The organism is Shinella sp. HZN7, assembly GCF_001652565.1.
GTDB classification, from domain to species: Bacteria; Pseudomonadota; Alphaproteobacteria; order Rhizobiales; family Rhizobiaceae; genus Shinella; species Shinella granuli.
This window is the reverse complement of record NZ_CP015746.1, coordinates 1-55,326: the sequence shown is the minus strand read 5'-3', so window position 1 is coordinate 55,326 and position 55,326 is coordinate 1. Positions and strand designations below refer to the sequence as shown.

60 protein-coding genes and 2 pseudogenes (1 of these 62 only partly in view) are annotated in these 55,326 nt (G+C 61.6%); 29 read left to right on the top strand and 33 right to left on the bottom strand.

The window, feature by feature from the left end:
- Positions 1–708 (bottom strand): annotated as a pseudogene (locus tag shn_RS35590) (DUF1403 family protein) (it extends 254 nt beyond the left edge of the window).
- A gap of 124 nt (positions 709–832) precedes the next feature.
- On the opposite strand from shn_RS35590, the pseudogene shn_RS33740 reads away from it, so the two are divergent.
- Positions 833–1,962: pseudogene (locus shn_RS33740) on the top strand (tyrosine-type recombinase/integrase).
- 109 nt (positions 1,963–2,071) lie between these two features.
- Here the strand turns inward: shn_RS33740 and serA are convergent.
- From serA to repA, 4 genes are all read right to left on the bottom strand, one after another.
- Positions 2,072–3,310, bottom strand: coding sequence for a phosphoglycerate dehydrogenase (serA, locus tag shn_RS33735; RefSeq protein ID WP_064334790.1), 1,239 nt, complete (start codon positions 3,308–3,310; stop codon positions 2,072–2,074).
- Positions 3,311–3,957: 647 nt separating this feature from the next.
- Positions 3,958–5,175, bottom strand: a complete 1,218-nt coding sequence (repC, locus tag shn_RS33730) for a plasmid replication protein RepC (RefSeq protein ID WP_064334789.1) — start codon at positions 5,173–5,175, stop codon at positions 3,958–3,960.
- Between the two features lie 171 nt (positions 5,176–5,346).
- Positions 5,347–6,333, bottom strand: coding sequence for a plasmid partitioning protein RepB (gene repB / locus shn_RS33725; RefSeq protein WP_064334788.1), 987 nt, complete (start codon positions 6,331–6,333; stop codon positions 5,347–5,349).
- A gap of 78 nt (positions 6,334–6,411) precedes the next feature.
- Complete coding sequence (gene repA / locus shn_RS33720) at positions 6,412–7,593, bottom strand: plasmid partitioning protein RepA (protein ID WP_256388555.1); 1,182 nt, start codon at positions 7,591–7,593, stop codon at positions 6,412–6,414.
- Positions 7,594–7,987: 394 nt separating this feature from the next.
- Between repA and traI the strand changes: the two genes are divergently transcribed.
- The 13 genes from traI (at position 7,988) to shn_RS33655 (ending at position 19,043) form a co-directional block, all read left to right on the top strand.
- Positions 7,988–8,614 carry an acyl-homoserine-lactone synthase TraI gene (gene traI, locus shn_RS33715; protein WP_064334786.1) on the top strand — a complete coding sequence of 209 codons (627 nt, stop codon included), beginning with the start codon at positions 7,988–7,990 and terminating at the stop codon, positions 8,612–8,614.
- A 3-nt stretch (positions 8,615–8,617) separates the two neighbouring features.
- Positions 8,618–9,589, top strand: coding sequence for a P-type conjugative transfer ATPase TrbB (gene trbB / locus shn_RS33710; protein WP_064334785.1), 972 nt, complete (start codon positions 8,618–8,620; stop codon positions 9,587–9,589).
- Positions 9,579–9,965 carry a TrbC/VirB2 family protein gene (locus shn_RS33705; protein WP_064334784.1) on the top strand — a complete coding sequence of 129 codons (387 nt, stop codon included), beginning with the start codon at positions 9,579–9,581 and terminating at the stop codon, positions 9,963–9,965. The genes trbB and shn_RS33705 overlap by 11 nt, the downstream gene beginning before the upstream one ends.
- Positions 9,958–10,257, top strand: coding sequence for a conjugal transfer protein TrbD (locus shn_RS33700; protein WP_064334783.1), 300 nt, complete (start codon positions 9,958–9,960; stop codon positions 10,255–10,257). The genes shn_RS33705 and shn_RS33700 overlap by 8 nt, the downstream gene beginning before the upstream one ends.
- Positions 10,258–10,267: 10 nt before the next feature.
- Entirely contained in the window at positions 10,268–12,721 is a 2,454-nt protein-coding gene (locus shn_RS33695) for a conjugal transfer protein TrbE (protein WP_064334782.1), read from the top strand.
- Positions 12,693–13,496, top strand: a complete 804-nt coding sequence (gene trbJ, locus shn_RS33690) for a P-type conjugative transfer protein TrbJ (RefSeq protein WP_064334781.1) — start codon at positions 12,693–12,695, stop codon at positions 13,494–13,496. The genes shn_RS33695 and trbJ overlap by 29 nt, the downstream gene beginning before the upstream one ends.
- On the top strand, positions 13,493–13,699 hold the full coding sequence (gene trbK, locus shn_RS33685) for an entry exclusion protein TrbK (RefSeq protein ID WP_064334780.1): 207 nt from the start codon (positions 13,493–13,495) through the stop codon (positions 13,697–13,699). Before trbJ ends, trbK begins: the two co-directional genes overlap by 4 nt.
- The gene (gene trbL / locus shn_RS33680) at positions 13,693–14,874 is read left to right on the top strand and encodes a P-type conjugative transfer protein TrbL (RefSeq protein ID WP_064334779.1); all 1,182 of its coding nucleotides are present in this window, start codon (positions 13,693–13,695) and stop codon (positions 14,872–14,874) included. Before trbK ends, trbL begins: the two co-directional genes overlap by 7 nt.
- A gap of 17 nt (positions 14,875–14,891) precedes the next feature.
- Positions 14,892–15,554 carry a conjugal transfer protein TrbF gene (locus shn_RS33675; protein ID WP_064334778.1) on the top strand — a complete coding sequence of 221 codons (663 nt, stop codon included), beginning with the start codon at positions 14,892–14,894 and terminating at the stop codon, positions 15,552–15,554.
- A gap of 16 nt (positions 15,555–15,570) precedes the next feature.
- On the top strand, positions 15,571–16,383 hold the full coding sequence (gene trbG / locus shn_RS33670) for a P-type conjugative transfer protein TrbG (RefSeq protein ID WP_064334777.1): 813 nt from the start codon (positions 15,571–15,573) through the stop codon (positions 16,381–16,383).
- A gap of 2 nt (positions 16,384–16,385) precedes the next feature.
- Entirely contained in the window at positions 16,386–16,823 is a 438-nt protein-coding gene (trbH, locus tag shn_RS33665; protein ID WP_064334776.1) for a conjugal transfer protein TrbH, read from the top strand.
- A gap of 10 nt (positions 16,824–16,833) precedes the next feature.
- A complete protein-coding gene (gene trbI, locus shn_RS33660) occupies positions 16,834–18,138 on the top strand; it encodes an IncP-type conjugal transfer protein TrbI (RefSeq protein ID WP_064334775.1) in 1,305 nt (434 codons plus the stop codon).
- 203 nt (positions 18,139–18,341) lie between these two features.
- Positions 18,342–19,043 (top strand): autoinducer binding domain-containing protein, encoded by a 702-nt coding sequence (locus shn_RS33655; RefSeq protein ID WP_084438747.1) that lies wholly within the window; start codon positions 18,342–18,344, stop codon positions 19,041–19,043.
- Positions 19,044–19,046: 3 nt separating this feature from the next.
- Here shn_RS33655 and shn_RS33650 read toward each other — a convergent pair whose 3' ends face one another.
- Positions 19,047–19,361, bottom strand: a complete 315-nt coding sequence (locus tag shn_RS33650; protein ID WP_145926151.1) for a transcriptional repressor TraM — start codon at positions 19,359–19,361, stop codon at positions 19,047–19,049.
- Positions 19,362–19,653: 292 nt separating this feature from the next.
- On the opposite strand from shn_RS33650, the gene shn_RS33645 reads away from it, so the two are divergent.
- Positions 19,654–20,010, top strand: coding sequence for a type II toxin-antitoxin system VapB family antitoxin (locus shn_RS33645; protein WP_242224990.1), 357 nt, complete (start codon positions 19,654–19,656; stop codon positions 20,008–20,010).
- A complete protein-coding gene (locus shn_RS33640; RefSeq protein ID WP_064334773.1) occupies positions 20,007–20,405 on the top strand; it encodes a type II toxin-antitoxin system VapC family toxin in 399 nt (132 codons plus the stop codon). Before shn_RS33645 ends, shn_RS33640 begins: the two co-directional genes overlap by 4 nt.
- Before the next feature lie 191 nt (positions 20,406–20,596).
- On the opposite strand, the gene shn_RS33635 is transcribed toward shn_RS33640, so the two are convergent.
- The 3 genes from shn_RS33635 to shn_RS33625 form a co-directional block, all read right to left on the bottom strand.
- On the bottom strand, positions 20,597–21,031 hold the full coding sequence (locus shn_RS33635) for a hypothetical protein (protein ID WP_064334772.1): 435 nt from the start codon (positions 21,029–21,031) through the stop codon (positions 20,597–20,599).
- Positions 21,032–21,115: 84 nt separating this feature from the next.
- Positions 21,116–22,039 carry an IS110 family transposase gene (locus shn_RS33630; RefSeq protein ID WP_168168934.1) on the bottom strand — a complete coding sequence of 308 codons (924 nt, stop codon included), beginning with the start codon at positions 22,037–22,039 and terminating at the stop codon, positions 21,116–21,118.
- Positions 22,040–22,530: 491 nt separating this feature from the next.
- Positions 22,531–23,307 carry a hypothetical protein gene (locus shn_RS33625; RefSeq protein WP_242224988.1) on the bottom strand — a complete coding sequence of 259 codons (777 nt, stop codon included), beginning with the start codon at positions 23,305–23,307 and terminating at the stop codon, positions 22,531–22,533.
- A gap of 250 nt (positions 23,308–23,557) precedes the next feature.
- On the opposite strand from shn_RS33625, the gene shn_RS33620 reads away from it, so the two are divergent.
- Positions 23,558–24,661: an SEC-C domain-containing protein gene (locus shn_RS33620; protein ID WP_245337566.1), complete on the top strand. Its 1,104-nt coding sequence runs from the start codon at positions 23,558–23,560 to the stop codon at positions 24,659–24,661.
- A gap of 88 nt (positions 24,662–24,749) precedes the next feature.
- On the opposite strand, the gene shn_RS33615 is transcribed toward shn_RS33620, so the two are convergent.
- Genes shn_RS33615 through traA form a run of 4 tightly spaced genes read right to left on the bottom strand, consistent with a single transcriptional unit; the run spans position 24,750 to position 30,700 of the window.
- On the bottom strand, positions 24,750–25,388 hold the full coding sequence (locus tag shn_RS33615; RefSeq protein WP_064334771.1) for a TraH family protein: 639 nt from the start codon (positions 25,386–25,388) through the stop codon (positions 24,750–24,752).
- A gap of 14 nt (positions 25,389–25,402) precedes the next feature.
- Complete coding sequence (locus tag shn_RS33610; protein ID WP_064334770.1) at positions 25,403–26,566, bottom strand: conjugal transfer protein TraB; 1,164 nt, start codon at positions 26,564–26,566, stop codon at positions 25,403–25,405.
- A complete protein-coding gene (gene traF / locus shn_RS33605) occupies positions 26,556–27,074 on the bottom strand; it encodes a conjugative transfer signal peptidase TraF (RefSeq protein WP_245337565.1) in 519 nt (172 codons plus the stop codon). Before traF ends, shn_RS33610 begins: the two co-directional genes overlap by 11 nt.
- Before the next feature lie 44 nt (positions 27,075–27,118).
- Entirely contained in the window at positions 27,119–30,700 is a 3,582-nt protein-coding gene (gene traA / locus shn_RS33600) for a Ti-type conjugative transfer relaxase TraA (RefSeq protein ID WP_064334768.1), read from the bottom strand.
- A gap of 255 nt (positions 30,701–30,955) precedes the next feature.
- On the opposite strand from traA, the gene traC reads away from it, so the two are divergent.
- Genes traC through shn_RS33580 form a run of 4 tightly spaced genes read left to right on the top strand, consistent with a single transcriptional unit; the run spans position 30,956 to position 33,881 of the window.
- On the top strand, positions 30,956–31,252 hold the full coding sequence (gene traC, locus shn_RS33595) for a conjugal transfer protein TraC (RefSeq protein WP_064334767.1): 297 nt from the start codon (positions 30,956–30,958) through the stop codon (positions 31,250–31,252).
- A 4-nt stretch (positions 31,253–31,256) separates the two neighbouring features.
- On the top strand, positions 31,257–31,472 hold the full coding sequence (gene traD / locus shn_RS33590) for a type IV conjugative transfer system coupling protein TraD (protein ID WP_064334766.1): 216 nt from the start codon (positions 31,257–31,259) through the stop codon (positions 31,470–31,472).
- Positions 31,459–33,381 (top strand): Ti-type conjugative transfer system protein TraG, encoded by a 1,923-nt coding sequence (gene traG, locus shn_RS33585; protein ID WP_064334765.1) that lies wholly within the window; start codon positions 31,459–31,461, stop codon positions 33,379–33,381. Before traD ends, traG begins: the two co-directional genes overlap by 14 nt.
- A 59-nt stretch (positions 33,382–33,440) precedes the next feature.
- Positions 33,441–33,881 (top strand): thermonuclease family protein, encoded by a 441-nt coding sequence (locus shn_RS33580; RefSeq protein WP_064334834.1) that lies wholly within the window; start codon positions 33,441–33,443, stop codon positions 33,879–33,881.
- A gap of 92 nt (positions 33,882–33,973) precedes the next feature.
- Here shn_RS33580 and shn_RS33575 read toward each other — a convergent pair whose 3' ends face one another.
- Positions 33,974–34,159, bottom strand: a complete 186-nt coding sequence (locus shn_RS33575) for a hypothetical protein (RefSeq protein ID WP_064334764.1) — start codon at positions 34,157–34,159, stop codon at positions 33,974–33,976.
- A 658-nt stretch (positions 34,160–34,817) separates the two neighbouring features.
- The gene (locus tag shn_RS33570) at positions 34,818–35,192 is read right to left on the bottom strand and encodes a helix-turn-helix domain-containing protein (RefSeq protein WP_064334763.1); all 375 of its coding nucleotides are present in this window, start codon (positions 35,190–35,192) and stop codon (positions 34,818–34,820) included.
- Between the two features lie 140 nt (positions 35,193–35,332).
- Between shn_RS33570 and shn_RS33565 the strand changes: the two genes are divergently transcribed.
- The 3 genes from shn_RS33565 to shn_RS33555 all read left to right on the top strand — a co-directional run bounded on the left by shn_RS33565 (position 35,333) and on the right by shn_RS33555 (position 37,936).
- Positions 35,333–36,373, top strand: coding sequence for an NAD(P)-dependent alcohol dehydrogenase (locus tag shn_RS33565; protein WP_245337564.1), 1,041 nt, complete (start codon positions 35,333–35,335; stop codon positions 36,371–36,373).
- 66 nt (positions 36,374–36,439) lie between these two features.
- Complete coding sequence (locus shn_RS33560) at positions 36,440–37,420, top strand: LLM class flavin-dependent oxidoreductase (protein WP_064334762.1); 981 nt, start codon at positions 36,440–36,442, stop codon at positions 37,418–37,420.
- Between the two features lie 12 nt (positions 37,421–37,432).
- Entirely contained in the window at positions 37,433–37,936 is a 504-nt protein-coding gene (locus shn_RS33555) for a DUF1993 family protein (RefSeq protein WP_064334761.1), read from the top strand.
- A 368-nt stretch (positions 37,937–38,304) separates the two neighbouring features.
- Here shn_RS33555 and shn_RS33550 read toward each other — a convergent pair whose 3' ends face one another.
- Both shn_RS33550 and shn_RS33545 read right to left on the bottom strand, forming a co-directional pair.
- The gene (locus shn_RS33550; RefSeq protein ID WP_084438746.1) at positions 38,305–38,742 is read right to left on the bottom strand and encodes a type II toxin-antitoxin system VapC family toxin; all 438 of its coding nucleotides are present in this window, start codon (positions 38,740–38,742) and stop codon (positions 38,305–38,307) included.
- The gene (locus shn_RS33545; protein ID WP_064334760.1) at positions 38,742–38,990 is read right to left on the bottom strand and encodes a type II toxin-antitoxin system VapB family antitoxin; all 249 of its coding nucleotides are present in this window, start codon (positions 38,988–38,990) and stop codon (positions 38,742–38,744) included. The genes shn_RS33550 and shn_RS33545 overlap by 1 nt, the downstream gene beginning before the upstream one ends.
- Before the next feature lie 195 nt (positions 38,991–39,185).
- On the opposite strand from shn_RS33545, the gene shn_RS33540 reads away from it, so the two are divergent.
- On the top strand, positions 39,186–39,527 hold the full coding sequence (locus shn_RS33540) for a WGR domain-containing protein (protein WP_084438745.1): 342 nt from the start codon (positions 39,186–39,188) through the stop codon (positions 39,525–39,527).
- A 42-nt stretch (positions 39,528–39,569) separates the two neighbouring features.
- On the opposite strand, the gene shn_RS36730 is transcribed toward shn_RS33540, so the two are convergent.
- Together shn_RS36730 and shn_RS36725 are read right to left on the bottom strand one after the other, a co-directional pair.
- On the bottom strand, positions 39,570–39,743 hold the full coding sequence (locus shn_RS36730) for a hypothetical protein (RefSeq protein ID WP_168169021.1): 174 nt from the start codon (positions 39,741–39,743) through the stop codon (positions 39,570–39,572).
- A gap of 344 nt (positions 39,744–40,087) precedes the next feature.
- Complete coding sequence (locus tag shn_RS36725; RefSeq protein WP_168169020.1) at positions 40,088–40,255, bottom strand: hypothetical protein; 168 nt, start codon at positions 40,253–40,255, stop codon at positions 40,088–40,090.
- A 224-nt stretch (positions 40,256–40,479) separates the two neighbouring features.
- Between shn_RS36725 and shn_RS33535 the strand changes: the two genes are divergently transcribed.
- Positions 40,480–41,502, top strand: coding sequence for an IS110 family transposase (locus shn_RS33535; protein WP_024270287.1), 1,023 nt, complete (start codon positions 40,480–40,482; stop codon positions 41,500–41,502).
- A 393-nt stretch (positions 41,503–41,895) separates the two neighbouring features.
- Here the strand turns inward: shn_RS33535 and shn_RS33530 are convergent, their stop codons facing one another.
- The 8 genes from shn_RS33530 to shn_RS33495 all read right to left on the bottom strand — a co-directional run bounded on the left by shn_RS33530 (position 41,896) and on the right by shn_RS33495 (position 47,659).
- Positions 41,896–42,093, bottom strand: a complete 198-nt coding sequence (locus shn_RS33530; RefSeq protein WP_064334759.1) for a hypothetical protein — start codon at positions 42,091–42,093, stop codon at positions 41,896–41,898.
- A gap of 57 nt (positions 42,094–42,150) precedes the next feature.
- A complete protein-coding gene (locus shn_RS33525; RefSeq protein ID WP_064334758.1) occupies positions 42,151–42,462 on the bottom strand; it encodes a DUF736 domain-containing protein in 312 nt (103 codons plus the stop codon).
- 890 nt (positions 42,463–43,352) lie between these two features.
- Positions 43,353–43,745, bottom strand: coding sequence for a hypothetical protein (locus tag shn_RS33520; protein WP_064334757.1), 393 nt, complete (start codon positions 43,743–43,745; stop codon positions 43,353–43,355).
- A gap of 486 nt (positions 43,746–44,231) precedes the next feature.
- Positions 44,232–45,176 (bottom strand): hypothetical protein, encoded by a 945-nt coding sequence (locus tag shn_RS33515; RefSeq protein WP_064334756.1) that lies wholly within the window; start codon positions 45,174–45,176, stop codon positions 44,232–44,234.
- The gene (locus shn_RS33510) at positions 45,176–45,727 is read right to left on the bottom strand and encodes a hypothetical protein (protein ID WP_242224981.1); all 552 of its coding nucleotides are present in this window, start codon (positions 45,725–45,727) and stop codon (positions 45,176–45,178) included. Before shn_RS33510 ends, shn_RS33515 begins: the two co-directional genes overlap by 1 nt.
- Positions 45,724–46,650, bottom strand: coding sequence for an ArdC family protein (locus shn_RS33505; protein WP_064334755.1), 927 nt, complete (start codon positions 46,648–46,650; stop codon positions 45,724–45,726). Before shn_RS33505 ends, shn_RS33510 begins: the two co-directional genes overlap by 4 nt.
- Before the next feature lie 251 nt (positions 46,651–46,901).
- Positions 46,902–47,261 carry a hypothetical protein gene (locus tag shn_RS33500; RefSeq protein WP_064334754.1) on the bottom strand — a complete coding sequence of 120 codons (360 nt, stop codon included), beginning with the start codon at positions 47,259–47,261 and terminating at the stop codon, positions 46,902–46,904.
- Between the two features lie 11 nt (positions 47,262–47,272).
- A complete protein-coding gene (locus tag shn_RS33495; protein WP_064334753.1) occupies positions 47,273–47,659 on the bottom strand; it encodes a DUF6878 family protein in 387 nt (128 codons plus the stop codon).
- Positions 47,660–47,925: 266 nt separating this feature from the next.
- Here shn_RS33495 and shn_RS33490 point away from each other — a divergent pair, with 266 nt between their 5' ends.
- Complete coding sequence (locus shn_RS33490; protein ID WP_064334752.1) at positions 47,926–48,228, top strand: type II toxin-antitoxin system Phd/YefM family antitoxin; 303 nt, start codon at positions 47,926–47,928, stop codon at positions 48,226–48,228.
- Positions 48,225–48,698 carry a type II toxin-antitoxin system VapC family toxin gene (locus shn_RS33485; RefSeq protein ID WP_064334751.1) on the top strand — a complete coding sequence of 158 codons (474 nt, stop codon included), beginning with the start codon at positions 48,225–48,227 and terminating at the stop codon, positions 48,696–48,698. The genes shn_RS33490 and shn_RS33485 overlap by 4 nt, the downstream gene beginning before the upstream one ends.
- Positions 48,699–48,822: 124 nt before the next feature.
- On the opposite strand, the gene shn_RS33480 is transcribed toward shn_RS33485, so the two are convergent.
- From shn_RS33480 to shn_RS33455, 6 genes are all read right to left on the bottom strand, one after another.
- Positions 48,823–49,407 (bottom strand): hypothetical protein, encoded by a 585-nt coding sequence (locus shn_RS33480; RefSeq protein ID WP_064334750.1) that lies wholly within the window; start codon positions 49,405–49,407, stop codon positions 48,823–48,825.
- A 573-nt stretch (positions 49,408–49,980) separates the two neighbouring features.
- Positions 49,981–50,325 carry a hypothetical protein gene (locus tag shn_RS33475; RefSeq protein WP_064334749.1) on the bottom strand — a complete coding sequence of 115 codons (345 nt, stop codon included), beginning with the start codon at positions 50,323–50,325 and terminating at the stop codon, positions 49,981–49,983.
- A 299-nt stretch (positions 50,326–50,624) separates the two neighbouring features.
- The gene (locus shn_RS33470; protein ID WP_064334748.1) at positions 50,625–50,948 is read right to left on the bottom strand and encodes a hypothetical protein; all 324 of its coding nucleotides are present in this window, start codon (positions 50,946–50,948) and stop codon (positions 50,625–50,627) included.
- Positions 50,945–51,835 carry a hypothetical protein gene (locus tag shn_RS33465; protein WP_064334747.1) on the bottom strand — a complete coding sequence of 297 codons (891 nt, stop codon included), beginning with the start codon at positions 51,833–51,835 and terminating at the stop codon, positions 50,945–50,947. Before shn_RS33465 ends, shn_RS33470 begins: the two co-directional genes overlap by 4 nt.
- Positions 51,832–52,194 carry a hypothetical protein gene (locus shn_RS33460; protein WP_245337563.1) on the bottom strand — a complete coding sequence of 121 codons (363 nt, stop codon included), beginning with the start codon at positions 52,192–52,194 and terminating at the stop codon, positions 51,832–51,834. Before shn_RS33460 ends, shn_RS33465 begins: the two co-directional genes overlap by 4 nt.
- Positions 52,195–52,376: 182 nt before the next feature.
- Entirely contained in the window at positions 52,377–54,143 is a 1,767-nt protein-coding gene (locus shn_RS33455) for a ParB N-terminal domain-containing protein (protein ID WP_064334745.1), read from the bottom strand.
- Positions 54,144–54,591: 448 nt separating this feature from the next.
- Here shn_RS33455 and shn_RS33450 point away from each other — a divergent pair, with 448 nt between their 5' ends.
- Complete coding sequence (locus tag shn_RS33450; protein WP_064334744.1) at positions 54,592–55,026, top strand: helix-turn-helix domain-containing protein; 435 nt, start codon at positions 54,592–54,594, stop codon at positions 55,024–55,026.
- The last annotated feature ends 300 nt before the right edge of the window (positions 55,027–55,326 follow it).

Sequence of the window (55,326 nt, the reverse complement as noted above, 5' to 3'; positions counted from 1 at the left end):
CGGTGCGCAGGGCCGATCCTATCCCTTCAACGAGGGCAAGGCAGACGGCCCGGGCAAAGGCAGCTTCCCCCGGACGGACACGCCCCCTGCCCCCAAGCGTCTTGAAGGCCGGCCCATAGCGCTCGGCCATCAGCAGCGGCATGGCACAATCCCATTTCAGCTGCGCCGCGATCAGCAGATCGGCCAGCATCCAGCCGAGCGGTTCGGCATCCGGCCGCACGGCATGTAGGGCCGTGACCGAGTCCGCCGCGGCAAGAGGCGCCGGGCGGCCCGATTGCAGCGCATCGTCGGCATGGTCGACCACCGCGGTGAGCCGATCGTCCCAGGCAAGCCCCAATAGATCGGCAAGCTCGGCCACCGCTTTCGAGGAAAAGGCGGGTTTTCGGGTGGAAAGCCTTTTGGTGGCCAAAAACACCTTTCCGGCCGGGCCGGGATCGTCGCCGGCGGTCGTCAACAAACGGCGTCGCGCAAGGCGGACTCGTCCTCGCTGCGCCCCATCAGCCGGACCGCGACGGCAGCACATTTGAGGGCCTGGCGCGCGCGCCAGCAGCCGGCCCAGACGGGTTCGGAGCGAATGAGATCATCCAGCGATTTCAAGGCGATGCCGGCGGAGAAAGCGGCGGCAAGTTCGTCCGGCTCGCGGCCGCGCGGCAGGGTCCAGCTAGGCAAGGCAGCCGTGAACGTCGGGGCGGAAACGGGCGAATCCATGACCGGCATCCTAGGCCAATTGTGCGGATTATACCAGACTTTTGCGCATTAACCGCACGGCTTGTCTTGCGCACAAAATGATGGATAACGTTGCCTTATCGTTCATTTTGCTCATTATAGAGAAATGTCCCAAATCATCGACGAAAACAGCGAAATTCACTCTCCGGAAAGCTCTGCTCCGCCGCACAGCACGCCGGCGGCCGACGGCATTTCCACCGCCGTCGCCGCAACACCCACCTCCCCTCTTCCGGCGAGCGCCGGCCTGCCGGCCCAGCTGCAGGATCTCACCGACCGCGCCCGCGGCTACGTCGAGGCCGCCAGCTCCGCCAACACGCGCAAAGCCTATGCGTCCGACTGGAAGCATTTTACCGCCTGGTGCCGGCGGCAGAGCCTGTCGCCTCTCCCCCGGAATCGCAGGTCGTCGGGCTCTACATCACGGCCTGTGCTTCCGGGACGGCTGAGCGTGGGATGAAAGCGAACACAGTCTCGACTATTGAGCGGCGCCTTGCCGCCATCGGCTGGAACTATGCCCAGCGCGGCGCGCAAAAACTCGATCGCAAGGATCGCGCTATCGCCACCGTCATGGCCGGCATTCGCAACAAACACGCCACCCCGCCGCGCCAGAAAGAAGCGATCCTGCCGGAAGACCTGATCGCCATGCTCGAGACACTCGAGAGGAGAACCCTGCGTGGCATGCGCGATCGGGCGATGCTGCTCCTCGGCTTTGCCGGCGGCCTGCGCCGTTCGGAAATCACCGGACTCGACCTTGGGCGCGACCAGACGGACGACGGGCGCGGTTGGGTCGAAATCTTCGACAAAGGCGCGCTGCTGACGTTGCGTGGCAAGACAGGCTGGCGCGAAGTCGAGATCGGCCGCGGCTCTTCCGACGCGACCTGCCCCGTCGCCGCTTTAGAGGCCTGGGTAAAATTCGCGAGGCTCGCGAAAGGCCCCCTCTTCCGCCGCGTAACCGGGAAAGGCAAGGATGTCGGGCCGGACCGTCTGAACGACCAGGAGGTGGCACGCCTCGTCAAGAAAACCGCGCTGGCTGCTGGCGTGCGCGGCGATCTCTCCGAGGCTGAGCGCGGCCAGATGTTTGCCGGCCATTCGCTGCGCGCCGGCCTCGCCTCCTCGGCGGAGGTCGACGAGCGCCACGTGCAAAAACAGCTCGGCCATGCCTCGGCAGAAATGACCCGCCGCTACCAGCGCCGGCGCGACCGGTTCCGCGTCAACCTCACCAAGGCCGCGGGGCTCTGACAAGCCCTTTCCCTCCTCGGCGTGAAACTGTTAGGTCAAGTTTTGTCGTCGTTTTTTCACTTAGCGGCTCAATTGAAATCGGGACGCAAAAACCACAATCGGTCAGCTGTCAGTAGACCAATCGCGCTCGTATCGTTCCGGGAATTTCGCGTAAGGCCTGTAGGATGTCGTCGGCCTTTGCACAAATTCCTTCCGCCTCGATCACCACGTAGCCCGTGTCGCCATGGGTCTGAAGGAACTCAGCGACGATGTTCAGCCCCCGTGACGAGAAGATTTCGTTGAGCTGGATGAGCATGCCGGGGCGGTTTTCATGCACGTGAATGAAACGCGTGCCGTTCGGGCGCTCGGGCAGTTGTACCTGCGGAAAGTTGACGGCGCCCATCGTTGAGCCGATGTCGGAGTATTCGACCAGCTTCCTCGAAACCTCCCCGCCAATACGCTCTTGGGCTTCCTCAGTGGAGCCGCCGATATGCGGCGTCAGAATGACATTGCTCAAGCCTTGCAACGGCGTCTCGAAACGCTCGTTGTTCGATGCCGGCTCCTTAGGGAACACGTCCACGGCGGCACCCGCGAGATGGCCGTCTTTCAGGACTTTCGTAAGCGCATCGAGGTCAACCACCGTGCCGCGAGAATTGTTGATGAAGATGGCGCCCTTCTTCATACGGCGCAGTTCCGTTTCAGTGATCATATTATGCGTCGAGGGCGTTTCGGGAACGTGCATCGTCACATAGTCAGAGATTTCGAGAAGGTCGCCCAGCGAAGCCATCGACTCCGAGTTGCCGCGACGAAGCCGATCGGATAGATCGAAGTAGCGCACGACCATGCCCATGCTTTCGGCAAGCGCGCTGAGCTGCGATCCGATATTGCCGTAACCGACAATGCCGAGCGTTTTGCCGCGGACCTCCCGGCTGCCGACAGCGGACTTCTCCCACCCTCCTTGATGCGCGGAAGCCGAGCGCGGAAAAATCTGCCGGGTCAGCATAATAATCTCGCCGATCACAAGCTCGGCCACCGATCGCGTGTTCGAATACGGTGCATTGAACACCGGGATGCCGCGCCGCCGCGCTGCATCCAGATCGACCTGGTTCGTACCGACGGAAAAACAGCCAATCGCGATCAACTTCTTCGCGGATTCGAGGATCTCGTCCGTCAGCTGAGTGCGGGAGCGAATGCCGATGATGTGGGCGTCGGCGATGTGGCTCTTAAGATCCTTGTCGTCGAGCGCCTTCGGCAAGTGAATGAGATTGGTGTAGCCGGAGGAAGAAAAGTAGTCCACGGCGGTCTGGCTAATGCCTTCCAGCAGAAGCACGGAAATTCGGTCGCGTGGAAGTGAAAGTTCGCGGGTCATAAATGTTGCTCCGATTTCCGAAAGACCGATGTGGCATCGACGCTTATGAATTGTTTAAGCGCCCTGGCAGCCTAATATCAACACTTGGATACCGCGAACAGATCTCCGTCATCGCCCACATACTGAAAGCGATTGAACGGCAGAGCGCCTCCGCAGCGGACGCCGCTCGGCGAGACAAAATAGTCGCTCTCCTCCGTCAGGAACCTGCTCGGTAGCGCGGAAAAATGGTCTGTTCGAAACGCTACAGGGCCGTGACCGCAGGGTGAAACGCACACCAGCCAGTATGCTGAGAACAGAAAAGCCTGCCGCGGGAGGAGGTGCGGCAGGCTTTCCAAACTGTGATCGGCAACTGGGAGGAGGAGCGCCGCCGATCCGGTGCGAGCGATCAAGGGAGGAGAAGATCACTCGCTATATGAAGTTCGTGGGAGGAGGTACGAACGTCATGCAGACAATATGGTCCCGTCCGGCTTCGCCGAGAAGCCCGGATGGCTGCATGACAGCGTTGCAGGCCGCGTACGTCAATCGAAGTGCCCCACTGTCGGCCGGAACATAGTCGCTTGAATGCGTCCATCGCTCTCTTCGATCGCACATTCCTCAGAAGAGAAAGGCCGGGATACACTGGGCCACAGACCGTACCTTCCCACCCGCTATGCAGACCGTCGCTCGTCGCCGGCGCCGCTTCGCATTAGGGCCATGATCATCGGCCCGAGCGAGAATTCGCCCCGTTCGGCTCGTCTGGTGAGATCCCGTAGATAGCCACCGGGTGAATTGATGTGTCCTTCCCTTTCAAGGATGCAGGCAACCGCTGTCGCGGCGTTTTCCGCCCCCATCGTGTCGCACGCATCCTGATAGGCCGATGGGCTGATGCCGAGCATCGTTCTCACGACAACGGCGGCGCTCATTAGATCCCGCCAGCCGGAAATCGCTCCTCCTTGCGGCACATAGGCGGTGATTTCCGGGCAAGCACGCAGGATCATAGTCAACGGGAGCGATCCCATCGGCTTGACAATCCGTTTCGGTTCTTTCTCCAACGGCGCCCCCTGCTCTTTTCGAGAGCGAGGTTCAAGTTCACTAAGGGATTCGGGATTTGAATTCTGTATGTGGCATCCGATTTGGACAGCATTGCTATCCATTTTTTCTGCTTTTTGTTGCATATTCAGGATGTTGAGCACTTCATCGCGCAGAAGGCCCATTTCTACGAGGATCGCATCGACTTCAGTACGGCTTGGAGAGCGCGGAATCCGTCCGACAAGTGCGACAAACATAGCCTCAATCGTTTCCCAATCCCCATCCGCGCCCTCCTCGACCGCGGCCGTAATCAGCTTGCGAACATCCCTGCGGCAAATCGTAAGGGCTTCCTTCGCCCGCTTGAGCAACCGGCGTTCCTCTACGACCTGCTGGGCAAGAATCGCGAATTCCTCGACACGAGCCAGGAGTGGCGCGAGGCTGAAGCCATACGCTTGCTCGATCTCTCCGCCCTTCGCGCGGTGAGCGTACCGCTTACCGTTCGGACTATCGCGCCGGAAGATGATCCCTGCGTCGACAAGAACTGCCAGATGACGGCGCAACGTGGTGCCGGCAATGCCGTGGGCTCGATGGGAGAGCTGCTCGTTAGAGGGGAAGACCACCAGGCCGTGCTCCTCCGAAAGGTCGCTTTTGGGGTAGAAGCTCAAAAGCGCGTCCAGAACGGTGATCGCGCGATCCTGAAGGCCGAGTAGTCCGCGTGCCTCGCTCACGTCGCGGAACACCTTCCACTTGTCGATGGACTTGCCTGCCTTGATATCAGCCGCTTGAACCTGCCGATTCACGAGCGCAATCGACATCCGCCGCGGCCCAAAGGGCGCGGTTACATTTCCGACTTGCATTTTCCTTCACCTTTCAAAAGGCAAAAGACGTCCGCTCACCAAAACGGTGCCAAAATGTCCTCACCAGACTCTTGACGGGGATTCTCGGAAATGCGATTCTCTGGGTGCTAACTCGAGAAGGGCTTCCGGAATGTTTCGGGGGCCTTTTTCTTTTGCGGTTTCGAATCTCTCCTACGTTTCGCTACGCTCCTGGAACTCCCTGTAAAGACGCTCCAGATTGTCCGAAAGGTATGCTCCAAATCCGGAAGCATCCTTTGATTTCACGGCGATCGTAAACGACCGACCAGCATCTTTCGTAGCGACCTTCACCGCGTTTTCCGCCAATGCCCAGGTCCGCTCTGTCGGCCGGCTGGATGCCGGCTTCTTCTGCTTTTTTTTCGACAGTGCGTCCACGACTGCGGAGAATCGCTCTTCGATCGGCACATCGTCGAGCAGCCCTTCTCCAATCAAGGAAACAGCTTCGGCCGCCTTGGTAGGATGAAGAACGATCTTCTTGAGGTGTTCCCAGCGATCTCGGCCAATACCTCGTGCGGCGCCGATTGCCTCAAGAACTTCCCCAGGAATTTGTTCTGCTACAGCGAGCATGCGCGACAGAAGGGTGTCGTCGACCGTCAGGGCTGTTTTGATGTCTTCTTTTGAAATGCCTGCGGTCTGAAGCGTCTTCGCGAAAAGAGACTTCTCGATGAACGTCAGCCCGGCGCGTGCCGTGTTCTCTTGCCCTTGGGAGATAACGTAGTTGATCTCCTCCAACGGCTTAATTATCGCCCTTACGGTCGTCCCAAGTTCCTTCGCAACCTTCGTTCGACGGTGTCCAAAGACGATGATGTGTCGACCTTCGACTTCGGGGTTTGGCCTAACGAGAATTGGGGACGACTGGCCAGCCCTTTTGATCGCGTTCCGGAGCGCCTGATACTGCTCATCATCTTCGCCAATACGATCGCGAAACGGTGACGGATCAAGCGAGTCCGGATCGAGCTGGACGATGGATTCTCCCTCGAGGAAGCGGATCGAGTTCTCAGCCATCTCGTCGAGTGACTGCATCATAGACCGCGATGCACCGCGCCGCGCATATTCTGCTCGCGCTTCAGATGGTGCAGCGACCGATGCCTCTTCAGGGCGCATGCCGCCAATATTGGAGAGGAGATGCTTTCTAGCCATCGCTTTTCCTCAAATCTCTCATCATCTTGCTGTTTTTTATGTCTTTTTTTGCATTCTGCACGGCTGTCAAATCCAAGCCTACTTCCGCCCCCACGCCTGATGTACCAAAGAAGTGATCTCGCTATTCACCGCGTTCAACGACTCTATGGCGCGGTCATAGGTCGAACGAATGAACTGGTTCCGGTCCACCTCGTAGAGCGTCTGTTTCGTGATCCCGGCATCGGAAACCGCCGTAGACTTGAGCATTTGATTGCTGAGCATTCGTCGATTGAACATCGCTTGCATGAAGCCAACCATCTGGGCTTGAGGCCCATCAGTCGGCTCATACCGTGTGACGAGATATCTGAACCATTTAAGGCGCACCTTTGCCCCAGCGCTCTTGATGGACTGGAGTATCCCCCCAAGCATCAGCAAGAACTGGCTCATCGACATGATGTCCAACATCTGCGGATGCACTGTGATCAGAACCGACGTCGACGCAGTAAGCGCCGTCAGCGTGAGATAGCCGAGTTGCGGAGGGCAATCGATCACCACGACGTCGTACTTGTCGTCTACTTCTTTCAGCGCCTGACTAATGCGCGTGAAGAACATCCTGCCTTCAGGAGAATTCTTGTTCGATGCGGCTAACGGTGTTTCGTACTCGTATTCCTGCAGCTCAAGATTGGCCGGGACAATGTCCAGACCCGGAAAATTCGTGCTTTGGATAATCTCTGTGATCGAGCGGCGCTGCTTGTCGTAGCGGAGCGCCTCGAACAAGGACGGGTTCTTGTCCAACTCGGGCTGAATACCATGCAGAGCCGTGAGGGAAGCCTGGGGGTCGAGATCAATTGCAAGGACACGATGCCCCGTCAAAGCAAGGTATTGGGCCAGATGGGCAGTCGTCGTTGTCTTCCCACTACCCCCCTTGAAATTCACAACAGAGATGACCTGGAGACCCTCACCCTTGCGTCGATGGGGAACGTACTTCTTGAAGTCGCTGCGACCATACTTATCCAGAAACTGCCGAAGCTCGAGCATCTGCTCAGCTGTGTATGAACGCCGGCCCGATGAAGAGACTTGAGGCTGCGGCCCCTTTCCGTCAAGGTGCAACTTCTTGATATGGTTCTGGGTCACACCAAGGAACTCGGCGACCTCGGACAAAGAGAAAAGGCGGAGCCCCTTCTCGGCATTCGGTGGATACTGTTCGAGGCGCAGCATGTTGAGCTTGTCTGAGATGAGTTCCCCTTGTTCGAGAATCTCCTCATCAAAATCCAAGTCCAAGTCCGCTGCCAAGGTACGCTCAGTTTCCACTCGTGCCACCACTTTTTGAGAATAACGCTTTTCTCACCACGAATGCCGAGAAAGCGTGATTAGTATGGGCGATTCTCCAGTGGCCGCAAGGCGTTTTTGGTTAACGAAAGGTTAACGCCAAATGCCAGAAATTGTCGGCTAAATAAATTTCACAAGCGAATATAGTCACTTAAGGGACAACCACGCGACGGCACGCCGACGCGCTACTAACACTTTTGTTAGTAAAAATAGCTGAAAAAGGTGACCCAGCACCTGCCGATGCCCATCTCGGCACCAGAATCACCACTAACACTTCTGCGAGTAGATCTCCGCGCCGATTGGCAGCAAACCACCCTGCGTCTCAAACGCCAGGGAGATTTGTTCGATGCGAGTCACTGCTATTGCGAAGGCCCGAACCGCCTCAGAAATGAAGATCCTCGACGACATGCACCGTCTCAGGGCGCGCATTTTCCAGGGTCGCCTGTCCTGGAATGTCCGCTGCACCGACGGCCGCGAGTATGACGAGTTCGATGATCTGGCGCCGACCTACATCATCGCGCTCTCCAACCGCGATGCGGTCATAGGCTGCGCGCGTCTCCTGCCCGCGGTCGGAACGACGATGCTTGGTGCCGTCTTTCCGCAGCTTCTCAGGCGCGGCCAGCTCCCCGCTCATCCCCGGATGATCGAAAGTTCCCGGTTCTGCGTCGACACCGCATGCGAGGAGGGGAGGGCCGACGGTTCTCTGCATGGCGCGACGCTCACCATGTTCGCCGGCATCGTCGAGTGGTGCCTGACGAATGGCTACAACGAGATCGCGACCGCGACGGACGTGCGCTTCGAGCGCATCCTGAAACGTGCTGGCTGGCCGATGCAGCGTCTCGGCGATCCGAGCATGATCAACGAGACGCGCAGCGTCGCCGGGATCCTCCCCGCCGATGCCGCGAGCTTCAAGCGTTTGCGCCCTGCCGGTTATCACTCGGCGATCCCCACCCTCGGTAAGAAGGCGGCTTGAGCGATGACGTCCCATCACCACCACTCGCTTCCCCGCCTGATCTCCAAGCTGGAAAACGCGCTCGGCGACCATCTCTGCATCGCTCTCGATGATCCGAGTGTCGTCGAAATCATGCTCAACCCGGATGGAAAGCTCTTCATCGAGCGCCTCGGCCACGGCATCGCCGCCGCCGGCGAGATGACGCGCGCTGCCGCCGAGACGGTCATCGGGAGTGTTGCGCATGTCCTGAAATCGGAAGTGGACGAGGACAACCCTATTGTCTCGGGCGAGCTTCCCATCGGTGGGCACCGTTTCGAGGGGCTATTGCCGCCGGTGGTGGTGGGACCATCCTTCACCATCCGCCGGCGCGCATCGCAGCTCATCCCACTGGATGACTACATCCGGTCGAAGACCATGACGCCGATGCAGGCGTCGGTGATCCGGAATGCCGTCGAGTCGAAGCTCAACATCGTGGTGGCGGGCGGAACCGGCTCGGGCAAGACGACGCTGACGAACGCGATCCTTGCGGAGATCGTCGAGCATGCGCCCGAAGATCGGCTCGTCATTCTCGAAGACACGGCCGAGATTCAATGCGCGGCGGTGAACGCCGTGTGCCTGCACACCAGCGATACCGTCGATATGTCGCGTTTGCTGAAGAGCACAATGCGCCTCCGACCGGATCGCATCATCGTCGGCGAGGTGCGTGACGGCGCGGCGCTGACATTGCTGAAGGCGTGGAACACCGGACATCCGGGCGGCATCGCCACGATACACGCTAATTCGGCGCGTTCGGCGCTGCAACGCCTGGAGCAGCTCACGGCCGAAGCCAGCCAGCAGCCGATGCAAGCCGTCATCGGCGATGCGGTCGACCTCATCATCTTCATCGAGCGCGTCCCGAAAGGCAGGCGCGTGACGGAAATCCTTCATGTCAGCCGCTTCGCCGGCGGCCAATACCACACCGAACCATATGCAGAGGAAGAGCGCGATGCAGCGTAACCGGAACCCCTTTACCCTTGGCTGCTTCATCGCAATCGGCGCGATGGTGCTCGCTACGCCGGCACTTGCCGGCTCCGGCGGCGGTGGCCTGCCCTGGGAGGGACCGCTCGAACAGATTCAGGAATCGATCACTGGACCTGTCGCCGGCTATATCGCTCTCGCCGCGGTCGCCATCGCCGGAGGTATGCTGATCTTCGGCGGCGAGTTGAACGATTTCGCGCGGCGGCTGGTGTACGTCGTCCTCGTTGCCGGCCTTCTTCTCGGGGCGACACAGATCGTCGGCCTGTTCGGAGCGACCGGCGCCTCGATCGGACCAATCGAGGCTTGTTTGGACGTGAGCCCGGTTTCCGGAGGAGGGGAGGGGGCTCATGGCTGAGTCCTTTTCCGGCCTGCAGCGCAATCGCATTCATCGCGCCCTGTCCCGGCCGAACCTTCTGATGGGTGCGGACCGGGAGCTGGTGCTGATCACCGGGCTCGCGGCCGTCATCCTGATTTTCGTCGTCCTGACGGTCTATTCGGCGCTGTTCGGCATCGCCGTCTGGGTCGTCATCGTCGGAATCCTGCGCATGATGGCCAAGGCTGACCCGATGATGCGGAAGGTCTATATCCGCCATGTCTCCTACAGGCACACCTACAAGGCGACGACCTCGCCCTGGCGCCGGTACTAGGGAGGAGATGATGGTTGCTCTCCGCCGCTTCCGCGCCACCGGCCCATCCTTCGCGGATCTCGTTCCCTACGCCGGCCTAGTCGACAATGGGGTGCTCCTCCTGAAGGATGGCAGCCTCATGGCCGGCTGGTACTTTGCAGGTCCGGACGCCGAAAGCGCGACGGATCTCGAACGCAACGAGCTGTCGCGCCAGATCAACGCCATCCTGTCGCGGCTCGGCACGGGTTGGATGATCCAGGTCGAGGCCGTTCGCATCCCGACCGTCGACTACCCGTCACAGACCCGCTGCTTCTTCCCGGACCCAGTCACCCGCGCCATCGATGCAGAACGCCGCGCGCATTTCGAGCGGGAGCAAGGGCATTTCGAGAGCCGCCATGCACTCGTGCTGACTTATCGTCCGCTCGAATCGAAGAAGAGCGCGCTTAGCAAATACGTCTATTCGGATGAAGAGAGCCGCAAGAAATCCTATGCGGACACGGTCCTCTTCATCTTCAAGAACGCGATTCGGGAGATCGAGCAATATCTCGGCAACACTCTTTCGATCCGGCGCATGGAGACGCGCGAGACCGTCGAGCGGGGAGGGGAGCGCGTCGCGCGATATGACGAGTTGCTCCAGTTCGTGCGCTTCTGCATCACCGGCGAGAACCATCCGATCCGTCTACCGGATGTGCCGATGTATCTCGACTGGATCGCAACGGCCGAACTTCAACACGGCCTGACCCCGAAAGTCGAAAACACATTCCTCGGCGTCGTCGCGATCGACGGCCTGCCGGCCGAGAGCTGGCCGGGCATCCTCAACAGCCTTGACCTGATGCCGCTGACCTATCGCTGGTCGTCGCGTTTCATTTTCCTCGATGCAGAGGAGGCGCGCCAAAAGCTCGAGCGGACCAGGAAGAAGTGGCAGCAGAAGGTCCGTCCGTTCTTCGACCAGCTATTTCAGACGCAAAGCCGGTCAGTCGACCAGGATGCGCTGACCATGGTGGCCGAGACCGAGGACGCGATCGCACAGGCATCGTCCCAGCTGGTCGCCTATGGCTACTATACGCCGGTCGTGATCCTCTTCGATCATGACCGCGAAGCGCTTCAGGAGAAGGCCGAAGCGATCCGCCGTCTCGTGCAGGCCGAGGGCTTCGGCGCCCGCATCGAGGGCCTTAACGCCACCGACGCCTATCTCGGCAGCCTGCCGGGCAACTGGTTCTGCAATGTCCGCGAGCCGCTGATCAATACCAGCAATCTCGCGGACCTCGTCCCGCTCAACTCGGTCTGGTCCGGAAGCCCGGTGGCGCCTTGCCCGTTCTATCAGGAAGGCTCGCCGCCGTTGATGCAGGTTGCCAGCGGTTCCACACCGTTCCGCCTCAATCTCCATGTCGACGACGTCGGGCACACGCTGATCTTCGGCCCGACCGGCTCCGGCAAGTCAACCTTGCTCGCGCTGATCGCGGCGCAGTTCCGCCGCTACGAGCGCGCGCAAATCTTCGCGTTCGACAAGGGCAATTCACTCTATCCGCTGACGCTTGCCGCCGGGGGCGATCATTACGAGATCGGGGGCGACGCTGAGGAGGGGAGGGCGCTCGCGTTCTGCCCGCTCTCGGACCTCGCGACGGACGGAGACCGGGCCTGGGCAAGCGAGTGGATCGAAACGCTCGTCGCCCTGCAAGGCGTGACGATCACACCGGACCACCGCAATGCGATTTCGCGACAGATCGGGCTGATGGCCAATGCTCCCGGCCGCTCACTCTCCGACTTCGTGTCGGGCGTTCAGATGCGGGAGATCAAGGATGCTCTGCACCACTACACGGTGGACGGACCGATGGGGCAACTCCTCGATGCCGAGCGGGACGGGCTTACGCTCGGTGGGTTCCAGTGCTTCGAGATCGAGCAGCTCATGAATATGGGCGAACGCAGCCTGGTCCCGGTGCTGACTTATCTCTTCCGCCGCATCGAGAAGCGTCTCGATGGTGCGCCGAGCCTTATTGTTCTGGACGAAGCATGGCTGATGCTCGGCCATCCGGTCTTCCGGTCAAAGATCCGCGAATGGCTCAAGGTGCTGCGCAAGGCCAACTGCGCCGTGGTCCTGGCCACGCAGTCGATCTCGGACGCGGAGCGTTCCGGCATCATCGATGTGCTGAAGGAATCCTGCCCAACCAAGATCTGCTTGCCGAACGGCGCGGCGCGCGAGCCGGGCACGCGGGAATTCTACGAGCGGATCGGCTTCAACGAGCGGCAGATCGAAATCGTCTCCACCGCCATCCCGAAGCGCGAATACTACGTCGCCACCCCGGACGGCCGCAGGCTGTTCGATATGTCGCTCGGACCTGTCGCGCTGAGTTTCGTCGGCGCCTCCGGCAAGGATGACCTGAAGCGTATCCGCGCCCTGAAATCCGAGCATGGCCAGGAATGGCCGGCCCATTGGCTTCAATCGAGAGGAGTTTCCGATGCCATCGACGTCCCCAGCAAAACGTAAGCTCGCCCGCGCGCTCGTCGCCGCCGCAATCACCTTCGGCACAGCCACACCGGCGCTTTCCGGCGCGGCCACCGGCGAGGCGACGGAGTTGACCCAGCTCGCCAACAACGCGGAACTGATCAAGCTGCTGGAAAGCTCGGGCGTGCAGGTCGAGAACCAGCTGACGCAGATCAGCCAGCTCGCCGAGCAGATCCAGAACCAGTTGAAGATGTACGACAACATGCTGCAGAACACCGCGCAGCTTCCGGACCACATCTGGGGACAGGTGGAGCAGGATCTAGGACAGCTCCGCGATGTCGTCAGGCAGGGGGAGGGCATCGCCTTCTCGATGGGCAATGCCGACGACGTCCTCCAGCAGCGTTTCAAGAGCTATGCCGACCTGAAGGACAATCTCCCGAACAAGGAAAGCTTCGCCACGGCCTACCAGAACTGGTCCGACACGAACCGCGGCACCATCGCCGGCACGCTCAGTGCTGCCAGCCTGACCGCCGACCAGTTCGACAGCGAGGAAAGCACGATGAAGGAGCTGCGCGGCATGTCCGAGAGCGCCGACGGCCAGATGAAGGCCCTGCAGGTCGGCCATCAGATCGCGGCGCAGCAGGTCGATCAGATGCAGAAGCTGCGTGGCCTCGTTTCCCAGCAGATGACGATGATGGGCACCTGGCTTCAGACCGAGCAGTCCGACAAGGATCTCGCGCAGGTACGACGTGACCGGTTCTTCAACGCCGAGGTCAAGTCCATTCCAGAAGGTCAGAAGATGGAGCCGCGCTGGTGAACCGGTCCCTCGTCATATTCATCGGCTCTGTGGCGGCGGCCGCAGCTCTATCGGTCGCAGCTACGGTTCTCATCCTCAAGACCGGCGACACGAGCAAGCCAGCGATGTCGGAGGAGCAGCGGGCCGCACGCGAAAAATTCTTCGGTTCCGGCAAGGAATTGCCGCCGATCGAAAAAGGGCAGGAGATGCGTCCGCGATGGTGAAAGCCGATCTTGAGCGCACCGCCGTCATCACGGCCCTGTTGTGCTTCGCGCTTGCCGCGCCGGCCTTTGCACAACAGGGCCAGGTGCTGACCGAGCTGGAAAACCAGGTCTCATCGGCTGCAAAGGGGTGGGAGACCACGATCATGGATGCGGCGCGATCCCTGTTCTGGATCTTGGCCGGAATCGAGATTGGCATCGCCGCGGTGTGGCTCGCGATCCAGGCGGCGTCGCTCGACAGCTGGTTTGCCGAACTGGTCCGCCGCATCATGTTCATTGGCTTCTTCGCGTTCGTTCTCGATCAGGGACCGACGTTCGCGCGCGCTGTTGTGGACAGCCTTTTCCAGATTGGCTCCGGCGGTGGCTCGGCCTCGCCGGCGGAAGTGTTCGACGCCGGCATCCGGGTTGCATCGCAGATGTCGCAGCAGGCCCAATTCGGTGTCTTCGAAGACAATGCGCTCGCGATCGCCGCTGTGCTTGCCATGGGCATCGTCGTCATCTGCTTCTCGCTGGTGGCGGCGATCTTCGTCAGCGTCATGGTGGAAATGTATGTCGGCCTGCTCGCCGGCATGATCATGCTGGGTCTTGGCGGGTCATCGTTCACGAAGGACTTCGCCATTCGCTATCTCGTCTACGCCTTCGGGGTCGGGATGAAGCTGATGGCGCTCGTGATGATCTCGCGGATCGGCTCGGAGGTTCTCATCGGATTGGCGCAGGCGCCAACCGCCGAGAGCGATCAGTTCATCACGACGCTCGCGATCGCGGGCATTTCGGTCGTGGTGTTCATCATCGCAATGTACGTGCCGAACATCATGCAGGGCGTCGTGCAGGGCGCCTCGGTGACGGGAGGAATGGAAACCATCCGCCACGGAGGGCAGGCCGCGTCCTTCGCCGCCGGTGCAGGATTCCTCGCAGCCGGTGCGGCTGGCGCAGGCTTTGCGGCGGCCCAGGCCGCCCGCGCCGCAGGCTCGTCCATCGCCGGCGCAGCAGCTCGTGGCGTCGGCGCTGGTATCGGTTCGGGCGCGAAAGCTGCCGGCTCGGCCGCCAAGGAAAAGGCGATTGGTTCGCCTGGCGCCTATGCCGGCTCGATCCTCGGCCTTGCGAACGCCAAGCTCGACGAGAAACGTGGCGGCAGCAGCGGCACAAAACCGTTCCCCGAACGCAACGACAAACCATAAGAAGAAGAGATTGATCGATGGCAGCAGATCGCGCCCCTGAAAACCCTTATCTCGCCGCGCGTCAGGAATGGTCCGAGCGATACGGCTCCTACGTCCAGTCGGCGCGGGCCTGGCGCATCGTCGGCATTCTCGGCCTGACCATGGCCGTGATCGGCTTCAGCTATGCCATGTATCTGAGCACTCAGGTCAAGTTGGTGCCCTATATCGTCGAGGTCGACAAACTCGGCACCTCCGTCACGGTCGGCTTTCCCGAGCAGATCGAATACGCCGATGCCCGCGTCGTGCGCGCGACGCTCGGCAACTTCGTGACCAGCTTCCGATCCATCACGCCGGATGCCGTCGTGCAGAAGCAATATATCGACCGGACCTATGCGCTGCTTCGGACATCCGACCCCTCGACCCAGAAGATCAATTCCTGGTTTCGGGGAAACTCGCCGTTCGAGAAAGCGAAGACCTCGACGGTCGCGATCGAGGTCAACAACATCGTGGCGCTCTCCAACCAGACCTATCAGGTCGACTGGACGGAATATGAGCGCGACCGGAAGGGCAAGGAAACCGGAACACGGCGTTTCCGCGGCATTGCCACGGTCTCGCTAACGGCGCCCCAGGACGAGTCGACCATCCGGCTCAACCCCATCGGTCTCTACGTCCAAGACTTCGACTGGACAGCACAGCTTTAAGGGCAGGGAACATCAAATGCACAGATCAGGATCGATCGCGGCCGCCGGCTGCATGGCCGCACTCGTGTTCGCCTCCGGCGCACTCGCGCAAAACATGACGACGAACGAGGTGAGGGGAACCAACATTTCGGGCAAATGGCGTGGAACGCCCGGTCTCGTCGCCAAGGGCGCGGATGGCAAGGTCATCTTCCTCTACGGGGAAACCCAGCCGTCGGTCGTCTGCTCCCCGCTTCAGGTCTGCGACATCGAATTGCAAGGTGGCGAGATCGTGCGCGACGTCCTTGTGGGCGACACTGTGCGGTGGAAGGTCGAGCCAGCCACCTCGGGCGCAGCTGGGGGACAGGCGATCCACCTGATCGTGAAACCTTCGGAAGCCGGGCTTGTCACGTCGATGGTCATCACGACGTCGCGGCGGACCTATCACATGCAGCTCAAGTCCCATCCGAGCCAGTACATGGCCCGTGTCGGTTTTGAGTATCCGGAGGACGTCTCCACGAAGCTTGCGGACATCAATGCCCGGCTGGAGACGGGCGGCATCCCTGGCACCGCGCCCGACAAGCTGAACTTCTCCTACTCTGTCAGCGGCAGCGCGGCATGGAAGCCGAAGCGGGTCTATTCGGACGGCACGAAGACCTACATCCAGTTCCCCCGTTCGATCGGTGGGCAAGACGCGCCGGTGCTGTTCGTCGTCAGCGGCGGCCAGAACCGGATCGTCAACTACAGAATGAAGAATGACATGATGATCGTCGACTATGCGGTCGACAAGGCGATCCTCGTTTCCGGGGTCGGCTGGCGACAGCAGAAGATCACCATCCGGCGGGGAGGATAACGATGAAGCGATTGCTTCCCCTCATTCTCGCCGCCGGCCTGCTCTCCGCCTGCCAGACGGCCGACGACGGCCTCTCAACCAACTCGGCGCCGGCCGTCATCTCAGGTCCTGCCGCCAGCGCCATCGCCGGCGATATGGCGAGCCGCCTTGCCGAGCAGATCGGGCCGGCCGGAAGCACGACGCTCAAGATGGACAAGGGCACGTCCGAATTCGCCGTCGCGCTCGAGGCGGCGTTGAAAGGCTGGGGTTTCACCGTCGTCACCGACAGCCAGGTCGAGAAGGGCACAAGACCCATCAAACTCGAATACGGGATCGACAGCATGGACGGACAGGTGCTCGCCCGCCTGTCCACGCCGACAGTCGCGCTCGGCCGCGCCTATGCGGCGACTCCGGGCGGCGCCACGCCGGCGAGCCCGCTTTCGATCATGCAGCGGAACTGAGGAGAAGATCATGGTTCAGTCGCTTCAGCTCGGAACGGCCACTCAGGACGACGACCAAAAGGGCATGCGTCGTCTCAATCGGTTGCCGATCGTCGCGGCGATCATCTTCATCGTGCTGTTCATTGGCGTGGTGGTGATCGGCCTCTCCTGGCGCGGCCTGCCTTTCGGGCGCAACAACGATCTCGACAGCGCCTCGAACACATCGGCCTCGACCTATGGCGACAAGCTCAAGCAAGGCGTATCCGACGGGATTATCGGCGAGCCGGAACAGCGCGAGGTTTTCCAGCCGACGCCTGCGGCCGAACGGCAGGCGGAGGAGAAAAGCGTTCCTGCGGAGTTGCCTCGTCGGACCGAACGGGAAGAGCGTCGGCCGAAGCTGGAATCGCGGGAGGAGTGGCTGGCGCGCCTGGAGCGCGAGCAGGAAGAGCAATATATCCGTGAGAAGTATCGCCAGAGTATGGCACGCTTGCAGGCCCGCGCCGGTGCGCTGGACTCGCCGGTGAAGGTCGACATCTCCGATCTCGGACGCACCAGCACCGATACGGCCACAACAAATGGGCAGCGGCTGGCCACTGCGCCGAGCGGCACATCCGACCTCTACGCGGCGGCGATGAAGTCCGGGCTGCTTGGGCAGAACGTCGACCAGAACGGCCAGACTTCGAAGGAAGAATTCTTCAATCAGGACATCAAGGATCTTGGCTATTTGCCCAACCGCGTCGTTCCACAATTCTCGCCCTACGAGCTGAAACGCGGCTCGGTCATACCCGCGACGCTTATCACCGGCCTGAACTCGGACCTACCCGGACGCATCACCGCGCAGGTCAGCCAGAATGTCTATGACAGCGCCACGGGCTACCGGCTTCTCGTTCCGCAGGGCGCCAAGCTGTTCGGGCGCTACGACTCGAAGGTGTCCTTTGGCCAAAGCCGCGTTCTCGTCGTGTGGACCGACCTGATCTTCCCGAACGGCTCAACGCTGCAAATCGGCGGTATGGCCGGCACGGACGCGGAAGGCTATGGCGGGTTCAAGGACAAGGTGGATCGCCACCTCTGGCGGACATTCGGCTCGGCCGCGCTCGTCGCGATCATCGGGACCGGGATCGATATGTCCTTGCCCGAGAGTTCGACGCTCGCGACGCAGGACACCGCGTCAGATGCAGCAAGGCGCAACTTCGCGGAATCCTTCGGCCGCGTGGCGGAGCAGACGATTTCGAAGAACCTCAACGTGCAGCCGACCATCCGCATCCGTCCCGGCTATAAGTTCAACGTCCTCGTCGATCAGGACATTATCTTTCCCGCCGCTTACGCATCGCGATAGTACGGAAACTGCACACATTCCATACAGTTCGTGAGGTTTGCGTAACCTTCAACCCTGCCGCAACGAAAGCGTCATGGAAATGTCTTCTTTTTTCGCCTATCGATTTCTAACGCCCGCAAGTTGTTGTAGCATCCGCTAATCGCGACACGCGCGTACTAGCCGCACCAGCTTTGTTGCGGCGTTTCGAGCGATGGAGGTATCGATTGAATCAGTGGTTCGTGCGGCTCACCGAGCAGATGTCGCTTGCGCATGATGATGCCGCGGTGGCGGATGTCCTCCAGAAGATGACCAGCGATGCGGGTTTCAGCTACTTCGCCTATCTCAACCTGCAGGCGGAGACCCAGACCGCGATCTCGACCTATCCCAAAGAATGGCAGGTACGGTACTTCGAGAAGAAGTTTGCACACATTGATCCGGTGGTGCTCAACGCGAAATCCCGCCCTGAAGCATTTGCCTGGTCGAATACGGTGACGCCGGGAATGACCAAGGAGCGCCGCGCGTTCTACGGCGAGGCGTCGGAGTTCGGTATCCGCTCCGGTATCTCCGTTCCGATCAACACGGGCTTCGGTCGCATGGCGATGCTGACTTTGGCATCGGATGAACCGAATGCAGGGGAGGGGCTCGACTTCAGCCCGGTCATGGCCGCCGCTTCATTTGGCCAGGTGCATTCGCGAATGGAAGTCATGCGCGTGCGCCCGACGCGTGTCACCCGCATTCGGATGAAAGCGAACGAGTTGACCTGCCTTCGCTGGTGCTCGGAGGGTAAGACGGCGAGGGACATCGCCGACATTGAGAACACGACCTATGGCAACGTCCGCTTCTTCATTCGCAATGCGAAAAACGCGCTCGGCGTAACGTCGTTGGCCCAAGCGACGGCTTTAGCCAAGGAACTCGGCCTGATCTAACCTTCAGTGAGGCTTTTTCGTCAGCGTCTCGGGTATGTATCCAAGAATGTCAAGAAGCGTCGAAACGACCGTCTGTTGCGCATGGACGGCGATCATCGCCGAGATAAAGGCACGGTTGGTGTCGACGCCCGCGCCCGACGGTTGCGATTCCAGGATCGTCTCGAGTCGTATCGCCTCGTCGCGCAGACGGCGGTGCTTTTCCAGTTCCTCAATGACGAACTGCTCGATCTCCTGTGGCTCCAAGCCATTCATGAGGCCGATCAGCGGCCGCAGCACTAACTTGTTTCCCGACACGGTATCATCGTCAGACACATCCACCACATTCACCCACAAAATGGCGTCCGCGGTGCGTCCCCGCCAACTATCCCTTGACCCCAGACCGGGGGTTAGAAAACCGAACACAGTCGGCCCCTGAGACCTTTAGCGACGAGCGCCTGGACATGCGTCACAGGCCCCCGGCCAAATAGCCAGAGGATCCGATATCGTTTCGGCCGATATCCGCCGCTGTGTTCGAGGTTTCTAAGCCTCGAGGCGGTACGGTGCCGCCTTGGAGTTTGTATAGAAAATCTGCTCGCCCAGCGCCAGTCCCGTTTCGGGACTGTCTGGTAACATGGTTTCCAACCGATCGGCCGGGACCTCGCTCGTCGATGGGTTGCCGCATCTGTATTTTCGTCGAAAAATGAACTATATGTGGCTGATCCATTTGAGAGAGACGATGCTGCACCTCACACACGACACCGAACAGCTTGCCCGCAAGGTTGCGGCTCGCGCTGGCCGCAGGCCTGAAGACCTCATTCGCGCTGCGCTCGAGCGCGAAGCGAGAGAACTCGGCGTGTACACTGACCAACCAGCACGGCGCCGGATGACCGTTGAACAGATGATGGCTGTGGGAAAAAAGGTATCTTCGCTGCCACTGCTTGATCCGCGCTCTCCGAAAGAAATTCTGGATGATCTGAACGAGCAATGATCGTCGTCGATTCTTCTGCAGTGATCGCCATTCTCGAAAACGAGGATGATGCAATCGTTTTTGCCCGAGCGATCCAACAGGCCGACAATCTTACGATGTCAGCGGTCAATGCGCACGAATGCGCCGTGGTTCTCCGCGGCCGGCGCGGTCCCGAAGGGGAGCAGATCGCATGGACGTTCTTGGCTGACAACGACGTTAGTATCTCGTCATTCGATGAGATCCAGGCCCGTGGAGCATCCGAGGCGTTCGGAAGATACGGAAAGGGTATTGATCCGAGGGCCAGGCTGAATCTAGCTGACTGCGCCGCCTATACGCTTGCAAAAAGCCTGTCAGCGCCTCTGCTGTTCAAAGGGGAAGACTTCATCCATACGGATGTAACCGTCGCCGTTCGATAAAAAGCAAACTGCTGAATCAAGTGGTTCGAGCGGGATTTGCTTGGCGTATAGATACTCTGAATTTCGGTTGGGATGCGGACTGACATGTTTCGGGCGTCTATGCCACGGAGGCTGTCTTTTACCGGGCCAACGAGCTTCGGCGGTGAAACCAATGCCGCGTGTCAACTTTAGGACAGCCAATCGCATGGCAATTAGTGTCTATCCCCATTGCCGAATCCAGCCTTCTGCTGAAGGCGTTCGTAAATAGTGATAAACGTCAGGAGTGCCCCGAGCCAAGCTACCGGGTAGCCCAGTGCTCGGCTGAGTCCTCGCCAAACAAAACTTCGATTATAGTCCTCAACATCAATGTTTCGGGCGTTCCGCTCGACATTGCGCGATTGTCGTGCCTGCAGTTCCGCGATTGTTCCGGCCGGCATACCGCCGGAATTGCTCATGAAATCATCGAAATTGTCGTACTGCTGAACGGTAAAATTCGGTTCATAGTCTTCATACTGCTTTGGAGAAAACAAGACGATCTCGAAAATCAGTACATAGAGAATCCAGACAACAGAGCCGGCGATCGAAAGCATCCAAAACTGCCTCTCCACCTTGCTCCAAGACTGCGAACCATACAGCATCTTCTCCATGCCATTATCCTCAGAAAGCCTTTCGCTCTAGGGTGCAATACCATCAGGATTACGATGCCGCTTCAAGGGCAACTGTGTTTGAACTTATAGCCTGATCGGCCGGTTGCTCCGGATCATGGCGTTGAGGATGACGAGGAGTTGTCGTCCAGCAGCGATGAGGATGGTTTTGGGGGCCTTGCCGGCGGCACGCATTCGATCCCGCATGGCAATGAGGGTAGGGACGCGCCGGGTTGCGGTTAGGGCTGCAATGTACAGAGCCTCGCGAACCTTTCTCCGCCCACCCCAGATGCGCCTTGTGCCCTTCCATGTTCCGCTTTCACGCGCATGCGGCGCGAGTCCTGCAAGAGAGGCGATACGTCTTCGATCGAGAGTGCCGAGTTCGGGCAATTCTCCAAGCAGGGTTGCCAGCACGGTGGGGCCGATACCGGGCACAGCAGACAGGAGATGGGCCTGCGCCGCAAGGTCACGGCTTTCGCCGATGATGGCCGCGATCTGCTTGTCCAGTTTCTCGATCCTGCGGTCGAAGATGGCGATCATGCTGTCGATGTCGTGAAGCAATTCCGGTTGCCCGGCGCTATGCCGGCGCAGCTTCTCGGCCTTTCGGGCTTCGACCAACTGCTTGCGTCGCCTGAGGAAATCGGCGAGCCGTTTCCTTTGTGGCTCCTGCGGCTTGGTGATGGTCAGGGGAAGGCGCTGCCCCATCTGGGCCAGCACCCTGGCATCGACCTTGTCGGTCTTGGCAAGCACGCCGAGCGCGCGGGCGAACTCGCGTGCCTGCCGTGGGTTGACGCGGGCATAGGTGACGCCGTGCTCCGCAAGGACTTGCATGAGGACAGCATCGCATCCGCTGGTGGCCTCGAAGACGACAAGAGCGGAGGTCTCAAGCGTTACGATCCATTGCGTGATGCCGGACTTGGTGTTCTCGATCCTCGACGTCCTGCGCCCGGCATTGATGCAGACGTCGATGAAGGCGCGGGAAAGATCGCAGCCGACGATGATCTGTGGCATGGTAAAGCTCCTGTCCATGTCGTGCGGGCTCGTGGCAGGCCCAAGCAACTGTTCAGGTTGACGACCAAGCGAAGGGGACCCTTGCTCTCAGACGGGATGGGACCCATGGGGGGACGGGTTCCCCTCCGCTCAAACACAATGCCACATCTCAAACAGACAGGGGGGGGGGCGGCACGCACAAATCAATACCTGCTTTTAAAGAGGTAGACTGGAGCAGGATCGGGCGACGCAAATCTGAAGTCAGCTTTTCCCGCATTGACACCCGAAGCCTGCCTGTCCAGTTCCAACCCAACCCGACGTGAGGTTTCGAGTGGTGACATGCGCACATCGAACGGCGACAATGAAGGTCGCACGCTGCCCGGCCACTTCGAGGCGGGTAACCGACCGTCTGCTTTCGGGCGGCTTTTTGCGAAAGCGGACTATTGATCTGGCATGATGGGTCAGGAGTGGGCGGCTAACTGTAGGCTGCGAGCTATCGAAATCCGGTCAGGTCAATCATTCGCCTCCTTTTCGGCGTTTTCGGGCGTCTCCAATTTCATCAGCCCGCTGTCGATCAGGATCTTCTTCGCGATCACTAACAGCTTCAACTCGTCCTCATGAAACTCCTCGCCTGTGAGGCCACGGTGAACCTCGTCGGCCAGTTGGGCGATCATGGTGATGTAGCTTACGTGCAGCGCGTAGAGATTCTGCGAAAGGTCCTTGTGGTAGATGGGCAGTAGAGATGGTCCTCGTTTTTCGCCCATCTCCATAATCACGATGTCCTTTAGGAGCTGCGCCTGTGATACGTGGGCCGCGCCGCTCAGGTCGCCGTAGACCTGCCCCATGTTCTTGAGGACGCCGATCGTCGCGAATGGTGTTTTAGCGTCCTTGCGGCGCCCAGCAGAATACTCCTCCACGGCGGCAACGATTTCATGCTCCTGACGCAGCAACGTCGCTGCCTGCGGATAGAGACCCTCGACGATGGCGGTCTCAACGAATTGGATGCCCTGCACGAAATGGGCGATCAATGTCATTTGGCCGTGGATGTCTACCCTGTCCTCAGGGATGGACTTACCAGCAATGCGGGACAGGAAGTTCACCAACGCACTGATCGCCGAAGCGTGCGCCTGACTTATATCGGGGAAGAGCTTCTCGGCCTTGAACTTCTTGCGGTTTTTCTCGCACTGCTCCATGACCATGCCGCCATAGATGGTCACGGGACCCAGCGTCTTCTCGCCAATGTTTCCCATCTTCGCCATCCAGTCGCTGCCGAATTTCCAGTCGCTCATAGCTGCTCCTTTTCGATAGAGCCTAGCCCACTGCGCCGACGTTCGGCACGCATGCCATTCGCAACCGACTCACGTGTCCGGCCTCGGCCCAAACCACAGATACTCATTCATCGACTTCCTCAAGTTACGCTCTATAACAAGGCGGCCTCTCGACGCTATCGATACCGACAGCTATATCTGGGGAATGGTTCCGCATCCGTCACTCAGCGCACCGAAGATAAGGCCCGATCTCATTCGGCCCGTCGAGACGATGGGCCCTTACGATTTATGCTGGTGCCGCTCGGGAAAGAAATACAAGTGGTGCCATTTTCGGCGCGAACAGCAGAAGCCGATCAACATCTTTGAAATCGAAGCAGGAATGATCGCCGAGTTCCGCGACGGCTACTGCTCTCATCCAGATCCCGTGGCTGATCCTTGCAGCGCGACGATGACCAAGGCCCATACCGTGCAGAAGAAAGGCGGCCTCGCCGCGATCGCCGAAGTAGGCCACGTCCTCACCGTGAAGCCTACGATGAAGGAGATGATCGAAACCGAAGGCAACCCACAGCCGCGCAAAATCGGCGTCAACAACGCATCGGTCTTTCCCGGCTTCTGCAGCCGGCACGACACGACGCTCTTTAAGCCGATCGAGGGCAAGTCGCTGGCCCTAACTAAGGACACCGCCTTCCTCTTTTCTTACCGCGCCATAGCCTATGAGCGCTTTGCGAAGGAAGCGCAGCTCCGAAGCACTGACATCCAGCGCGAGGCTGACCGCGGCCATCCATTCTGGAAACAGGCCGCGATTCAAATGCACCTGGCGACTGTCATCGCCGGGATCAGGATTGGCATGCGTGATATGGACCTTTGGAAAGATCAGTTCGACGCACGCCTGCTGTCCGGCGCGCGCGATGACTTCCACTTCGTTGCCGTTCGTTTCGACCAGGTTCTACCTGTCGTCGCGTGTGGCGCCCTTCATCCGGAATTTGACTTCCAGGGCAAACCACTCCAACAGCTCGGCCGGGACGGCGTAGACTTCGACCATATCACGCTGACGGTGACCACGTTCGAGGCGCAGACGATCCTAGTGTTCGGCTGGATCGGTTCCGAGGACGGTCCGGCCAAGGCACTTGCCGAGTCGTTTGTTGCGCTCGACGATACTCGGAAGGCCGATGCATTGGTTCGGCTCTTGTTCATCCACACGGACAATCTTTTTCTTCGGCCGAGTTGGTGGGAGGCGCTGCCTGAGACCGATAGGCGGACGTTAAACGAAATGACGCGGAGCGGCACGACCATGCGGATGCGTACCGGCGACGAGATGGCCAATGACGCGACTTCGTTGCTCTCCGCATTGGTTATTGAGGTCGTCAGCGGCTGACCCGCTTTTACAGAAAGCCATAGCCGTTGGCAGCGGCAGCTTTTGGAGCCGCGGCGACGGCTGGTAAATGTCCCCACAGGTGTCGAAATCAGCCGCCGTTGATCCGCGACAGATCTACCCGAATTCCAGCGTTCCCGGTATCCGCCTCGTCCGCTGGCGCGCTCGGCGTTGCGCCCTCAAGCGAGTCATCCTCATCGCCGTCCTGTTGAGGTCCACTTGTCTGATGTTCCTCGTCCTGCTTACTCTCGGCCGGCATATTCCAGCTCGTCCCTGGCTCCTCCGCCTGAAACACGCTCACTCCCTCGAATTCCCCGGTCTTCCAAGAGAAGACGGCATCCTCGAATATCTGGGGGAGCACGTCCTTGCTGGTCGGGTTTCCATACCATTTCGCAACAATCCGCAGGATCTTGGCGAACATCTTCGTGCCCATGCGCAGGTTTTCGCAGGCGTCAACGACATCTGGCTTCAGCTCGGCGGCATCCTTCACGCCGACACCTGCAGGGAACTGCGTCAGCCCCACACGAACGACAGCCCGGCCGACATGCTCGCGGACGATCGCCATGGCTTCGTCCGGCGTCGTCGGCTTCGGCACGAGAATGAGCCTCCCGCCCGACTTCACGGTGATGGCGAGCGGATCGGGCGCTCCGGCGGTCTCGACGAATTGCCGGACGATCGCAGGTGTCAGGGAAGGATCGGCGCATTTTTCGATCAGGGCAGCATCCAGCATGGAGGGCTCCAGGGTCAGATATTGAAGGAGAGCACGAGAGGCGTGGCGAAGAGAGCCGCCCAGGCCGTAGCGCTGGCGCGCTGGATCCCGACGATGGAACTGCCCTCGGTCCACCAGCCGTTGCCGACGGCGACGGCGACATCGGGCGCGTGGGCCATCGACTGCAGAATGGGCCAGACGATGAGCTGCTCGTAGCAGATGAGCGGCGCGACCCTCGTCGGTCCGACCACGACGACGGGATTGGCGAAGAGATGGGCGCGCGCGCCACCATTCATGCCGAACCAGGGCCGCCATGGCTGCCACATCGAACCGGGGACAGGCATACGCTCGCGATAGAGGACACGGCCGCCGTCGCCGTCGATTGCAACGAGAACGTTATCGTAGCCGCCGGCGTCGACCACGGCCGCGCCGGCGACGATCGTGGCGTCACCGGCTCTCACGGCGCGTTCCCAAAGTCGGGCGACCGTCGGCGTCCAGAAACCGAGCGCGCTCTCCGGCAACACGATCACCCGCGCGCCGGCCTTGGCCACTGCCCGCGTCGTGGCAATCAGGTCACGCTGACGGGAAAGTCCGGTATCCCGCCCCAATGATGCACCCATGGCGAGATCGACGCCGCGCCACGATTCAGGTACTTTCGGATCGGTCCAGAAAACGGCGGACCAAAGCCAAGAGGCTGACAAGACGACAGCGACAGCCGGCCCCCTTCGGGAAGCGAGGCCCAGGAGACCGGCTGAAGCTGCGACGAGCCCAAGCCATCCCCATCCCGGAAAGAGGACACCCGCGGCGGTGATCGGATGCGCCCAGCCGGTGATGCCGAAAGGCGGGATCGCCATCAGGATCGCAGCGAGGACATAGCGGATCGGGCGCCAGGTTCCGGACCGCGACCATAGCGCGGCATGGACGGCCGCGAAGCCGGCCGCCGGCACGAACCAGAGCGCGACGCCCGGCCAGATATCCGACGCATAGAATGTGGCGACCCCAAGCGGCAGACCTCTGGACGCCGCCAGGAAATATCCAAGGGAGACCAGCACCGCCGTCGTGCGGTTTGGCGCCATCGACCAGAGCATTGGAAAGGCAAGCGCCACCGGCAACAGGAGCACATGCCCGCTCCATGCGATCCAGCCGGTGGCCACACCAGCGAGAATGAGGATTCCGGCGCGAGCAGCATCAGGGCGCATAGGTCAGCACCTCCTCAGCGAGGCCGAGAATGCCGGCGGCGGGGATCGAACCGAAGTAGCGCGAATCCCATGAAGCCTTGAACGGGGAATAAAGAAACACCTGGCCCGCCGGTACGATTCCCCCGGCATCGCCATGGAGCGGACGCCCTCTCCCGTCCGCCGGCACGATGGTTGTTTGCGGAATGTGCAACCCGTCGATCCGAACATCGGCTCCGATCTCGATGCGCTGCCCTTCGCTGGCGATGACCATCTTGATCAGCGGCGCGTCGCCCGTCGGACAGACACCGCTGCGCAGATAGCCGCGCACCCGCGCCTCGGAAAACGCCACGGTCTCCGGCGGGCAGATGAAGATAAGATCACCGACCGCTGGAGGACGCTTGAGCGGACGAATGCGCCAGATCCCAAGCGGCTCGCTCGCCGTCATGTTGAGCCGATAGCCGGCCGCCGCACCGGCGACGAGCACGGTAATGGCAACGACCAGGCCGGTGGCGATGACGATCACCACCATCCATTGCTGGCGCGCTCGGTACGCGGTGCGAGATCGGGCATCGGTCATTTGAGCGACAGGCCTTTCGCCTGGGTCTGGCGCAACGCCTCTGCCTGCTTGATGCCGACGACCACGCGTTCATGCGCAGCGAGCTGCTGCACCGCCCGCATTGAATTCCACGCCGTTTGCACCTCCGCCTTCTGCGGATCGGTCATGCCGCGCGTGACCGTTTTGAACGCCTCGCCGCCGGCCTCCTTCGCCGACACGCCGAGAAAGGTTCGCTCGCCGAACCGCTCTGTCACCGCCTTGGCGAAACCTTCCAATTCCGCCTTCACCATCTTGTCGGCAAGCGCATATTCGAGACCGGCCGGAAGATCGTTCCGGTCGATGGCGTCGCGTATCCGCTCGAGCGTCTGCTTCGCATTGGGCGACAGCGCCGGGATATCGACCGAGACCTTGATGCGCGCAGCGCGCTCCTCGGTCTCATGCTTGCGCTCGGCCTCGGCCCGACCGCGCAGATATCGTTCCAGATTGCGGGCGAGCGCAGGCGCGTTGACGAGGGCGGTATCGCGCTCCTGCTTGTCGGCGCGGCTGGCGAACATGCCCGTCTTGCCCTTGAGCGTGCCGAAGGTCTCCGGCTCGGCCGAGATCTTCGCTATCGTCGCGGTGGCGCGCGCCTGATCCTTTATCATCGCATCAACATTGATCGCCGCGAATGCCGCCTCCGGCTGCGCATAGACCATTTGGAAACGCGTGGAGACATCTTTCCACTGCTGCTTCAGCGCCGGATCGTTGGAGAGTTTGTCCTCGACGCTCTGCTCGAGCGATTTGGCGAATGTGGTAATGCCGGCAACCATGGGTCTTGCCTCCTTGACGATGGTCGGAACGGATTGTTTGTCGCTGCCGCGGGCAAGGCCGAGTGCCGCGCCGACAGCTTTCAGCCTTGCGGCGAGATCGACGAGCTTCTGCTTTTGCCGAACGGTCCAGGCGAGCCGGTCGCGGGAAATGGTCCGAGCGACATTCATGAGGTGCATGCCGCGCGCTTCGGCGAAACGGAGGGCGGCGCGATAGGAGGATGCACCCTCATAGTCGAGTGTCGTTTCCTTGGACGCATCGCGGGAAAGGCGTTCCTTCAGCCGCTCCATCGCCAGTTCCTTGACCGGCACGATCTTCCACGTGTTGCGCTTGGCCATCGTGCCATCGGGCAGTCTCACCGACTCCGAGCCCTCGTGGCGAAGACCGATCCGGTCGCCGACATGTGCATCCGCTTCATCAATCGCGCGGGCGAGATCGACGCCCCAGATCGTGCGCTCCTGTCCGTCACCATAGGTGAGCGTGACGAAGTAGCTGTCGCGGTTTCCGGGCTTGTGTTCGTAGGGCGCCTCACCGTGATCGACGAGAACACCACCACGCCGGTTGGTGAACTCTTCCATGCCGACGTAGAGTTCGGCCGCCTCGCGGTGGCGCGTCATCGCGACATAGGTCAGATGACGATCAAGCGTGTTGGAGGCGAGAACTTTGACGCGATCGACAGTGGCGCCCTGGGACTTGTGGATCGTGGTGGCATAGCCGTGATCGACGTTACTGTAGAAGCGCTGTTCGACGGTGACCTGCCTGCGGCTGTCTCCCTCGCCAATCTCTGCGACGATACGGCCTGGCGCAGCTTCAACGACCTTGGCCAGCATCCCGTTCTTGACGCCAAGGCTGCCCTCGTTCTTCAGGAAGACGATCTGGTCGCCGGCGGCGAAACGACGAGCACCGTCCTCGGTCCGGAACACAGAGCCCTCGCCGACAATACCGCGCTCGACAAGCTTGGCGCGGGCCAGCTCGTTCAGTTCGCGGACATCGCGGCGGCGGTGGGCGAGGATGAGCGTGGTCTTCGTCGGATCGAAATCGTAGTTCCAGTTGTCGATCAGTCCCTCGATCGCGTCCTGCCGCGTCCAGCCGGTTTGCACCAGGTCAGCCGCGTCATAGGCGCTCAGCGCGGCCGCCACGTTGCCGCGCGCAAGATCCAGCGACGCATCGCGCATCCATTGCTCACGCTGGCGGTAGATGGTCTCCAGTTCGGCGTATCCGATGCGATCGGCAATAGCGCGAAACGCGGCACCCGCCTCGATCGGCTGGAGCTGATCCGGATCGCCGACAAGCACGAGTTTCGCGCCCGCCTTCGTGACGGCCTCGACGAAGAGTGCAAGCTGGCGAGAAGACACCATGCCTGCCTCGTCCAAGACGAAGACCGTCTTGTCGTCAAGCTGGCTCCGCCCGTCGTTCCAGCGAAGCTCCCACGACGAAAGCGTGCGCGAGACGATCCCGGCTTCGGTCTCCAAGCCCTCGGCCGCCTTGCCCGCCAACGCACCGCCGACGACACGATAGCCGGCCGCCTCCCAGGCTTCGCGCGCCGCCTTCATCATCGTGGTCTTGCCGGCGCCGGCGCGACCGACGACCGCAGCGATCCGATGGCTGCCGGCGACATGGGCGATCGCCGTCTTCTGCTCCTTCGACAGGCGGGAATACCGCGCGAACGTCTCCTGCAGGATTGCGTTTTCGACGCGGTGTGAGGAACGGCCGGCAAGGAAGACCGCCCTGCTGGCCATCTCCGCCTCGGTGCGGATCAGGTCGCGGGTAGTCAGTTTCGCCGGCACCCGCGCGCCACTGGCGAAGTCCACATGCTCACGCTCCAGCCGAACAACGTCAGGGCTTTGCAAAACACGCGCCATCAACGACTGGAAGAGACCAGCGTCATCGACATAGCGATGCAAGATCTTCGCGACGTCGCGCTCGTCGAAGACGCTCTTCTCCCGCGCGATCATATCGATGACGACGGCGGGGCGGTCCTCGATGCGGCGCGCGTTCTCGGCTCGCCGTTCCTCCTGCAGCTCGATGCGTTCCAGCGTGATCGGCTCGGACGCCTCGGCCGACTTCTGCTTGATGGCGTTCGCGCCGACGCCGAGATGGATGGTCGGCTCAAGGGCGATGCCCTGCTTCTCATAGGAGCGGCCATCGACGCGGATGTCGAGACCGGCGAGTGCCAGATGCCGGTTCTGACAGACGAACCAGCCGTCGCGGAAGGCGTTGAAATCCCCGACGCCTCCCGCCCATAGCTCATAGACGATCTTGCCGGAATCGTTGCGCAGCGACTTGCCGTCTGCACCGAGCACCGCGACCTTCTTCGCGCCGAAACCGTCGTCGGTCAGCGGACGCAAGGTAGTCATGAGATGCACATGCGGGTTGCCCGGCGCATCGTGATAGACCCAGTCTGCGACCATTCCCTTGGCGGTGATATGGCTCGCCACGAACTCGCGAACGAGAGCAATGTTCTGATCCGCCGACAGCTCGATCGGCAGGGCCATGGTGACATCCTTGGCGAGCTGCGCATCCGAGCGCTTCTCGAAACCCTCGACAGCGTTCCAGAAAGCCTCCGACGCGGCCGCGACCGAGCGATCGGCGATCATCGACCGCAGCCAGTCCGGAGCGTCCTCCGGAATAACGAATTCCTCATGAAGGAGGCCCTGCTTACGGGTGTAGTCGATGGTCCGCGCCTCGCGCTCGAACTCCATTTTCACGCAGTGCCGGTAGGCCGCCGACAGCACGGCGCTGCGGCCGGAGCCGCGGGCGACGACGCTGACGGAGAAATGAGGGACGGCCACGGCGGAATGCTCTCCCGATTGCAAACGAAATCAACGGGTTCGTCGGGAACGGCAGGCCCGCAAGGGCAGAAAAGCAAGGCGTCGCGTCAGCGACGTATAATTGCGCCCTTGGAAGCCGCTCCTTCGGAACGGCCGGGATGATGCTCAAAGGCGTTGGCTACGCCAACTCGCATTTCTGCGAGTAGATCGGCACGCCGATCTCGGAAATGGTCATGCCGTCAAAGACCTTGAACGGCATGAAAGGACCAGTCGGAGATGAAAAAGCCTTCCTCCAAAATCCGCGAAGAGATCGCCAAGCTCCAGGAGCAGTTGAAGCACGCCGAGACACGCGAGGCCGAACGTATCGGCCGCATTGCGCTCAAGGCCGGTCTTGGCGAGATCGAGATCGACGAGATGGAGCTTCAGGCGGCATTCGAAGAACTGACGAAGCGGTTTCGCGGAGGTAAGGCTGCTGCAAGCGGAGGGAAGAAAGTCGGTGAGGGAGGCAGCGGTGCGGCAACGACCGCGCCGGACACACCTGGCGCGGCTGCGGGCTGCGCTGGCGAGGCTTGAGCGGATGAACCGGACGACGACATCCGACGCGCGCAAGAAGGATACGCGCGAGAAGATCGAGCTGGGCGGCCTGATCGTCAAGGCCGGCTTGCGGTATGAAAAGCGGGCTCTGCTGCTCGGCGCACTGATCGAGCTGCGCCAGCGGCTCGAGCGTGACGCCGGCGAGCGGCCGCGGCTCACCGCCCTTGGCGCGGAGGGCTTCGGCAATGAAGGCGAATAGGGTGGCGCTCGTCGTCGCGCCGATCGCGCTGATGATCCTCGTCACCATCTCCATGGTTGGGATCGAGCATTGGTTATCCGCCTTCGGGAAAACAGATGCCGCGCGCCTCACGCTGGGGCGCGCCGGCATCACCTTCCCCTACGTCGCGGCTGCGGCCATAGGCATCCTCTTTCTGTTTGCCGCCGCAGGATCGGCCGACATCAAGTTTGCCGGCGGCGGCGTCACCGCCGGGAACGTGGTGACGATCATGATCGCGTTTGTGCGCGAGGCGATCCGCCTTGCGGCGATCTCGGCCGACGTAACGCAAGGCAAATCGGTGCTTTCCTATCTCGATCCCGCCACCATGCTCGGCGCGGGCGCGGCGACGATCGCGGCGGGGTTCGGATTGCGCGTCATGCTGAAGGGCAATGCCGCGTTTGCCCGAGCCATGCCGCGCCGCATTCGCGGGAAACGCGCCCTTCATGGCGAAGCCGAATGGATGAAGATGCCGGACGCACAAAAGCTCTTTCCCGATGTCGGTGGCATCGTCATCGGCGAACGCTATCGTGTCGATACGGACACCGTCGCCGCGCAAGCGTTCCGCGCGGATCGGCAGGAAACCTGGGGCTCGGGCGGCAAGTCACCGCTGCTCTGCTTCGACGGTTCTTTCGGCTCCAGCCACGGCATCGTCTTCGCCGGTTCGGGCGGCTACAAGACGACGTCCGTCACGATCCCGACCGCGCTCAAGTGGGGGAGCACGCTCATCGTGCTCGACCCGTCGAACGAGGTCGCGCCGATGGTCCTCGACCATCGCGCCAGGTCCGGGCGCGATGTCCACATTCTCGATCCGAAACGCCCGGAGATCGGCGTCAATGTCCTCGACTGGATCGGCCGGCACGGCGGGACGAAGGAGGAGGACATAGCCTCTGTCGCGTCATGGATCATGAGCGATAGCGGCCGGGCAAGCGGCGTGCGCGACGACTTCTTCCGGGCGTCGGGCCTGCAACTGCTGACCGCGCTGATTGCCGACGTCTGCCTGTCCGGTCATACCGAAGAGAAGGACCAGACCTTGCGCCAGGTTCGCAAGAACCTCGCCGAGCCGGAGCCACGGCTTCGCGAACGCCTCCAGACGATCCACGAAAACTCGAAATCCGACTTCGTGAAGGAGAACGTCGCCGCGTTCGTCAACATGACGCCGGAGACCTTTTCGGGCGTCTATGCGAATGCGGTGAAGGAAACGCACTGGCTTTCCTATCCGAACTATGCGGCGTTGGTGTCCGGCTCCAGCTTCACGACGGACGATCTGGCCGCCGGCACGGTCGACGTCTTCATCAACATCGACCTGAAGACGCTGGAGACGCATTCCGGTCTGGCACGGGTGATTATCGGCTCCTTCCTCAACGCGATCTACAATCGCGATGGGAATGTCGGCGGGAGGGCGCTGTTCCTCCTCGATGAGGTAGCACGTCTCGGCTATATGCGGATCCTCGAAACCGCGCGGGACGCAGGTCGCAAGTATGGCGTCACGCTCACGATGATCTACCAGTCGATCGGCCAGATGCGCGAGACCTATGGCGGCCGCGACGCGGCGAGCAAATGGTTCGAGAGCGCGAGCTGGATTTCCTTTGCGGCGATCAACGACCCCGAGACGGCCGACTACATCTCGAAGCGATGCGGCACGACGACGGTGGAAATCGACCAGATGAGCCGCAGCTCGGCGGCGAAGGGAACGTCGCGCACGCGCTCGAAGCAGCTGGCCGCCCGCGCCTTGATCCAGCCGCATGAAGTGCTGCGGATGCGCGGCGACGAGCAGATCGTCTTCACCGCCGGCAATCCGCCGCTGCGATGCGGCAGGGCGATCTGGTTCCGACGCGCCGACATGAAGACCTGCGTCGGCCAGAACCGATTCCATGGAGCTGCGAAACCATGAGAAACATTGGAACGCCGCTTGCAGTCGCCGCCGCGCTCGCCGCGGGCGTTGGCTGGGTCATGACCGGCGAAGGGCTCGGTCGATCGGATCGTCCGGCATCGTCCGTTCAGTCGTCTTCCGTCGTCGCCAGCGAACAGGATGACCTTTATGCGCAGTTCACGCTTTGCGGACATTCCGCCCGCGTGAACTGCGTGGTGGATGGCGATACGTTCTGGTTCCGCGGCGAGAAGATCCGTATTGCCGATATCGACGCGCCGGAAACTTCCGAACCGCGTTGCAACGCCGAGCGACAGGTCGGCCAAGTTGCCCGCGATCGACTGCTCGACATGCTCAATGACGGTGCATTCTCATTCTCCACGGTCGGCCGTGACAAAGATCGGTACGGTCGCATGCTGCGAACCGTGTGGCGATCGAACATCTCCTTCGGCGAGCAACTCGTCGTGGACGGACTTGCCGCGCGCTGGAACGCGCCGCGGCGCAATTGGTGCGCGCACGATTGATTGCGCGGATGCGTCGCAAGGACGCCTGCATCGGCGCCAACGCGAAGACGTCCAGCTCGGCGGCCCCGAGCTGGACGTCTTGCTCGATCGGCTCAGTGGGCCGAACGCCGATCATGGGGATTGTATTCGTGGATGATATAGAGATCGTCACCATCGTCGATCTCGTCGCTCGGAACGACGCCGTACTCGCCGCCGGCGCGGAAGAGGGTGACGGGAACCATCAAGGTCCGGGAGAGGTCGAAGGCGTGGTTCTGGGCGAGGGAAAGATCGTGCGACATTTTTGAGGCTCCATCCGGAGCGGGCCAATTCCCGCTGATGGCTCCTCGAAGGTCCGACCACGGTCGCGATCACCGTGAAGGCTTGCCGGAGCGGCCGCACGCTGGCGTAGCGGACCCTTTATGGGTTGATCGTAGAAGATCCGGGGATGGATCAGGACGCCATCACCAGAAAGCGGGATTGGGTCGCCTCTGGATCGAGCAAGGTTTCGCGCGATCGTTCTTCCTCATCGACGAGCCCCTCGCTCCTCGACCCCAGAGTTCCCGTCACCCTCTTCCGCGGCGGCATCGAGTGCGCCAAACCCATCGGCTCGATGCTGACCCGCCGCCTGACGTCAGCGGCCTACGCCCCGAATACTCGGCCTGATACAAGGACGACGATCGCATGTCAGCCCCACCTCTCCCCGTCCTTGAGCTCAGCGCGTGATGCGCATGGGAGAGGGATAGGGGTTAGCGCGCGCGGATGCCAGGAATGTTATCAGATCGGCGACCTCATCGGGTTTTGCCGGTCAATGCAAGCCTACGCGATGGCCGATCGCCTGCGGAATCCCGTCGCGTCGCCCCTCAAGCAGCGCCGCGAGTACAACCGACCAAATGAAGTCCATTCAATGGAGCCCGATATCAAACAAGCCGTCGTCCGACGACCACGTGAGATCCGGCATCAACGTTCCTGTGGCACCCCACCGCGCATCTCGCACTTGAGAAATGCCCAATCGATCAATGTCTCGATGGATGGACCGAGTGCTAGGCCGAGCTCGGTCAGCGCATATTCCACTTTGGGAGGCACCTGCGGATAGACCGTCCGGGTAACGATCCCGTCTTTCTCCAGCTCCTTGAGCTGCTGGATCAGCATTTTCTGGTTCACGCCCACGACGCGCTTTTCGAGTTCCGAGAAGCGAACCGGTGCCTTGGCTGCGAAGAGCTGGACGATGATGACGATCTTCCACTTTCCTTCCAGCACCCGCAGGGTTTCGCTCGTCGCGGCAGCCCATAGAAGCTGCTTTTCGTGATCGTCAGACTGCCAGTCTCGTTTCATAACTTACCTTTTGGTGAGTACCACACCAAAAGGTGTGTTCTTGTTATCCCGATAGGCTACCGCTATTTTCGGGTCCAGTAAATAGCCAGTGAAATCCGTGCTCGGCCAACACATCCGTTGGTCTCGGGTTTGGAATAGCTGTGCCGATCGAAAGGACGATTGAGACGATGAAGGCCATACGATGGACGGCTGGTGACAAGCCAGGCCTGTTGCTACACGACGAAGCCATGCCAGACCCCGGCCCGCACGAGGTTGTCGTAAAGGTTCATGCGGCGTCCTTGAACTTCCGCGACCAGGCAATCCTCGACGGTGCGTATGGCGGTCCGACGAAGCCGAATGGCGTGCCTTTGTCAGACGGGGCCGGTGAGGTGATCGCGGTCGGCCGCGAGGTCAAGCGCACAAAGGTCGGCGATCGCGTGTCGGCATCCTGCTGCCAGCACTGGATCGGTGGACCTGCGCGTCCGGAGTATCAGGCCGACAGCCTGGGCATGACGACGGACGGATGGCTGGCGGAGACCATTCTGCTGCACGAGAACGCCATCGTGCACCTGCCGGACTACATGTCCTATGCGGAGGCGGCGTCGCTTCCGTGCGCCGCCGTCACAGCCTGGACGGGGCTTAACCTGTCGTCGCCCCTTCAGGCGGGCGAGACGGTGCTGGTTCAGGGCACCGGCGGCGTGGCGCTGTTCGCGCTGCAGGTCGCGAAGATGTTCGGCGCGAAGGTTCTCGCGATTACCTCGTCGGACGAGAAGGCGGAACGGCTTAAGACGCTGGGTGCCGCCGCCGTCGTCAACTACCGGTCCCATCCGGAATGGGACAAGGAGATCCTGGCCCTGACGGACGGGCGAGGCGTCGACAAGACCATCGACATCGCAGGCGAGAAGACGATCGTGCAGTCGGCGGCCGCGACCCGAAACGGGGGCGACATCTCGCTCGTCGGGTTCACCAGCGGCTTCGGTGGCGGTTTGCCGCCGATCGACATCCTCGCCAAGTCGCTTCACGTCGCCGGCACATCGATCGGGTCGCGGGCGAGCTTCGAGGCACTCTTGCGAGCCATGGCCTTGCACGAGGTGCACCCCGTCCTGGATCAGGTCTTTGCGTTCGCGGACTACCAGTCCGCCTATCAGCGCCTGAAAAGCGGCAACCACATCGGCAAGGTTGTGATCGATGTCACGCGTTGAAGCGATCGTATGCCTCGGCGGGGCGGCTGCACTCGCCGGCCGCGCTTCCGAGAGGAACCCTACACGATGATCCGACTGTCCATCCTCGAACTCGGACGCGTCCGGCAAGGGTCCGATCGTCGCACGGCGCTTGATAACGCGCGCACGCTTGCCCAGCATGCCGAGCGCTTGGGTTTCCAGCGTTTCTGGGTAGCCGAGCATCACAACTCACCGGCGGTCACCACGGCAGCGACGTCGGTTGTCGTGTCTCATATCGCGGCAGGTACGACGACGATCCGCGTTGGTGCCGGCGGCGTCATGCTGCCCAACCACGCGCCTTATGTCATCGCGGAACAATTCGGAACTCTGGAAACTCTCCATCCGGGCCGTATCGACCTGGGGCTCGGTCGCGCCCCCGGCACCGACCAGACGACCTTGCGTGCGCTGCGGCGGGACCCCGGCAACGCGGAAAACTTTCCCCAGGACGTACTTGAGCTGCAGGCGTTTCTCGCCCCCAAGGGCGAAGCGCAGCGGATAGAGGCGGTTCCGGGCTCCGGAACCAACGTGCCGTTGTGGATATTGGGTTCAAGCCTTTACGGGGCGCAACTCGCCGCCGTGCTCGGTCTTCCTTATGCCTTCGGGTCGCAGTTTTCCCCTCATTCACTTCATCAGGCGCTTGAACTCTACCGGGGTAATTTCCAGCCCTCGGAGCAACTGCAGAAGCCCTATGCGATGATCGGGGTCAATGTGATCGCGGCGGAAACGGATGACGAGGCCCGCATTCTCGCAACGTCCCAGCAAATGACATTCGCCGATATGTTCCGGGGCATGCCAAGCCTGCTCAAGCCACCCGTGGACGATATCGAAGCCTACTGGACGCCGCGGGAGAAGGCGCAAACCGAACAGATGCTGAGCTGCAGCGTGGTGGGCAGCGCCGAAACCGTCCGCGCGGGGCTCAAGCAGCTTGTCGCCGACACCGGCGCCGATGAGTTGATGATCGTCTCCGACATCTTTGACTTCGGCAAGCGCGTGCGCTCGCTCGACATAACAGCCCAGGCTGCAACCTAACGAAGGACCTTCATGATGTACGCGCAAATCACGCAATTCACCAAAATGCTCCACACCCTTTCCCGTCTTCTTGATAAGGCGGACAAGCACGCCGAGGCACATAATTTTGCGCCGGAAGTTCTTCTGAACGCGCGTCTTTTACCAGATATGCTGCCACTCACAAGCCAGGTTCAGATGGCATGTGATACGGCGAGGCTCGCCACCTCAGTCTTGGCCGGCAAACAGATTCCGATTTTCGACGACAGTGAGAAAACGATCCCGGAACTCAAGGCTCTGATCGAGAAGACGATCGCGTATGTCTCTTCAATGAAAGAAAGCGATTTTTCCGGTTGGGAAGAAAGAAGAGTTGCTCCTCCGGGCTGGGCCGGAGCTTTCCTCGGAAAGGATTATTTCTACCAGCATGGCGTTCCAAATTTTTATTTTCACATGGTTACGGCATACGCGATCCTTCGGCACAAAGGCGTTCGGATCGGAAAGATGGACTACATCGGTCAGCTACCTTTCCTGAGGCAATAGCTGCACCTTCACGGTCCCATGATCCTTCAAGATTCCGGAGGCGCTACCTCCGGAGCTCCGTCACCTCGTCCCTGAGTAAGAGTCGATCACGGCAGTGCGTTCTCGTCATCGCCGTCGTACTGCAGAGAAGTCCCTCGTCATCCGATTACAGGTCAACGCTTCTTCACGTGCTGGTAGCGCCATCGATAGGAGACCTCAGCGTTTGGTTCTTTTCGAACAATTCCACGGCAGAATCTCCTTGATCCGGCCGGATTCCTCTTGCGAGATATGGGCGTCACCCGGATGGGAGGAGACCGCTTGCGGGCTCCGGGAGCGCAGCGAATAGCACACGGTCGCCGAAGGCGGCTCGCCCTTGTCAATCATCGGCGTCAGGCGATTTCGATGTCGGTTCTGGAGAAGTCGTCGCCCTTGAACAGGAGAGGCAAGCGGTATTCCCTGGCGCAGGCATAGACGAAGCAGTCTCCCATGTTCAAACGCGCCGGATGGGCAACGAATTTGCCGAAGGTGCGCGCCGCTTCCACGGCCTTGCGATGCGTTGTGCCGCTGATGGTCAACTCTCTGACCCGCAGCGCCTCCAGCAGGGCATCGACATGGCGCTGGGCCTCGTCAATGATCGCGGGCGGAATGGGTGCCTGATTGCCGTGCTGCTCGTTGGCGATCCGCCGCGCGAGGCTTATGACCGCCTCGAACACCGTCATCGACGAGCAATAGATCGGCTTGGTCGCGCGTTCGAGCTTGGCGACAAGATAGCCGGCTTCGTCTTCCTTAGTGAGGATCGAGATGATTGCCGAGGCGTCGAGATACATCAGGCGTCCCACATGTCGTCGCTGAAAGCCTTCATGTCGAAGGGCTTCGGATTAGGGCCGAGCTGCGCCGCGACCTCGTCCTGAATCTTGCGAATGCGCTCTACCAGGGGTATGGTTTCCTTCGCACGCGCAAGCTCGTTTTCGAGAGCGCGGCGGACGGCCTCGGTCTTGTTGGGGGCATTGGTCAGCTTCTGGACCTTCTTCGCCAGCTCGTCGACATCGCTGTCTCGGATATAGAGGGAAGACATCGGACTTTCCTTCTTCGTATATTCCTCACTGAATATACGAATATTCTATATGGAATATACAGTCACTTCAAGCTGCGAGATGTGGGCGTCACCCGCATGGGCGGAGACCGTATACGGGCTTCGGGAGTGCAGAGACTAGCACGCGGTCGCCGAAGGCGGCTCGCCCGGATCATCCCATAGGCATCCATCAAAGGAATGAATCATAGGAGACCGACCGATTCAGAACTGTCGTTGGACACCGATACCGTGGTCGGCGACGATTCCGCCATGATCACCCAGCCCTACCAGCTTTATGTCGAGCGCACCGAGCCATCGAAGAACATGGCGCGATATTACTCCATGACCATCGAGCCGACGCTGTTCGGAACGGCCTGCCTGACACGGCGATGGGGACGTATCGGCAAAATGGGCCAGGAAAAGGTGCATCATTTCCAGCGGGAAGAAGATGCCGTCCATCTTTTCCTCGACGTCCTGCGCCAGAAGCGGGCACGCGGCTACCGACCGGCGGGGACAAACCGAGCGATCCGTACTGCATGAAGACGGCAAAGAGGCACGCGCAGGCGGGCCTCGCCGGACGCCTCATCGGCGTCGGTTCCAGTCGGTCTCGAAGGCGACTTCGATCTCGACGAAGAACGGGATCTTGATCGCGATCTTCAGGCCGAGCTTGCCCTTGCGGAAGAAATGGGCGGCGACCTTGCCCAGGGCTCGGAGGCGGCGACCGGTGGCGGTGAGGAATTTGGCGAGTTGGCGCATGATCTCTACTCCTTTCGATAAGCTGTCATTGCGGGGAAAGGCGGCAGCCCGGAGAGGCGCGCTGCACCGGGACGGCCGCAGCGGACGCGGAGGACCAGGCGGCGCCTGAATTTTGTCGCGCGAGGAGCCGCAGGCGGGGAAAATTCTGGAGGCGGCGGGTTGCGGCGCGCCGGGAGGGCTGCAACATCCCCGATGCTGATGACAGGGCATCGAAAGGAAGGAGCGGCAACCGGCTTTCCCTCCTCCGATCGCTTCCCTCCCGCCTGGAAAGGCGGAGCAGAGCTTCGCGCCGGTTGCGCCGGTCGATCCGGCGCGGCTGGCCCATCGACACGGCAGAAACCGCCCTAGAAGGGCGGCTCGGCGCTGATGCGGCCGTCCTGTTCGGCCAGGATCGTTTCTCGTTCGGCCCGCGCCAGGCCGAGTTCGGCCTCGATCTGGCGGCGCTCCGCGGGATCGGCGTTGCGGACTTCGGCTTCGAGTTCCAGGATCGTGCGGTCGAGGTCGTAGGTCATCGTCGTCTCCTTGACGTTTTGTGAAAGACGACGCGCGCGGTCATGGTGGCAGGCAGGGGTCAAGGATCGCGGAACGCGACCGGCGGAGCCGGCGAGTGGGGGAGCCGAATTTCTGCGCGGCCCGCAAGGGACGGGACTGAAATTTGATGATGTGGACGGCCCTCCGAGACCTCAGCGCAAAGGTGCTATTCTCAGCCCGCACAATTCGGACAAGGAACCACGTCATGGCTTTTGAGAAGATAAGTGTTATCGGCCTCGATCTGGCCAAGAATGTTTTCCAGCTACATGCTGTCGACGAAGCCGGCGACATCATTATCCGCCGCCAGCTCCGCCGGAATCAGCTTCTGCAATTCTTCGAGCACCTGCCACGCTGCCTTGTCGGCATGGAGGCATGTTCGACGTCACACTATTGGGCTCGTGAACTCGGCCGCCTGGGCTTCGAGGTCAAGCTGATGCCGCCAGCGTATGTTAAGCCCTACGTCAAGCGCGGCAAGAATGATGCAGCGGATGCCGAGGCGATTTGCGAAGCAGTGACCCGTCCTACGATGCGTTTCGTTCCCGTGAAGAGCTGTGAGCGTCAGGCACTCCTGATGCAGCATAAGACACGGGATCTGCTGGTGCGGCAGCGGACCGCTCTTATCAACGCCTTGCGTGGGCATCTTGCGGAATTCGGGATTGTTACGTCGCAAGGAAGATTAGGCTTGAGAGCGGCAATTGAAGCGCTCAGCGCTGCCCAGGAATTCCTACCAGAGCCCTCCTGGCAACCGTTCGAACACATAAGGAAACAATTGGAGGAACTGACCCACAAGATTGCTGAACTCGATCGCATTATACTGCGGTGGTGCCGCAACGAAGCGGCTGCCCGGCGTTTGATGACCATTCCCGGCGTCGGTTTCCTAACGGCAGCGGCGATCGCTGCTTCGGTCGGCGACGCCACCGAGTTCAAATCTGGCCGTCAGTTCGCAGCTTGGCTTGGATTGACCCCACGACAAAACAGTAGCGGTGGGAAAGAGAGGCTTGGCCGGATCAGCAAACAAGGCGATCGCACAATCCGACGATTGTTGGTAGTCGGCGCCACCGCCGTCGTGCGCAGAGCCCGTCTTGACGCTGCGTCATTTCCCTGGATCGCTCGCTTGTTAGATCGCAAGCCCGCCAAGCTGGTCTCGGTAGCGATCGCAAACAAGACCGCGCGCATTGCATGGGCAATACTCAGGCGGAGGGAAAACTATCGTTTTGCCACCGCCTGAAAAGATCTGTTCGGCCCGCGTGTGGCCGGATGGAGGAGTGGAGGACTTAGTTTGATGGCGAACCGGTTAGACCGGGGACGGAGGAAAGCCGGGGTTCCCCCAGCGCCTCGAGCGCGACAATTTGATTGGCTCTCCGTCTGCGGATCTCATCAGGGCCAGTGGCGTTGATGCCACGATTATAGGCCGGACACATGACTGAACCTAATTGGTCGCTCACAAACAAAAGTCTTGCATTCCACGGGCCGTCCACACATGGGGGAACCGCTCGTCCTTGAGGCCTGCCTGCCGCCATGGCACCCTCGGACAGACTGAGCAGACTTTTCCTCTCCGTATGGCACCCACCAACCCGCGAGCGGGCTCGACGCTGCTCGCGGGTTCGGTTTCAGCCGGCGACTATCGCCAATCGGGATCATCGGCGATGCCGACCTCGCGAAGACGCCGCTCATCGTCGTAGCCGATGACCTCGTAGTCGTCCGATTTCCAGGTGTAGTCGCCGCGCCAGATGTCTTCGATCTGCGCCCAGGAGCCATCGGGCCATATGGCAAAATCCTTCGGGTTCAGCTGGCGTCTTTCTTCGATGCGTGTGGTCATAACCGCTCCTTGTTTCTTGGAGAGAAAGCCTCGCCTTTCGGCGAGGCAGTTCCGGTGTCAGGCGTCGCGCTTCGGGCGGTTCCAGACCAGGTCGTAGTCGCCGTCGGCCTGGCTCGGCCACAAGGCAGCATTGATCGGGAAGGCGAAGCTCGGGTCGTCGAGCTTGACCGAGATGTAGGGTTCGCCGTCGGTGGAGGTAGCGTTCCAGCCTGCGCCGACCTCGGCCATGCCCGCCATCACGCGGAAGTCGGGAGCGTCGCGGGAGGTGCGCTGGATCGGGACCAGGCGGGCTTTCATCTGGACGGTGAGCGTGCGGACCTGACCGGTGATGGTATTGCCGTTGGTGGAGAAGTTGCCGATGATAGCCATTTTCGAGATCCTTTCGGGTTGCTCGGGTCGCGTCCATCGCGACCTCGATGGCTGTCGAAAGGATCGGGGACGATCGGACCGCACCCCTTGGGCCGGAACGCAGTGGAGGGCGGCCGGAGGCGGCTTTCTTGTTTCGCGAGGAATGGCGGCGCAGCCGACAGGGGAAGAAAGTCGGGGGAGGCCGTTGCGGGAAGACGATCGAGGCGCAGCCGGTTTCCGATCAGACATGCCACATCGAGGACGTGGTGGCCGCGCCAGGGTTGACCAAACCGGAAGGGTCTCGGAAATGGCGGGCCGTCATCGTCAGCACCACTTCGCTGCCGACGACAACCTCGTCGGCTCCAATGGGCTGCAGCTATGGGTTCGGTGTGCCCGCCGCAGACGATTGAGCCCACTGCCTCCGATATCGCTCCCTCCGCGTTGCCTGCCGGAGGGTTTTCCTCGAATGCCGGTAGGACGACGACGCCCTCGACGGCACGGAATCCTCCTCTTCCGCAGGCATAGGGGCACCGCTTCCATGCACTCCGCGCATCTAATGCCATGGCAGCGCCCTGCCGCCGGGTTCACCTGGGCTGGAGCCGTCGAACAGATGACTGATGCCCAGCCCGCCTGCCAAGGCGGGGCGCTCCCGGTCTTCCGGGTGCCCCGCCATCCACCATGAGCAAGCGCGATCATTCGCACCCATCTGGAGAAGACAGCGCAGCCGGGGCAACACTAGGGGCGGCGAAGCGCCGACCCGGACAAGTCGATCGTCACCGGCATCGGCGGAGACGGCCGAAGGCTGGCTGCGTGCCGGAGGCATAGAGCGCGGTCGCCGCAGGCGATGGCCAGAACCAAGATGCGGCGAGAGCCTGCCGGTCCCGACGATCCGCGTGGCTCCGTGGATCGACCTACGGCGCGACCTTTGCCTTCGCGCCGCACAGGATGAGCTGCCTGATGTGCGCGCGGACCTCGCGTTCCGTTCCGTAAAATCGATCCTGCCCTTCGGGATAGGCGATCATCCAGGGTTCATCGGCTCCCATCATGGTCGCCTCGAAGAGGTCGCCATTGCCCGCGGTGACGGAAATAGCGCGGATCGGCGATGCCGAAGATTGATCCCGCACCAGTGAAAATGACACCAACCAGCCCGGGCCATGGGAATTTCGCAGCGCCTGCATGACGCCTGTGGTTCGCGCATTCATCCAGTCATCGCGCAGACTGGCTTTCCAGTACCGCCCATGCTCGATGGCATAGGCTCTGATGGCATTGTGCTCGGCTCGGGTGAGCGGACGCAGCTTAGTCATGGGCTTTCCTTTCAGAGGGAGGGACGAAATGGGTGGGTCCGGAGCGGCCGGGCGTCGATCGCGCCGCAGAGCCGCGAAGCGGGCAAGGCGGGATCTGAAGAGATGAAGAGCATCGGAGAAATGAGCATCGCGACGGCCGCTGGCCGGCATTTCGGGAATTCTCGACGCGCCGGCGCGGGAAGCAGGGCAGCCGCAGGAGCCTCAGCGTAGCGCCTCGAAGAGGAGGCGGGATCGACTGCCCCCCGCGGCGGCGCTCCGTGCTCTGTTGAGGACGGCTCCCTACCGCAAGCACCGGCTGATGCCGGAGACGTTGGAATTTCATGGCAGGATTTCGATATTCTGGTACTTTCATGAAAGTCGCAGTCATCGCCAGTGGCTAAGAATTCGACTGCTCCCGGTTCGTTGCAAGGCCGGGAGTGGTCAGAGAGTGGGGTCGTCGCGTCTGGGGGCGTACCAGGAGCGGCGGCCCCGATCTTCCGGGGGCCGTCAGACACCGCACATGCCCTCGCACTCGTTCGGCCAGAGGTCGAGCTGACCGCGATCAGAGGCCGTCGATAGATCGGCCTCGTCCAGCGGCACGCACGAACGATGCAAAAAGACCTCGCCGCGGATACCGCTCATGCCATTGCGTAGCGCCTGGTCGACCTCGATGGCGTCGGCCCATGCCGCGAGATCGTGGTCACGCATGAAGCGCCAGCGTGCATTGTCGTGAAACGGGCAACCCACGCAAGCGCTCTTTGGCGGATCGGGATAGCCGTGGCGGCGCAGCCAGCAGAGGCACTCGTACCGGCTCATGCGCTTTTCGATCAGCGGAAAGCGCTTGACCTGCCAGGGCTCGAAGCTGGGCTTCGCCCGCACGATCTCGTCGCAGCTGATGCCGATCCATTGCTCCACGACAGCATGATCGGGCGAGCGCTTGCGGGTGAGGCCGGCGAGTGCCCGGACCTTTCTCCGGATCGGGACTATTTTATAGTCCGTCGTGCATTGCCTGCGGATCATGCCGATCGACACGGTCTCGCGGGCTGTCGCGCGCGTGCCGATTTCGATCAGCTCGCCGTCATGGTCTTCGTCGTAGACGGGGACGACCACACCAGCGGGCGTGACCGTCTTGGCGAAGGCCGGGATGGACGCCCAGCGTTTGCCGTCGCCGGCGCCGATCAAGTCGTCACGAATGTTCCCGGCGGACACAATATGAACCGGGAACGGCAGCACATTGCCCGACATCAGCCATTCGAGATGGTCATAAACAGCCTGCGGCTCCCAGCCCGTGTCCGCGAAGATGGCACAATCAGGCATCGGGCCGATCTCGCCGTGAGCGGCCATCAACGCCAGCGTCGTGGATTGCACGCCCGCACCGAGGCTGAGCGCGCGAAGGCGAATGGCGGAAGATCCTTCCTCCGCCGGATTGAGACCAAGCGGAGAGAAGAGCATCAATGTCCCTCCACGAATTCACGGTCCAGCCAGCGGCGAAGATCGCGACGCATGATACCGATGGGACCATTGACCTCGGTGATCCGCGCGTCGCCGACGATATGACCGCGTTCGCGGAACAGGTCGACGAGGTGGCGCATGACATCGAGATAGAGATGGCCACCGACGAGGGCGACATCCGAGAAGGGAACGCGTCCATAGCCCGTCAGCGTCGCGATGTGCATTCCGGGATGCTCGCCTGAGGCCATGCCGCGGCGCCTGGTCTTCTGCTTCGGCCATCTCGTTCCGAGATCGCCAGCCTTCATCTCGGCCGCGATCGCCGGCGTCATGCGCGCGTCATACATTTCGATCGGCGTGGCTGCGGCCCGGAACCCCAGGCGGGCGGAGAGGAAGGCGACCTTCGCCTTCTCTCCACGCGGGTCGACCGATCGCAGGGTCTGCCACAGGGGGCCGTCATAGCGTTCGATGGCCGGCATGTAGGCCGGGCCGTCGCGCTTCGTTGCCGAGCAGGCAAGGATCAGGAGACGGTTTGCGGGATGAGGAGCCATCATGCTGCCTCCCGCTCTTCAGCCGTGGCCGGCTGCAGTCCGTGAAGATAGGCGACGGCGCGCTGCGCGTGCGCGGCGGCGGCGAAGATCGCCCGCTTGTCGTCGCACAGCACCTGCAACCACGACTGAAGGTATGAAGCATGATCCGAGCGCGGCTCCAGCTCCGGCGCGATGCCGAGATCGGCGCAGAGGAAGCAACTGCCGAGTTCGGCGATCAGTTCTTCGCGGGCGCGCTCGCTGCGATCCTTGCTGTAGCGGCTGAGATCGCGGCCGACGCGATGCGCTGGCGCCGTCCAGTGCGTGGCCTCATGGCTGAGCGTTGCCACGTAGGAGGCCGCGTCCCTGAAGCTCTCGACGAATGGCATCTGTATGTGGTCGGTCGCAGGGCTGAAGAACGCCCGGTCGCCACCATGGCGTATATGCGCGCCGGTGTTCCGGAAGAAGCGATCGGCATGCTCGATCCGCTCGACGGGATCAGTAACAGGCGCTGCGGATTGATAGTAGCGGTCCGGCAGCCCGTCGATCTGCGCAACGTTGAAGACGGTATAAGCCTTCAGGAAGGGGATCTCGCGCTCGATCTCTCCGCCATGTCCGTCGGACTCGGACTTGTTGAAGCGGCTGGCGAAGACCACGGTCGCGCCGGACTCGCCCTTACGCACGGCTGCGCCAAGCTCCAACGCCTGCTTGAACGTCATCCACATCGGCGAGGAGAACCCGCGCGCAATGGTCTCCGACCACAGGAGAAGGACGTTCATCCCGCTATAGGGAAGGCCGTTGTGCCGCAAAGGTCGGGTGATCCGGCCTTCCATGTTGGACGCGCGCCACGGCTGGACCCATGGGCGGACACCGTTCGAGAGGTCCTCGACGATCCTGTCGGTGATGCGCGTGTAGATGTCCACGCGTTGCGCTTCGGTCTTTTTCCTCATTTTCCTTACCTCCGTTCCAGAGGTCGCGCCTATCGCGACCCCGTCACGGCGGTCCGGAAGCCGGAACCATAGGGGGACGGTGCACGCGAAGCGCCGGAACGAAGTGGAGGAGGGCGAAGCCCTTGCGCTGAATCCCGGTTCCGGCAGGACCGAAGCCGGACGGGTCGCGACGGCGAGCGCTCCGCGCTTTGGCCGCGACATAGAAATGCCCACCAACGAGGTGGGCATCCAAGCCGCTCACTCGGCGGGATTTATGCGGGTAGGTCCGCCTCCAGATCTTTCTCGATCCGGCGCGTTCGTCCCATCCAAGGCTCCGGGCGAATGGCCTTCACCCAGTCCGCAAACGACGGGATGAGGCCGAGATCCTCGACGACATGCTGCTCGCCAACCCATCGGGTCGGAATGATCCGGCCAGTCGAGAGCCTGATCGTTGGGCCGAAGATCGTCTCAGCCATGAATATGCCTTCTGCGTGGTGCCGCAGCGCACGGTGACGAAAATCGGCGGTGATCTCCTTACTGGCATCGAACCAGGAGTGGATCGGCATGTAGTCGTCAACTACACCGCCCCATTTCTTCACAGAGGAGAGGGAATGGTGATATGGATGCGCCATTGCCATACTCCTTAAAACTCATGAGAAGACTGTGCGCTCTCGATAAAGCGCTCGTTAAGATCAAGCAAAATGGTTCGCTTCGCGACATCGAACACGAACTCCCCGTAAGCACCTTCCCCGTCCTGCCACCCGCCGTGACTCTCGCCGAGGAGATCATAGATCATCGTTTCGATCGCGCTTTCCAAGGACTCGCTGGACTTCCTGCAGTTGGCATCGACGAGCACGACCGTTGCATCAGGCAGCTCAACTGGCTCGTCAGCTATTCTCCCCTCCATCTCCGTGATCTGGCCACTGTCCCCATATCCGTCAAATGTCACGACGACATGGGTCAGCCCCTGTTCCAACAGAGCTGCGAAAACGGCACTCTTGTTTCGAGAATGAATGTCTTCACCGTTCATTTGAGATTCCTTTTCTCCTCGGAAGCCGCGTCCATCGCGACCCCGTCACGGCGGTCCGCAAGCCGGAACCATAGGGGGAAGGCGCACGCGAAGCGCCGGAACGAAGTGGAGGAGGGCAAGGGCCTTGCGCTGAATCCCGGTTCCGGCAGGACCAAAGCCGGACGGGTCGCCTGGCACTCGCCTTTCTACCTTTTCCTTTCATGTCCTGATCTGGCGCCGGAACGACGAAGCTGCTATATATCTGACCATCTGACTAGGTGAAGCGAATGGGCAAGCAGACACAGCTTTCTGGAACGAACCGGCCGGTGAACCCGACAGTGAGCGGGCGGTGGAAACTTGAGGACGCGAAAGCACGCTTCAGCGAGGTCGTCCGGCATGCTCGTGAGGACGGTCCGCAACGCATAACCGTTCGGGGACATGACGCTGTCGTCATCATGAGCGTCGAGGAGTTCGAGCGCCTGTCACCTGCTGCGCCTCGTGTACCGTTCGTCAACTTCATGGAGGCATTGCATCTCGGCGGACTGGATCTCGACCGCGAAGCCGACCACGGTCGGGATGTCGAGCTGTGAGAGGCTGGCTACTCGATACCAATGTGGTGGCCGCGCTGATCAACCCGCAGGGCGCTCCCTCGGTCAAAGCATGGGCAGCAAGCCAGGACGAGGAGACGTTCCATCTCAGCATCCTGACACTCGCCGAATACGACAAGGGCATATGTAACCTGCCGAACGACCATCCCGATCGCTCGCGCTATATCGCATCGAGGGATGCTCTCGCGGATCGGTTTGGCGATCGCGTGCTTTCCCTGCGCGACGAGGCCGTGCGGCTCTGGGGACGCATATCGGGAGAGGTCAAGAAAGCCACCGGGCATCCGCCGCCCGTGATCGATACGCTCTTGGCGGCGACCGCAATCGAGACTGACCTTTATCTCGTCACGCGGAATGTGAAGGACACCCGCCATTCAGGCGCGGTCGTCTTCGATCCATGGGCCGACGATCCGGCGGAGTTTCCGCTGAGTCAAAAGTCCAGAAAACCACGATAGCGAGAAACCGCTGACCGGGGTTTTCGACCGACTATTGCGGTACATCCAAGCCTCGGCGACCAACTCTGCGGCGGTCAATGGGTGCATGAAGGAAAAAGGCGGGGCCGAAGCCCCGCCTGATCGCTCAACCCAGCGCGTCCATCTGCGCTTCGGCCGCCTTGCGGTCGAGCGTCTGGCCGGGATTGTCGACCGGACGATCGAACGGCTTCCAGCTTTCCCCGACGGCGTATTCGTAGGCTGCAACCGCACCTTCGGCGGCCATGCGGAGCGAGAATGCCTGGACACCCATGTCGGCGGCGAATTCCCGCTTGCGCTGGGCGGAACTGTCGTAACCGACAATGCCGTCCCGGTCGTCGTCGCGGGCGTCGCTGGCGGCCTTGGCCGTAGCGTCGCGGGCTTCCGTCACGGCGCGCGAGTAGAACTGGCCGGCGCCATGGGCGGATCCGACGTAGGCTCCGACGATGCGCTGCAGGTGGATCTGCATCGCGCGCTCTCCGAGGCCTTCGGACAGAGCGTCGACGGTTTCGAGGATGAGACGCTCGTGCGTGTCGCGCACGCCGTCGCCGTCGACGACGGCCGTCCCGAAGCTTTCGGCGATCCGCATCGCCTGGGCGGCATCAGGGCAGGTCAGCCGGACCATTTCGAGGGTTGCACCCTTGCGGAGCTGGACGACGCGGGCGGACGGGCGGGAGGTTGCTGACTTGGCCATTTTCGATTTCCTTCTGGTTTTCTCCGAAGGCTTGCGCCGGCCCCTTGCCGGAGCGCCCTTCGGTGCGGTCGAGAAAAGCCGGTGGTCAGACGGTCGCTTTCACAGGTCCGGGGCGCCTGAGCGAGAAAGGCGGGCTTGCGGTCAAGCGGGGGCACAGCCCCTGCGCGGGACGCGGGCTCGCCTTGCGAAGGGAGGGTGAACCGGCCGCAACGCGGCGCGCAGCGGCCTTGAAACGACCGGCCGCCGGATTACGACCGTGCAGAACCGAAGGGTGCTCCGGCAAGGGGTTGGCTCATCGCCCGAACCGAAAGGAAATCGATGGTCGCGAACGTCCTCACCCTGACGCCTCCCGCGCCGATCAGCGACTCATGGTCTAACCCGGTCCGGCCGAACCAGATGCCGCTGGCGATCAGTCCTGATCGCAATGCGAGGGGCAGACGTCCTGTCGACTAGCATTGGCGGCGCGTGGCCACGCTCGACTGCCTCGTCCTGAGAGTCCCCGACAAGGCCGAAGGTATCCTGAAGGTGCGCTTGCAGCATCCCGACCGATCGCACCGGCCTTCGCCAGGACCATCATGGCGCGGGGCACTCAGGTCCTGAGTTCCTACTCCGAGATGCCCATGGCTGCGCGGGCTCCTGCAGCAGCGCGACGAGTTCCTCGAACAGCTCGGCCTTGTGATAGGCCATTTCGCTGAACACCTCGGGAGCGTCGCCCGCCGGCCCGGAATAGGCAGCATCTGCGCGTTCCCATGCCTTGATGACGTAGGTTTCGCCGGCATTGTCGGAATCGGGAAGCGCGCCGGTCCAGTCCTCGTCGGCGATGGCCAGACGGCAGGCGTCCTCTACGGTGTCCGCAGAGTGCGTCCCCTGGCGATAGTTCGGCCCGCGGTACATCGTTTCTATCGTACAGGTCTTCATGGTCTCCTCCGTGGAAACTCGCAATGATGATGGGGATGGACGCCGGCACTGGGGGCGGCGCTATAAGTCGAGGATGAACTGCCCGCCCTTCGGCGGCGCTGGAGCGCCAACCGGACCAGGACATTTGCGAAGAACACCGGCGGCGAGTGCGGCATGCTCACGATCGATATGCAGCTCGGTGGCGCGATGCCCGGACGGCCGGAGGCACCATCTCCCGACGCCCACCCTGCAGGTAGGGCAGGGGACGCGGGTGACGGGATGGTCCGGCCAGGTTTCGCCGCAGCGGTCGCAGGAGAAGATCATGACGGTCTCCGCCCGGCAGGTCGCTCGCGCAGAGCCTCGATTGCCCGGTCCTGCCGGGCGAGCTTGCGCGATAGCGCATCGATCTCCTGCTGCCGCTCGGCCGTGATCGCGGTGAGGTTGGCGCGATAGCGGGCAAGGAAGGCGCCCGCCTCCAGCGGCTGGCCTCGCCGATAGGAGCGCCGGCGCGGATGCAGGTGCGGAATGACCGCTGTCATCCTGCGAATAATCTGCCGGTCGATCAGGTCGAGCTGGTGCTGGGTCTGCCGGCGTGCCTCTTCCATGCGGGACAGCAGCGAGCGGCAATCGGAAAGCGAGTTCATGACGCTTTCCTCCGCTCCCATCCGACGAAGGACGACGGGCCATTATCGGTGGCATGACACCCTTCATCGATAACGAAGCCGAAGGGCCCGCGTCCTTGGTATTCTGCCTTCGGCGCCAGAAACCGCCGCTCCACGACATTGGCGCCACGTCGACCGCCGAGGACGGCGACCACTTCGATCATGCCCGGATGATGGCCGGAGGTGATCGCCGACGCGACGATCCAGTCGCCGGCATGACGGCGCTCGAAGGCGTGGCGGTCCTTGCCGCTCGATTCTCCCGGCTGAAGCGGACGTCCGAAGATCGCCTCCCATTCGTCCGGCCATTTGTCCTTGATCATGCGCTCCGCGAGCTTGCGCTCGTAGGTGGTGAACAGGTCGGGGAAGTTGAAGGTGACAATCGCCCAGGCTTCATCCTCTTCGTACCAGCCCGAACTGATCCGAAGGGACCGGACGATCCGCTTGTTTCGCTCGGCGGAGAGGCGAAAGCCGCCATGGCCGGCGGTCATGTGGGCGACAATGCCCTCGGCATAGATCGTTGCAAGCTGGGATGGCCCCCATGGCGTGCTGCAGACCATCCGGGTCTGGAGACGCTGAAGTCTCGACAGTTCGCGCTGGTGCTGCACGGTTTCAAAAACACGCGACCGGAAAGCGACCTCATCGGCAAGTTCGCCATCATGTCCATAGAAGTGCTCGCGCCGCAACGTCGACAGCGGCTGCGCCAGGCGCCAAGCGCTGGCGAGGAAACCGCCACCGGCGGCGCGTGGCAGCATAGCGAGCAAGAGATCGCCCAACCGGGCGACCGGAAAGCCTTCGCTGCTGGAGCCGAACTCGACCCGTGTATCCTCAAGGGTCGAGGTAGCATCGTCGGGAAGATCGGACGCGTTCATGCTGCTGTTCTCCCCTCTACATGGTCGGCCGCCAGCTCGTCGGCGGTGACTTCGACCGTGAAGGCATCGGAAAACGCAGTGTTGTCAGCGAGCCAGGAGCAGGCAGCAGCCCGGTCATCGGCGAGATGAAGGATCAGTGCGGCGGGATCGTTCCGCTCGAAGATCCGCACCGATCCGATCTTCGGGCGCGAGGCAATTCGGAAACGATAGGCAAGGCCGGTGGAAAACGTACGAAGGTCGTTTTCGCAACGGAGCATAAAGAACGGCGCAGCGCCGGGGCAGTCCTGGCCCGTCTCGCCGAACTTGCGAACGAGAAGGCCGGCGCCGTTGTTGCGCTTCCAGTGATAGAGCGTCGCCACATGGTGTTCCGGGGGACGGGGGTTTCCATCGGACCATTCGACGACGGAACCGATGGGCGCGAGCGGGATGATCAGGTCCGCATTCATAGCGTTCTCCTGCAGGATCGTGGTTGCCGGACACACCTCCGCCACCGGTGATGCCGGCAGCGAAGGTGTCGAGCGGGAAAGGGAAGCGCGGCGGCCTATTCGGCGGCGATCGAGTAGGCGGTTTCTTCCTCGATGACGGTCTCCTCCGCCGGGGTGTCACCATCCGCATGGGCAGCGCCGGCATCGATCACCGCGGGGGCGGCTTCAGCGGTGGAATCGCCGTCTCCGTCGCCCTCGGATTCGTCCTCATCTCGGGACTCGCCTTCACCCATGGCTAGATCGCGAGCCTTGAGGAGGTAGGAAAGCTCGCCCAGTTCCGGTGCAAAGCGGGCTGCAGGATGGACGAACACCCCCTCCTTGTAATGCTCGACAAGCGCGGTGCGCGTTTCGCGGACACGCTTGCCCGGAAGGATCGACACTGCGGCGCAGGATGATTCCAACGCCGGGCGCGACAAGCATTCCACGAACGCTTCCGTCGCCATGTTCGCGATGAAACTGTCAGCACCGATGGCATCGCCGGCGATGCGCGCGACGACACCGCTACTGGTGTGGCCCCTACGGCAAGACAGGGTGTCGATCAGCGCGGAACGGGCGGCGACGCGCAGGGTGTCCACGTCGAAGTCGAGCTTGCCGTTTTCATCGAGCAGCATCGCGGCATGCCGGTTGAAGCGGCTCGTCCCGATAAGACCGTCGGAGGAAGGCGACTGGACGTTCACATTGGCGCCGGCGAAGGCGAGAATGAGCAGCGCCATCAGCGTGTCGTCCTCGATCGGAGCACGGCCGAGCGCCTCGCGGAGCGCATCTGTGCGGAAATCGCCGATGATCTTGTACCCATCCTGCGTCACGTCGGGGCGCGGTTTGGTAACAATCACCTCGTCGGCGCCTGAGACCGCGCCGGAGCCGTCTTTGCCGGCCTTGGCTTTCGCCTTCTTCTTCTCGTCGGGCATCCGGTAATGCACGGTCTGCACCTTGCCGGTGCGGTCGAGATACATGGCGGTATGGTCGGATTTCTGCGGCTTGGTGTAGACCTTCTCCGCCTTCTTCGGAAGTTCCGGCTCGCCGTAGCTGTTGACTTCTACAATCGCGCCCCGCTTCGGCAGATTGCTCGTCATCCATTCATGCTGGGCGCCAAGGTAGGCCTCGACATTGGTGGTGTAGCGGTTGTCTTCGTTGCCCGGCGCAAACAGGTCTTCGGCCCATTCGATGCCGTACGCCGCGGCGAGATCGTCACCGAAGCTGGCATCGCGCGCGAACATGCGCCGCTTGTTGAGCGCGCTGGCGATGTACGGCCAATGTGCCCTCTCGCCCTTTCTCGGCTTGTTGGCCTTCCAGACCTCGCCCTGCTCTTCGAGGCTCGCCGCCGCAATGAAACGCAGCTGCTGCTCGTTCGGCATATCGCCGAGCGTCATCTGTTCGAGCATCGCGGGCAGGACGTTGGCGAGCAGCCGCAGCTTGCGGACCTGGCGGACAGGCAATGCCAGCGCCATGGCGATCGCTTCCTCGCTCCAGCCTTCCGCGACCAGGCGCTCGATGCCACGCCACTGGTCGACCGCGTTCAGGTCTTCGCGTGCATAGTTCTCGACCATGCTGCTCATGGCGCCGTTGTCGTTGGCCGCTTCCTTGACCAGAACCTCGATTTCGGCAAGACCGGCGGCAATCGCCCCGTCCCTGCGGCGGTGGCCGTTTTCGATCATGAGACCGTTTCCACCGTCCGGCCCGGTAAATACGATCGGCGGCTGGATGATGCCGACCGCCTTGATGGTCGCGGTCATCAGAGCGTCGGCCTGGGGCGACGACTTGGTGCGGCGGGCCGTGTTCGGGTTGTCCAACAGATCGCGCGGATCGACCTTCATGATTTGCATGGGATGTTCCTTTCCGGGGGTACGGACGCGGCCCTCTTGCCGGTCCTTCTCGTGTCTTCTTTTTTCCGAAGACACCTCCCGGACCGCGGGGCGGCCGGACCGGTGCAACTGCGGCCGAGCGTCCCTGCAGCGATGGACAAGCGGGGCCGACGGCCCTGCGAAGGACGAGTTGCCGGGATGCGCAGGCGGCGGTTGAGCGAAGCGCCGCTGGGAGGACCGATCTGCGATCGGGTTTCCCTTTTCTGTCCCTTTCCTTTCTTCTGTCCTGCCCTGGCAGATCGCTTGTTCGCCGGGAAAGTCAGACGACCTGTCTTGACACGACCATGGTGGCGGAGCAGGGAGCACCTTGCGCGTCTTCAGCACCGGCGCCGCGCAGTTCGAAGCGGACGCTCAATAGGTTCTGGTTCTTTGACTAGTCATCTTGCGATCCCGCTATCAAGAGGGTTCGATGAAGAAGACAGCAGACATCAAGGCGCCGAACGCGATCGACATCGAGGTTGGCCGGCGCATACGCCAGCGCCGACAGATGCTTGGCTTTAGCCAGAGTATCCTTGCCGAGAATCTCGGCGTCACGTTCCAACAGGTGCAGAAATATGAAAAAGGCACAAATCGCGTTGGTTCGAGCCGACTTCAGAATATCGCGCGCTTCTTAACTTGTCCGGTCGCCTATTTCTTCGAGGGAACAGACCAGATCGCACGGGAGGATGGGAATGTTGAGGGGAGCAACGTGACCGATTTCGTGATGTCGAGCGAGGGGCTCCAGCTCAACCGCGCCTTCCTATCGATATCGAACGGAAAAGTCCGACGACGGTTCGTCGCCTTGGTCAAGACCCTCGCGAACGATCAGGACGCCGCAGACGCTAGCGACGCTCTCGATCCGTAATTGCCGTAGTGATCGATGACTGCGTAGGAGCCAACCTCTACCGACGCATTCGCGAAAAGCTGGACCGATAAGCGGCGATAGCTATCGGCAAAAAAAATGGGCCTGCGAAACCGCGGCCCATTGAAGTGTGAAGGTCAAAACCTCCAGAGGGGAACAGCTGACGCGGCGGCACTGGGAGGAGAAAGACCGCCATGTGCATCAACTGCAAGCATAATGCCCGTTTCTTGACCATCTGGAAAACATTTATTGTGCAACGCAGCTATGCGGCGGCTGCGTTGCTCCCGTCGTGATCGTCGCCGG

Coding starts and splice junctions, on each gene's coding strand:
- serA (WP_064334790.1), bottom strand. CDS start 3,310: ATGACCCGCGAACTTTCACTTCCACGCGACCGAATTTCCGTGCTTCTG.
- repC (WP_064334789.1), bottom strand. CDS start 5,175: ATGCAAGTCGGAAATGTAACCGCGCCCTTTGGGCCGCGGCGGATGTCG.
- repB (WP_064334788.1), bottom strand. CDS start 6,333: ATGGCTAGAAAGCATCTCCTCTCCAATATTGGCGGCATGCGCCCTGAA.
- traI (WP_064334786.1), top strand. CDS start 7,988: ATGCGAGTCACTGCTATTGCGAAGGCCCGAACCGCCTCAGAAATGAAG.
- trbB (WP_064334785.1), top strand. CDS start 8,618: ATGACGTCCCATCACCACCACTCGCTTCCCCGCCTGATCTCCAAGCTG.
- shn_RS33705 (WP_064334784.1), top strand. CDS start 9,579: ATGCAGCGTAACCGGAACCCCTTTACCCTTGGCTGCTTCATCGCAATC.
- shn_RS33700 (WP_064334783.1), top strand. CDS start 9,958: ATGGCTGAGTCCTTTTCCGGCCTGCAGCGCAATCGCATTCATCGCGCC.
- shn_RS33695 (WP_064334782.1), top strand. CDS start 10,268: ATGGTTGCTCTCCGCCGCTTCCGCGCCACCGGCCCATCCTTCGCGGAT.
- trbJ (WP_064334781.1), top strand. CDS start 12,693: ATGCCATCGACGTCCCCAGCAAAACGTAAGCTCGCCCGCGCGCTCGTC.
- trbL (WP_064334779.1), top strand. CDS start 13,693: ATGGTGAAAGCCGATCTTGAGCGCACCGCCGTCATCACGGCCCTGTTG.
- shn_RS33675 (WP_064334778.1), top strand. CDS start 14,892: ATGGCAGCAGATCGCGCCCCTGAAAACCCTTATCTCGCCGCGCGTCAG.
- trbG (WP_064334777.1), top strand. CDS start 15,571: ATGCACAGATCAGGATCGATCGCGGCCGCCGGCTGCATGGCCGCACTC.
- trbH (WP_064334776.1), top strand. CDS start 16,386: ATGAAGCGATTGCTTCCCCTCATTCTCGCCGCCGGCCTGCTCTCCGCC.
- trbI (WP_064334775.1), top strand. CDS start 16,834: ATGGTTCAGTCGCTTCAGCTCGGAACGGCCACTCAGGACGACGACCAA.
- shn_RS33645 (WP_242224990.1), top strand. CDS start 19,654: ATGGTTTCCAACCGATCGGCCGGGACCTCGCTCGTCGATGGGTTGCCG.
- shn_RS33640 (WP_064334773.1), top strand. CDS start 20,007: ATGATCGTCGTCGATTCTTCTGCAGTGATCGCCATTCTCGAAAACGAG.
- shn_RS33635 (WP_064334772.1), bottom strand. CDS start 21,031: ATGGAGAAGATGCTGTATGGTTCGCAGTCTTGGAGCAAGGTGGAGAGG.
- shn_RS33630 (WP_168168934.1), bottom strand. CDS start 22,039: ATGCCACAGATCATCGTCGGCTGCGATCTTTCCCGCGCCTTCATCGAC.
- shn_RS33625 (WP_242224988.1), bottom strand. CDS start 23,307: ATGAGCGACTGGAAATTCGGCAGCGACTGGATGGCGAAGATGGGAAAC.
- shn_RS33620 (WP_245337566.1), top strand. CDS start 23,558: ATGGGCCCTTACGATTTATGCTGGTGCCGCTCGGGAAAGAAATACAAG.
- shn_RS33615 (WP_064334771.1), bottom strand. CDS start 25,388: ATGCTGGATGCTGCCCTGATCGAAAAATGCGCCGATCCTTCCCTGACA.
- shn_RS33610 (WP_064334770.1), bottom strand. CDS start 26,566: ATGCGCCCTGATGCTGCTCGCGCCGGAATCCTCATTCTCGCTGGTGTG.
- traF (WP_245337565.1), bottom strand. CDS start 27,074: ATGGTGGTGATCGTCATCGCCACCGGCCTGGTCGTTGCCATTACCGTG.
- traC (WP_064334767.1), top strand. CDS start 30,956: ATGAAAAAGCCTTCCTCCAAAATCCGCGAAGAGATCGCCAAGCTCCAG.
- traD (WP_064334766.1), top strand. CDS start 31,257: ATGAACCGGACGACGACATCCGACGCGCGCAAGAAGGATACGCGCGAG.
- traG (WP_064334765.1), top strand. CDS start 31,459: ATGAAGGCGAATAGGGTGGCGCTCGTCGTCGCGCCGATCGCGCTGATG.
- shn_RS33580 (WP_064334834.1), top strand. CDS start 33,441: ATGACCGGCGAAGGGCTCGGTCGATCGGATCGTCCGGCATCGTCCGTT.
- shn_RS33575 (WP_064334764.1), bottom strand. CDS start 34,159: ATGTCGCACGATCTTTCCCTCGCCCAGAACCACGCCTTCGACCTCTCC.
- shn_RS33570 (WP_064334763.1), bottom strand. CDS start 35,192: ATGAAACGAGACTGGCAGTCTGACGATCACGAAAAGCAGCTTCTATGG.
- shn_RS33560 (WP_064334762.1), top strand. CDS start 36,440: ATGATCCGACTGTCCATCCTCGAACTCGGACGCGTCCGGCAAGGGTCC.
- shn_RS33555 (WP_064334761.1), top strand. CDS start 37,433: ATGATGTACGCGCAAATCACGCAATTCACCAAAATGCTCCACACCCTT.
- shn_RS33550 (WP_084438746.1), bottom strand. CDS start 38,742: ATGTATCTCGACGCCTCGGCAATCATCTCGATCCTCACTAAGGAAGAC.
- shn_RS33545 (WP_064334760.1), bottom strand. CDS start 38,990: ATGTCTTCCCTCTATATCCGAGACAGCGATGTCGACGAGCTGGCGAAG.
- shn_RS33540 (WP_084438745.1), top strand. CDS start 39,186: ATGAATCATAGGAGACCGACCGATTCAGAACTGTCGTTGGACACCGAT.
- shn_RS36730 (WP_168169021.1), bottom strand. CDS start 39,743: ATGCGCCAACTCGCCAAATTCCTCACCGCCACCGGTCGCCGCCTCCGA.
- shn_RS36725 (WP_168169020.1), bottom strand. CDS start 40,255: ATGACCTACGACCTCGACCGCACGATCCTGGAACTCGAAGCCGAAGTC.
- shn_RS33535 (WP_024270287.1), top strand. CDS start 40,480: ATGGCTTTTGAGAAGATAAGTGTTATCGGCCTCGATCTGGCCAAGAAT.
- shn_RS33530 (WP_064334759.1), bottom strand. CDS start 42,093: ATGACCACACGCATCGAAGAAAGACGCCAGCTGAACCCGAAGGATTTT.
- shn_RS33525 (WP_064334758.1), bottom strand. CDS start 42,462: ATGGCTATCATCGGCAACTTCTCCACCAACGGCAATACCATCACCGGT.
- shn_RS33520 (WP_064334757.1), bottom strand. CDS start 43,745: ATGACTAAGCTGCGTCCGCTCACCCGAGCCGAGCACAATGCCATCAGA.
- shn_RS33515 (WP_064334756.1), bottom strand. CDS start 45,176: ATGCTCTTCTCTCCGCTTGGTCTCAATCCGGCGGAGGAAGGATCTTCC.
- shn_RS33510 (WP_242224981.1), bottom strand. CDS start 45,727: ATGATGGCTCCTCATCCCGCAAACCGTCTCCTGATCCTTGCCTGCTCG.
- shn_RS33505 (WP_064334755.1), bottom strand. CDS start 46,650: ATGAGGAAAAAGACCGAAGCGCAACGCGTGGACATCTACACGCGCATC.
- shn_RS33500 (WP_064334754.1), bottom strand. CDS start 47,261: ATGGCGCATCCATATCACCATTCCCTCTCCTCTGTGAAGAAATGGGGC.
- shn_RS33495 (WP_064334753.1), bottom strand. CDS start 47,659: ATGAACGGTGAAGACATTCATTCTCGAAACAAGAGTGCCGTTTTCGCA.
- shn_RS33490 (WP_064334752.1), top strand. CDS start 47,926: ATGGGCAAGCAGACACAGCTTTCTGGAACGAACCGGCCGGTGAACCCG.
- shn_RS33480 (WP_064334750.1), bottom strand. CDS start 49,407: ATGGCCAAGTCAGCAACCTCCCGCCCGTCCGCCCGCGTCGTCCAGCTC.
- shn_RS33475 (WP_064334749.1), bottom strand. CDS start 50,325: ATGAAGACCTGTACGATAGAAACGATGTACCGCGGGCCGAACTATCGC.
- shn_RS33470 (WP_064334748.1), bottom strand. CDS start 50,948: ATGAACTCGCTTTCCGATTGCCGCTCGCTGCTGTCCCGCATGGAAGAG.
- shn_RS33465 (WP_064334747.1), bottom strand. CDS start 51,835: ATGAACGCGTCCGATCTTCCCGACGATGCTACCTCGACCCTTGAGGAT.
- shn_RS33455 (WP_064334745.1), bottom strand. CDS start 54,143: ATGCAAATCATGAAGGTCGATCCGCGCGATCTGTTGGACAACCCGAAC.
- shn_RS33450 (WP_064334744.1), top strand. CDS start 54,592: ATGAAGAAGACAGCAGACATCAAGGCGCCGAACGCGATCGACATCGAG.